At 62.7% G+C, this 57,671-nt stretch carries 39 protein-coding genes and 1 pseudogene (2 of these 40 cut by a window edge); 20 read left to right on the top strand and 20 right to left on the bottom strand.

Annotation, left to right across the window (positions count from 1 at the left end):
- The 9 genes from B0E42_RS18995 to gspG form a co-directional block, all read right to left on the bottom strand.
- Positions 1-10,272, bottom strand: the 5' portion of a protein-coding gene (locus B0E42_RS18995) for a filamentous hemagglutinin family protein (RefSeq protein WP_077507032.1). Its footprint begins 2,169 nt before the window's first position; only the first 10,272 of its 12,441 coding nucleotides appear in the window; its start codon is at positions 10,270-10,272; the stop codon falls past the left edge of the window.
- A 214-nt stretch (positions 10,273-10,486) separates the two neighbouring features.
- Positions 10,487-11,668 (bottom strand): substrate-binding domain-containing protein, encoded by a 1,182-nt coding sequence (locus B0E42_RS18990; protein WP_053188948.1) that lies wholly within the window; start codon positions 11,666-11,668, stop codon positions 10,487-10,489.
- A 544-nt stretch (positions 11,669-12,212) separates the two neighbouring features.
- Positions 12,213-13,424 carry a type II secretion system inner membrane protein GspF gene (gene gspF / locus B0E42_RS18985; protein WP_053179403.1) on the bottom strand — a complete coding sequence of 404 codons (1,212 nt, stop codon included), beginning with the start codon at positions 13,422-13,424 and terminating at the stop codon, positions 12,213-12,215.
- Entirely contained in the window at positions 13,424-14,842 is a 1,419-nt protein-coding gene (gspE, locus tag B0E42_RS18980) for a type II secretion system ATPase GspE (protein ID WP_053179400.1), read from the bottom strand. Before gspE ends, gspF begins: the two co-directional genes overlap by 1 nt.
- A gap of 139 nt (positions 14,843-14,981) precedes the next feature.
- On the bottom strand, positions 14,982-17,339 hold the full coding sequence (gspD, locus tag B0E42_RS18975) for a type II secretion system secretin GspD (RefSeq protein ID WP_077507031.1): 2,358 nt from the start codon (positions 17,337-17,339) through the stop codon (positions 14,982-14,984).
- Positions 17,336-17,908 carry a type II secretion system protein GspM gene (gene gspM / locus B0E42_RS18970; RefSeq protein ID WP_077507030.1) on the bottom strand — a complete coding sequence of 191 codons (573 nt, stop codon included), beginning with the start codon at positions 17,906-17,908 and terminating at the stop codon, positions 17,336-17,338. Before gspM ends, gspD begins: the two co-directional genes overlap by 4 nt.
- Positions 17,901-19,082, bottom strand: a complete 1,182-nt coding sequence (gspL, locus tag B0E42_RS18965; protein ID WP_077507029.1) for a type II secretion system protein GspL — start codon at positions 19,080-19,082, stop codon at positions 17,901-17,903. The genes gspM and gspL overlap by 8 nt, the downstream gene beginning before the upstream one ends.
- The gene (gene gspK / locus B0E42_RS18960; protein ID WP_077507028.1) at positions 19,079-20,065 is read right to left on the bottom strand and encodes a type II secretion system minor pseudopilin GspK; all 987 of its coding nucleotides are present in this window, start codon (positions 20,063-20,065) and stop codon (positions 19,079-19,081) included. Before gspK ends, gspL begins: the two co-directional genes overlap by 4 nt.
- 8 nt (positions 20,066-20,073) lie before the next feature.
- On the bottom strand, positions 20,074-20,523 hold the full coding sequence (gene gspG, locus B0E42_RS18955) for a type II secretion system major pseudopilin GspG (RefSeq protein WP_018614378.1): 450 nt from the start codon (positions 20,521-20,523) through the stop codon (positions 20,074-20,076).
- 148 nt (positions 20,524-20,671) lie between these two features.
- On the opposite strand from gspG, the gene gspI reads away from it, so the two are divergent.
- On the top strand, positions 20,672-21,049 hold the full coding sequence (gene gspI, locus B0E42_RS18950; protein WP_018614376.1) for a type II secretion system minor pseudopilin GspI: 378 nt from the start codon (positions 20,672-20,674) through the stop codon (positions 21,047-21,049).
- Positions 21,050-21,131: 82 nt separating this feature from the next.
- Here the strand turns inward: gspI and B0E42_RS18945 are convergent, their stop codons facing one another.
- The gene (locus B0E42_RS18945; RefSeq protein WP_018614374.1) at positions 21,132-21,602 is read right to left on the bottom strand and encodes a hypothetical protein; all 471 of its coding nucleotides are present in this window, start codon (positions 21,600-21,602) and stop codon (positions 21,132-21,134) included.
- 118 nt (positions 21,603-21,720) lie between these two features.
- Here B0E42_RS18945 and gspH point away from each other — a divergent pair, with 118 nt between their 5' ends.
- Together gspH and B0E42_RS18935 are read left to right on the top strand one after the other, a co-directional pair.
- A complete protein-coding gene (gene gspH, locus B0E42_RS18940; RefSeq protein WP_053179391.1) occupies positions 21,721-22,173 on the top strand; it encodes a type II secretion system minor pseudopilin GspH in 453 nt (150 codons plus the stop codon).
- A complete protein-coding gene (locus tag B0E42_RS18935) occupies positions 22,170-22,781 on the top strand; it encodes a type II secretion system protein GspJ (RefSeq protein ID WP_053179389.1) in 612 nt (203 codons plus the stop codon). The genes gspH and B0E42_RS18935 overlap by 4 nt, the downstream gene beginning before the upstream one ends.
- A 205-nt stretch (positions 22,782-22,986) precedes the next feature.
- Here the strand turns inward: B0E42_RS18935 and B0E42_RS18930 are convergent, their stop codons facing one another.
- Genes B0E42_RS18930 through B0E42_RS18920 form a run of 3 tightly spaced genes read right to left on the bottom strand, consistent with a single transcriptional unit; the run spans position 22,987 to position 25,152 of the window.
- Positions 22,987-23,928, bottom strand: a complete 942-nt coding sequence (locus tag B0E42_RS18930; protein WP_033062964.1) for a FecR domain-containing protein — start codon at positions 23,926-23,928, stop codon at positions 22,987-22,989.
- 37 nt (positions 23,929-23,965) lie between these two features.
- Positions 23,966-24,511 (bottom strand): sigma-70 family RNA polymerase sigma factor, encoded by a 546-nt coding sequence (locus tag B0E42_RS18925; protein ID WP_018614366.1) that lies wholly within the window; start codon positions 24,509-24,511, stop codon positions 23,966-23,968.
- Positions 24,508-25,152 carry a secretin and TonB N-terminal domain-containing protein gene (locus tag B0E42_RS18920; RefSeq protein ID WP_018614364.1) on the bottom strand — a complete coding sequence of 215 codons (645 nt, stop codon included), beginning with the start codon at positions 25,150-25,152 and terminating at the stop codon, positions 24,508-24,510. The genes B0E42_RS18925 and B0E42_RS18920 overlap by 4 nt, the downstream gene beginning before the upstream one ends.
- A 193-nt stretch (positions 25,153-25,345) precedes the next feature.
- On the opposite strand from B0E42_RS18920, the gene B0E42_RS18915 reads away from it, so the two are divergent.
- Entirely contained in the window at positions 25,346-25,696 is a 351-nt protein-coding gene (locus B0E42_RS18915) for a hypothetical protein (protein WP_018614362.1), read from the top strand.
- A gap of 126 nt (positions 25,697-25,822) precedes the next feature.
- On the opposite strand, the gene B0E42_RS18910 is transcribed toward B0E42_RS18915, so the two are convergent.
- Positions 25,823-26,263, bottom strand: a complete 441-nt coding sequence (locus B0E42_RS18910) for a carboxymuconolactone decarboxylase family protein (RefSeq protein WP_053179388.1) — start codon at positions 26,261-26,263, stop codon at positions 25,823-25,825.
- A gap of 194 nt (positions 26,264-26,457) precedes the next feature.
- Between B0E42_RS18910 and B0E42_RS18905 the strand changes: the two genes are divergently transcribed.
- From B0E42_RS18905 to B0E42_RS18895, 3 genes are all read left to right on the top strand, one after another.
- The gene (locus B0E42_RS18905) at positions 26,458-27,891 is read left to right on the top strand and encodes a PLP-dependent aminotransferase family protein (RefSeq protein ID WP_018614358.1); all 1,434 of its coding nucleotides are present in this window, start codon (positions 26,458-26,460) and stop codon (positions 27,889-27,891) included.
- 120 nt (positions 27,892-28,011) lie between these two features.
- Positions 28,012-28,293: an antibiotic biosynthesis monooxygenase family protein gene (locus B0E42_RS18900; RefSeq protein WP_053179386.1), complete on the top strand. Its 282-nt coding sequence runs from the start codon at positions 28,012-28,014 to the stop codon at positions 28,291-28,293.
- Between the two features lie 258 nt (positions 28,294-28,551).
- Positions 28,552-28,956 (top strand): cupin domain-containing protein, encoded by a 405-nt coding sequence (locus B0E42_RS18895; protein WP_053179384.1) that lies wholly within the window; start codon positions 28,552-28,554, stop codon positions 28,954-28,956.
- A 195-nt stretch (positions 28,957-29,151) separates the two neighbouring features.
- On the opposite strand, the gene B0E42_RS18890 is transcribed toward B0E42_RS18895, so the two are convergent.
- Positions 29,152-34,020 carry an NAD-glutamate dehydrogenase gene (locus B0E42_RS18890; protein WP_018614352.1) on the bottom strand — a complete coding sequence of 1,623 codons (4,869 nt, stop codon included), beginning with the start codon at positions 34,018-34,020 and terminating at the stop codon, positions 29,152-29,154.
- Positions 34,021-34,449: 429 nt separating this feature from the next.
- On the opposite strand from B0E42_RS18890, the gene B0E42_RS18885 reads away from it, so the two are divergent.
- Positions 34,450-34,803, top strand: coding sequence for a hypothetical protein (locus tag B0E42_RS18885; RefSeq protein WP_018614350.1), 354 nt, complete (start codon positions 34,450-34,452; stop codon positions 34,801-34,803).
- Positions 34,804-34,862: 59 nt separating this feature from the next.
- On the opposite strand, the gene B0E42_RS18880 is transcribed toward B0E42_RS18885, so the two are convergent.
- On the bottom strand, positions 34,863-37,016 hold the full coding sequence (locus B0E42_RS18880; protein WP_077507026.1) for a WG repeat-containing protein: 2,154 nt from the start codon (positions 37,014-37,016) through the stop codon (positions 34,863-34,865).
- A 561-nt stretch (positions 37,017-37,577) separates the two neighbouring features.
- Here B0E42_RS18880 and B0E42_RS18875 point away from each other — a divergent pair.
- The 12 genes and pseudogenes from B0E42_RS18875 to B0E42_RS18820 all read left to right on the top strand — a co-directional run.
- Positions 37,578-37,772, top strand: a pseudogene (locus B0E42_RS18875) (NAD(P)-dependent oxidoreductase); the annotation flags it as partial.
- Positions 37,773-38,342: 570 nt separating this feature from the next.
- Positions 38,343-39,515 (top strand): YcaO-like family protein, encoded by a 1,173-nt coding sequence (locus B0E42_RS18870; protein WP_256578321.1) that lies wholly within the window; start codon positions 38,343-38,345, stop codon positions 39,513-39,515.
- Between the two features lie 33 nt (positions 39,516-39,548).
- Positions 39,549-41,264, top strand: coding sequence for an ATP-binding cassette domain-containing protein (locus tag B0E42_RS18865; RefSeq protein WP_077507025.1), 1,716 nt, complete (start codon positions 39,549-39,551; stop codon positions 41,262-41,264).
- 1,679 nt (positions 41,265-42,943) lie between these two features.
- The gene (locus B0E42_RS18860) at positions 42,944-43,903 is read left to right on the top strand and encodes a MoxR family ATPase (RefSeq protein WP_003202654.1); all 960 of its coding nucleotides are present in this window, start codon (positions 42,944-42,946) and stop codon (positions 43,901-43,903) included.
- Between the two features lie 9 nt (positions 43,904-43,912).
- The gene (locus B0E42_RS18855) at positions 43,913-44,857 is read left to right on the top strand and encodes a DUF58 domain-containing protein (protein ID WP_014339082.1); all 945 of its coding nucleotides are present in this window, start codon (positions 43,913-43,915) and stop codon (positions 44,855-44,857) included.
- Positions 44,854-45,348: a DUF4381 domain-containing protein gene (locus tag B0E42_RS18850; RefSeq protein ID WP_046062756.1), complete on the top strand. Its 495-nt coding sequence runs from the start codon at positions 44,854-44,856 to the stop codon at positions 45,346-45,348. Before B0E42_RS18855 ends, B0E42_RS18850 begins: the two co-directional genes overlap by 4 nt.
- Complete coding sequence (locus B0E42_RS18845) at positions 45,341-46,420, top strand: VWA domain-containing protein (RefSeq protein ID WP_077507024.1); 1,080 nt, start codon at positions 45,341-45,343, stop codon at positions 46,418-46,420. The genes B0E42_RS18850 and B0E42_RS18845 overlap by 8 nt, the downstream gene beginning before the upstream one ends.
- Positions 46,417-48,153, top strand: a complete 1,737-nt coding sequence (locus tag B0E42_RS18840) for a tetratricopeptide repeat protein (RefSeq protein WP_077507023.1) — start codon at positions 46,417-46,419, stop codon at positions 48,151-48,153. Before B0E42_RS18845 ends, B0E42_RS18840 begins: the two co-directional genes overlap by 4 nt.
- Positions 48,150-49,787 carry a BatD family protein gene (locus B0E42_RS18835; RefSeq protein WP_077507022.1) on the top strand — a complete coding sequence of 546 codons (1,638 nt, stop codon included), beginning with the start codon at positions 48,150-48,152 and terminating at the stop codon, positions 49,785-49,787. The genes B0E42_RS18840 and B0E42_RS18835 overlap by 4 nt, the downstream gene beginning before the upstream one ends.
- 280 nt (positions 49,788-50,067) lie before the next feature.
- The gene (locus B0E42_RS18830) at positions 50,068-51,312 is read left to right on the top strand and encodes an exonuclease SbcCD subunit D C-terminal domain-containing protein (RefSeq protein ID WP_077507021.1); all 1,245 of its coding nucleotides are present in this window, start codon (positions 50,068-50,070) and stop codon (positions 51,310-51,312) included.
- The gene (locus B0E42_RS18825) at positions 51,309-54,950 is read left to right on the top strand and encodes an AAA family ATPase (RefSeq protein ID WP_077507020.1); all 3,642 of its coding nucleotides are present in this window, start codon (positions 51,309-51,311) and stop codon (positions 54,948-54,950) included. The genes B0E42_RS18830 and B0E42_RS18825 overlap by 4 nt, the downstream gene beginning before the upstream one ends.
- Positions 54,947-55,549 (top strand): glutathione S-transferase, encoded by a 603-nt coding sequence (locus tag B0E42_RS18820; protein WP_077507019.1) that lies wholly within the window; start codon positions 54,947-54,949, stop codon positions 55,547-55,549. Before B0E42_RS18825 ends, B0E42_RS18820 begins: the two co-directional genes overlap by 4 nt.
- Before the next feature lie 147 nt (positions 55,550-55,696).
- Here the strand turns inward: B0E42_RS18820 and B0E42_RS31525 are convergent, their stop codons facing one another.
- The 4 genes from B0E42_RS31525 to B0E42_RS18805 form a co-directional block, all read right to left on the bottom strand.
- Positions 55,697-55,822 (bottom strand): hypothetical protein, encoded by a 126-nt coding sequence (locus B0E42_RS31525; protein WP_003180680.1) that lies wholly within the window; start codon positions 55,820-55,822, stop codon positions 55,697-55,699.
- 174 nt (positions 55,823-55,996) lie between these two features.
- Positions 55,997-56,176 (bottom strand): hypothetical protein, encoded by a 180-nt coding sequence (locus B0E42_RS18815; RefSeq protein ID WP_018611529.1) that lies wholly within the window; start codon positions 56,174-56,176, stop codon positions 55,997-55,999.
- Between the two features lie 156 nt (positions 56,177-56,332).
- Positions 56,333-57,508 carry a lactonase family protein gene (locus tag B0E42_RS18810; RefSeq protein WP_077507018.1) on the bottom strand — a complete coding sequence of 392 codons (1,176 nt, stop codon included), beginning with the start codon at positions 57,506-57,508 and terminating at the stop codon, positions 56,333-56,335.
- Positions 57,495-57,671 carry the 3' portion of a DUF5629 family protein gene (locus B0E42_RS18805; protein ID WP_024617654.1) on the bottom strand. Its footprint extends 123 nt past the window's final position, so only the last 177 of its 300 coding nucleotides appear in the window; the start codon falls outside the window, past its right edge; it ends in the stop codon at positions 57,495-57,497. The genes B0E42_RS18810 and B0E42_RS18805 overlap by 14 nt, the downstream gene beginning before the upstream one ends.

The raw sequence follows: 57,671 nt of genomic DNA, 5'->3' as shown, positions 1-57,671 counted from the left end.
GTCCTTGAAGCGTGAGGCACTCATCATCGGCGCCCGCCCCGGATCGGCGACGTCCATCACCACAAGGTCGCCTGAAGTCGTCAGATCGAAGGTAGCATCGCCCGGCATGAGGGTCAGTCCCCCGGTCGCAAACCCTCGTGTGGATTTGAAGGAATCGTAGGCCCGCGTTTCTCCAGGGGACTGTACTGCGACAGCATTGCCGTATTGAAGGTCGATTCGACCGATGGCGCCGCTGTCGATCTGCGCGTGGCCCCGCAGGTTGATGACCGCGCCGTTGAGATGCCCGCTCACGAACAGGCCCTCGGGATTCAAAGCACCACCCACACGCAGATTGAGATCACCACCGCCGGTCAGTTGCAAACTCCCATCGGCACCTACCCGCCCGGTGCTGCCCACGGCAAGCACCAGTCCTTGACTGCGGCGGTTGCTGCGCGGCTCAAGAAGACTCCCCGCCAGTTGATCGAGTATTCCGGCATCACCCGCCACTTGAACATTCAGATCGCCCCCACCCAGCGTACCGAAGCCGGTAAAACCCACCATCAGGTCAGCATTGATAGGATCCTGCGCAGCGGTGTAACTACCAAAGTTGATCCACCAGGCGGACGGTTGTGCCCCGGTACCCGTGGCAACTGAGCCGTTGCCTTGGCGCCACAGCCAGTTACCAACGTTGACCGTGTCGTAACCGGTATCGAATGGGTTGGGCCGCCCATAACTGGCGCTGGAAACATCCATGGCATTGCCGGTCAAGTTGCCACCGACCTTCAGGGTCAGGTTACCGCCAGAGTCAGGGTACCAAGCGCGATAAACACTGTTGATGCCGCCGTCCACAAATTGCTCGTTTTCACCTGTTGCGTCATTCAGCACCGTACCTCCTGCCCCCAACGCCTTGGGCTGATTGTACGGATCGCCAGCGTAGGTCGCGCTGGCCGAACTGCCGGCGGTGTAGACCCCATAAAGGGAGTCCATTTTCAGATCACCTGCCGATAGCAACTCAAGGTCTGCCGTGCCAGTGCGAATGACACTCCAGCGTTGGCTGCCCGGCTTATACCCGGGGGGACCATCCTCTTCACAACGAGACGGGTCGTCGATGCACAGATTAGGATCGCCGAACCCAACGAAGTCCACGGGTTGCCCTGCCATGCTGGAGTCACCAAAAAACTCCAGCGATCCGGCTTCGGTCCACACCATATTCGGCACGCCAAATACACCGTAATGACTGTCAGCCAGATGAAGATCGCCACGGGCCGAGGCAGGCTGCACGACCCGGCTGTCCGCCGCCTGTGTATCGGCGCCCGCCACGAGGCGCAACGACCAGGACTGCGAGCCCTCGGCCAACATCGGTGCGATGGCCCAGTTGCTCCCCGCCACTTCCGGACGCAACTGCACCGACTCGACACCGGCCGGCAGCTTGATGTCGGTACCTGAAGGGATTTTCGAACCCACACTCAGTGCCAGGGGACCGCTGAGACGCAGGACGTTGGTCAAGCCGTTGCTCGCGTCCGCAATGCCTGGCAACGCAACGCCTTTGGGCCAGATCAGGCTGCCTATTGTTGCGCTGCTGCCCAGCAAGCTGCCGGCCCCCAGCACTGTTCCTGCCTCAAGAGTCTGAGTCGAAGCCAACAACGTGCCGGCGGCGAACAACAGATTACCGAAGGCGTCATGCACCGCTGCGGCGAGGACCGTGCCCGCCGGCAGCACCATTGGCTGATCGAGTGTCGCGGCGACCGGCAGGCGCGTTCCCGCCGCCAAGGTAGCGCCCTTGAGCGGCACGTCGAAGTTGAGCACCGAGCCCGCCGGAAACGCCGTGTCGTCCGCCAGGGTCACGCCGGTACCGGGCACGACGATATCGCCCGCCGCGAAATCAATGCCCGGCAACAGCACCCAGCCTTTGTCATCGTTGCTGGCCGGTGGCTGGGCAAACCCGTCGGTGATGCTGCCGTAGATGTTCAAGTCACCGCCGGCCCGTAGGGTCAGGCTAGCGGATTCGCCGGAGCCGTAGATCCCGCTCAGGACGTTATGCGGATTGAGGCTCTCATAACGATAGCGCGACAGGTCCAGGTCACCCTGGACCACCAGGTCACCATCGGCCGTCGCACTCACCACCTCCACACCGGGGCGCAGATGCAACACGTCGCGATAGCGGCTGTTGTTCAACCCGGCGAGTTTGCGCTGCAACAGATCGTTGTTGTCGAGGGCGTTAGTGATAAAAGCAGTGTTGTCGTCATGCACATCCTCCAGCCACGCTTGATTGATGACCTGATACGGCCGACCACTGGCCGCCGGCACGTTAATCAGCGGCGCATCGCTGTATTGCCACATGGCAACCAGCGCGATCGAGCGGGCGCCTTGAATATCCAGCGCACCACTGGCATCGACAGCCACGTCGCCACCCGACACGCCCCCCAATCGTGGTGCGCTGAGCTGCAACGTGCCGCGAGCACGACCGTCATTCAGGCCGGGTGCACTGCCCAGCGCGACCTCGGTACCGTGGCGCAGGTCGATGCGGGCGCCGTTGCCCAAGGTCAGGAGGCCTTCCCGAGCAGTCAAGTCGACAATGGCGCGGTTCGGCGAGTCGATGATCTTGCCGTAGCTGTCTACCCGCAGGCGCCGACCATGGGCGTCGAGCACAGCACCGCTGCCCAGGGTCAGGGCATTCTTGGCGGCCAGATAAATGCTGCCGACCCGCTCACCGCTGGCGTCCACCGTGCCGTTGACCAGCAGGCTGCCATTGTCCAGGGACACGTTGATGGATGAGGCCTTGAGTTCGTTGCCGATCACCAGGTCGCCTTGCTTGAGCTGGAAGCTGCGAGAGCCGAACACCTGCCCGTCGTTCAACCGTTGGTTCAACGCCGCGAACTGTTCGCTGAGGTTGCCGCTACCGCCCAGGCGCTGGGCCTGGATCTCCACGCCACCGGCCAGGTACGGCATGGCGGTGCCGCCGGCGTCATATTCGCCGGTGCTGCTACCGAGAATTCGTCCCTGCAAATCAACGATCCCGGCGGCCTCGTCCAGAGCCACCGCACTGAGCCGACCGGCCTGGTTGTGTCGGGCCGAGACGTCGATGCTTGAACCATCCGCCTGGCGGATGTTGCCGCTCTGGCTTTGCAGGATCACCTCGCCACCGGCGCTGTAGCGTGTCACATCGTTGAAGGTGACTGCACGGCCCGCCACGTCGATCAGCGCCTCATCGGCCAGGGTCAGGTCATCCGTCGCGCTCAGGGTCAGCTTGCCGCTGGGCAGCATCACCGCGCTGGCAAGGTTGAGGCTTGCACCTTTGATGGACAACTCGCCCCCAAGCCCGGAGACAGCGCCCGGCTTAGCGGTTGTGCCTGTCACATTGACCGCCCCGCCCGCGGTAATGCGGTTGACCGAACCGGCTTCGCCGGTGAGCAACGGGGTGAGGATGTTCAGGTTGCCGCCGCTGTAGACGTAGCCCGTTTTCGCGTCATAGGCCCCTTGGCTTTGATACACCGCCAGGCTGCCTTTGTGGTTGGCCGTCAGGCGCTCGCTGGCGCTGAGGTTGACGTTGGCGAATCCCAAAGCAAGGCGGTTCAGGGTGGTGACCGAGCTAGGCTGGGCGAAGTCACCGTAGCCGAATTCGATGCGCTGGGCCTGGATGTCCAGGCGACCGGCGCCAGTGCCGGCCCCGCCGGCAATCACCGAACCCGGCGCGCCGACAGCGCCGTTCCAGATCAGGTTGGCGGTGCGAATGGTCGCCACGTCGCTGGCACCGCCAGCGCCATAAATGGCCGGTGTGCTGAGCATCAGGTTATTCAGGCGCGACTTGCCTGTTGTCGGGTCAAAGGTGTCGAGACTGACGGTGCCGTAGAAATTCAGCGCCTGACTGGCCGACAGTTCGAGGGTTTCCAGGGCCGGAGCACCGTACTCGGTGTCCCCGCGCAACAGGCGATCGAGCACGGTCTGGCTCAAGGTCAGACCGGCAGGCAGGACCTGGCGCGTCGCCGCGTTGCTCAGGGCCTGGGCGGTGCCGACGTTGATGTTGCTCAGGGCCAGGGTCAGGTGACGGGTGCCGTAGCGCACCTGGTCGTCAAGCTGCAGGCTGCTGCCGGACGCAGCGACGATGCTGCCTTCGGAGTGAATCCGGGTCACGCCGCTGCACGGCGTCAGGCTGCATCCGCCGATGTTGACTGTGCCGCTGGTGCCTGACAGAGGGGCCAATACATTGAGCAAACCATTGGAGACAGCCAGCAAGCTGTAGTTTTGGTTTTGCACATTGAGGTTATAGATAAAACCATCACGAGCATCGTAAGCGGCCTTGCCCTGTCCTATGGTGTTGATGGCGGCGCCTTGCTCCATCAACAGTTCGCCACCATCGGCCAGGAGGAATACCTCAGGCGCCGACAGAGTCGCACCTTCACGCAGCGCGACACTGCGGGACACGTTTTGCGGCGTGATGTAGTTGCCACCTTGGCCATAGAGCACCGAAAACTGGCCGCCGATCACTTGCCGTGAGGCATTCAATGCATTGAGGCTTTCGGCATTGAGGGTCACCCCCTCGAAGCCGGCCGTGGCCCCGCGTCCTTCGACGACCACCTCCAGCGCGGTACCATTGCTGGCGACCACCGCGACGGTGCCGCCGTATCCCCCGGTCTGAGGCGCGAACTTGCCGATGCCCTTGAAGGAGAAGGCCTGGTCTCCAGCGCCCTTTTCCAGGTTCAACTTCAACGTCTTGGCGTCCACTGGCAACAAAGCCCTGGGGACACCCAGGCGTGCGGCATCGGCCACGGCAAACTGGGCATAGCTGGTTTCGTTGTACTGCGAGTAACGACGCAGCACATCGCCAGACGTCAGAATGAGCTGGCTGGCAATGCTGTTGCGCTGCCCGGTATTGGCCACCGACAGCACCCCGGCGGCGGTCCACGAACCGTTGCGCATCTGTTGCGCGCCCGTTGTGACGCCTTGCCCCGCCAAACCATTGACCTCGACTCGGAACGCCCCCGGCAGCAAGGCATAGGTGGACGGCATCAGGGTGTAGGTGCCGGCAGCCAGCCCGGGCACACCGGCACCGATGGTGATTTGCTGCCCTACCCTCGGATCCACCGCACCGCCTTCGGCAGCGACCGGCGCGTATTGGCTCTGATTGCCCGGCACGATGGCGTAGACCGGATTGCTGGACAGCCCTGGCAAAGTGAAACCGCCATTGGCACCGATTTGTACCAGCGGGTTGAAGCGCGCATCGGTTGAGCCGCCTCGGCCAGAGATAAAACCGGCGCCGAGCAGCTCACCGCCCCCGGAAAGATCGAGCACCGAGCCTTCCTGGGCCGCCACCGATTTACCGCCGAGAATCACGCCGATATTCAGGTCACCATTGCCAGCAGTCGCTCCTTGCCCTAGCAACACAACCTTCTTTCCAGCGTACTGATAGCTCTGTCCATCGACAGTGCCGCCATAAGGCAGCACCAACCCCAGGCCGCTGACCGAGGTCAGGCTGCCCGGCAACAAGTCTACTCGAGCCGATACACCCGCCAAGCTGTTGTTTGTACCGATTTCAAGCAACCCCAAAGGTGCACGGACAACACCACCTTGTTCGATCTTGGCGCTACCCAGTTGCAAGCGACCGAACACCGAATAAGGCACTTGAGGTGCTACCTGGGTGGTGCGTCCGATGACCAGGCTACGCGCCGGATCATAGAGAATCATGCCGCTACCGGGTTCAGTGCCCCAGCCATATCCTGCCAATATCCGTGCGCCGACCCCGGTCGCGGGATACAACTGCGCCGCTTGCAAGATCATGTCCGAAGGGGTCAGCAATTGGGTAGTGAAGCCTTCAGGCATACCGCCGCCAGAGAACCCTGCCAGGAATCGTAAATCACCCCGACTGCTTAGCTGGACCCGGTCGAAACCGGCGCGCTCCAGCTCGACGGTAGTGCCGTCGGCCTGCCTCAGCGTGCCTTTGCCGCTAAATATCACACTGCCCTGTACATCCAGCAGGTCTGCGTTAACGGAAAACACTGCCTTGTTTGCCAACAGCGACACACCGCCGCCCTCGACCGCGGGCCGAGTATACCCGTCCATATTCGGTCGAGCGGCCGCAGGCCCGGACAGCAGCACATGGGAGGCATTGAGTTGGACCCGGGTATTGGCTGGCGCATTTGCACTCGGCCCAAAGCTGCGGGCATACAGACTCAGGCTTTGGCCCAGAGACAGTGACACGTCGCCATCGGCGCTCAACAAGCCATTGCTCAACAAGGCAAGGCTGTCGAAGCCGCCCGACTGCACCTGATCCACGCCCAACCGACCGTGACCGTAGACCAGTGAATCCGCCGAGGTTTCGGCTGTGTCGCCCAGCAGGGTCGCCTGGGCGTTTTGCCCCAGCACCAGCTCACGCACTTGCAAGACCCGATCACTGACCGCATCGTTGCGGTAATAGGGCGTTTCCAGGGCTACTGACAAACTGCCGCCTGCCGCCCCTGTGCCACCCGAACGAGCGCTGAAGTCGCCGTCCAGGTACAAACCATTGGCCGATGCCAGGGAAATACTGCCGCCATTGCTCGCCACCGACGTACGTCCCTGGCCGGGAATATCCAGCACGGCCTGGCTGCCGTCCGCTTGCAGACGCGCACCGTCGCGCACCACCACAAACAGTTCGGATGCGGAAGCAGAACCTTTCGCGGCATCGATCTGACCGCCGATGACAATCTGCCCGCCGTCGCGCACCAGGCCGTAGGTCTGGCCGCGCATATCCTGGGCAGTCACGGCGCGACTGGAGACGTCGATCAGCGCCTGTTCGCCGAGCCAAATGGAACGACCGTGGCCCTGGGCATTGACCCCTTCGCCGTCCGCACCCGAGACACTCAACTCGGTGAGACTGACCCTACCGCCCCAGGCGTTGAGGGTGCCGTTGGCAGTCAACTGACCGATGCTGCGCACATCGATGCCCTGCCCCGGATCGACGCTGATCACGCTACCCTTGCCCAGGTTCAACACCGTGCTCGCCATGTCGGCAGCGCTGGCGTTCGCGGTACCGGCAGTGAGGCTCAGGCTCGCGCCGCGACGCTGGGTCAGGACGCCTTTGATCGCATCTTCCTGGTACAGCTCCGGCGTCCAGCGCTGCAAAGCCTCGGCCGGCTCTGCATCGCTGCCGGTGCTCAACGCCTGCTCGCCAAAACGGTACACCGGCATCGTCACATCGACCCGGGTCCCGTCGGCCACCGTCAGGCCTTCATTACCGGTGATGTCATAGGCCGAGAAGCCTTTGTCGAAGAAGTCACCGCCCAGTTGCAGGGTGCCCGGTTCAAGTGGCGAGCCGCTGTCGCCGATCAGCACTTTATTGGCCGCCAGCTTCAAGGTCCCGCCACCGCTCACCCCGGTGCCGCGCAGTTCACCGTCCAGGCTCAAGTCGCCGCTGCTTGACGACGCATTGGTCGCTGCCGTCAGCGTCAGGTCCCCGCCCTTACCACCGCGGGTCTTGCCATCGGCCATGACCGCGGCGCCGGAGCTGACGTCGATCAGGCTGCCCTGGCGCACATCGATATTGTCGCTGCGCACGGCCACGGCACCGCCGTTGATAAACGGCAGGTTCTCGTGATCGTTGCCGTCAAGCAGCAGGTTGCTCCACCGGCCAGCGGTGTTCAACGTCACGCCCTCGCCCAACGTGACCACAGCACGCTGACCTGTGGCGGGCGAAAGCACGACATCGCTCATCTGGAAATTATCGGTTCTGATCTGTTTAAGCACGTTACCCAAGGCAATGCGACCGCTGCGGGCCGTCAGGTCGGCGTTCACTTCGACCTGCGGTGCATAAAGCGTGATATCGCCACCATCGGCTACCTTGAGCGCGCCATCGACCTTGATGCCCTCAAGCGCCGCCACCTTGACCGCGCCGAGTTGGAAGCCGTTGAGCAGATCGTTATCCAGAACCAGTTTGCCTTGCCGATCAGTGCCAACCACCGAGGTCAGGTCAAGGCCCGCGGCAATCTTGTCGGCGACCTTGCCGACGGTGACCTGATCGAGCGTGGGGTTCAAGCCGCTGTTGATCACACCGCTGGCCTTGTCATAGATCGGCGTGTAGCTGCCCACCCACAACTGCGCCCGTCGGGCCACGGCGTTTTGCGATTGCTGGTAGCCGTCGAGGTTGAGGTTCGGCGCCTGGGTCTGGCGTTCGCCCTGGTAGACCTCGCCGACGATCTGGCCTTCCAGCACGGCGTTGCGGGTCGAGACCACCAGCTTGCCGGCATCGCGACCGACTGTATAACCGGCCTCAAAACGCTCGCGCGGAGCAATCAGCGGGTTGTAGTAGTAATCGGTCTGGCCCCAGCGTTGGCTGTGGTCTTCGTAGCCCTTGTAGATGCCGGTATAGAGAATGTCTCCCGGCGCCTTGGACAATTCATACAAACGCCCATTGGGCCCCTTGAGCCAGGACTGACGCAGGTAGCCGCTCTGCACATCCAGGGTACCGCCAGACAGGTTCAACTGCGCCGCCTGCTGGGTCACCACGTCGTTGCCGGTGAACGTCAGGGTGCCGCCTTGAGCAGCCCATTCACCGGCGCTGTGGCCTCGGGTCCCCAAATAACCGCCGACTTCCAACAGCCCACCCGCCGTGTACCAACGGTCGGTGGCGTAGCCGTTGGTGCCCGCCGGCACGTAAATCAAGTCACGCACGTCCACCCAGACATCGTTGTTGGTCAGCTTGCCGTCCTCGCGGTTGACCGGTGCGTCGCGCTGTTCGTTGCCCTGGACGTTGACCTTGATGGAGTTGGATTCCATCGCCACCTTGACGCCAATGGCGCCGGACACATCGATCACCGCGCCATCGCGCACCAGGCTGCGACCGGCGGCGCTGACCGCGACCTGGCCGCCGGTGGCCAGGGTGATGGAGCCGTTCTGGAAGTCGACGCTGCCGCCACTGACGATCTCGACCCGCGACTGATCGCTGCGGTCGACCACGCTGCTGAGGTTGTTGAACTGGCCGGTGATCAGGTTGTTCGGCGTGCCATCCAGGCCGGCCGGTCCGGCATTGCGCTGGCTGTCCAGGGCACTGCCGCCCGCAGCATCGAGCAGCACCGCCGTGGCGCTGCCTTGCCCCAGGGTCACGCTGCCGGTGCTGTCGCTGAAGGCGTTGAGCAGGTGCACGGTGCCACGGGTGTCCACTGAACTGGTGGCGACGGCCACGCCGTTCTGCTGCACATTGTGCCCAGTAAGGGTGATGTCGCCGGTGCTGGCCTGGATCAGGCCGCTGTTGATCACCGTGCCGGCGCTGCTGCCCGGTTTGAGGGATGTCGCGACCTCGTTGCCGCGGGTGGTGGATCGCAGGTTGCCGCTGGTGCCCTGACCACGCCGGATGTAGAAGCTGTCGCCCGCCGCCAGGGTGGTCTGGCCCTTGGCGGTGATGATGGAACCGGCGTTCTCCACTTCGCTACCCAGCAGCAAGGCATAGCCGCCCCCGGCCGTGGAAGTGGCGGCACGGTGGGTTTCGATCAACGCGCCCTGCTGCACTTCGACCTTGCCCGCCGCGTCAGTGAAGGTCGGCTGGGTGCCAGTGGCATCGACGAACAAGCCGCGGTTGCTGAATTGCTCATCGCTGATGTTGGCCGCCACCGCCGCCAGGTTACGCACGTTGACCTGGCTGCTGCCGCTGAAAATGATGCCGTTGCGGTTGACCAGCATCACCGTGCCGTTGCCCTTGATCTGGCCCTGGATCTGGCTTGGTCGCGCTTGAGGGTCGTTGACCCGGTTGAGCACGGCCCAGTCCGACTGCTGCTGGAAATCCACCGTGGTATTGCGCCCGACGTTGAAGGTTTCCCAGTTGAGAATCGCCTTGTCGGCGGTCTGTTCGATCTTCACCGTGGTCTTGCCACCGGCCTGGGTCTGCTGCGGCCCCTTGGCGTTGAGCCAGCCCTGGGTCAGGCTGTTATCGACCTTGAGCCCGCCCTCGCCCAAGCCGTCAGGCACGACCTGTACCTGACCGAGCGCGGCTTGCCGTCCGGCGGCCTGGGCCGCCTGCTGGGCGGCGATGGCGGCCACGGTGTTGTTGAGGTTGGTCAACGAACGCTGCAACTGCGCATTGGCCCGTTGCTGCTGCGCCAGGGGCGGCGGCATGCCTGGCTGCGCCGTCGTGGGCCGCGCCGCGCCACCGGCCTGGGACGCACCCTTGGCGGCAAACCAGGCCGAACTGAACGCCGTCGCCGCCTGGGCATTGCCGGCCACCATCAGCAGGGCAATGGCCTGGGCCAGTGGCTTGAGCCGCAACATCGACAACTCGCCATCGCGACGTGGAGCATTCAGGTTCGTCTGGGGTTTGCAGCGCAGCATCCTACTCATCCTTTCGGGTTCGCTTTAAGGGGTCGCAACGCAGTGCTGTCAGGCTGCCAGCGTTGGTTATAGGGGATAGGCGGTTACAGCCGCTCGGGACCGAACGGTTGTCATGAAAATTTCATGGGGCTGTGTTGGTCGCGGCACCAAAGCAAAAAATCAGCAACGGTTTGCGCCGTTGCTGATCGGTGTTGCGTGTCGCTCAAGCGCGGTGTTACAGCGGACGACCGATGCCGTTGCAGACGTTGGTGTTGCCGATGCTAAGGGTGTTGGTTGCGGTCACGAAGCTGCCGCGAATGGCGTTTTTCCAGGTCAAAGGCAGAGGTACGAAGCGGTTGGCGGTGATGGCTGCGTCGTTGCTGTTCGCTGCCGTGGCGTTGTAGTGACGGTTGAAGAAGTCGCGCACCTGCGTGGTTTGCGCAGCGTCGGCGTAGCACTGGCTGAAGATCACGTTGGTGAAGCCCAGGATCGGATAGCCGGTGGCTGGGTAAGCCACGACGCTTGGATCGTTAGGGTTGGTGGTCGCGGCAAATACCGGCACCCAGGCGTTCGGGTTGGCGCGGTTGGCGGTGGCTGGTACAGGAACAGCTGCGATGGCAGCCGATACGTTGGCGGGTGCTGGGGAAACACCGGCGACGCGGGCAACCTTGGTGGCGTCGTCCAGACCGGCCAGGGTAGTCGCTGCGTAGTCCGGGCTCATGTAGGTGATGCGGCCTTGGGCTGCGTTCACCGCAGTCATCACAGCCTGGCTACCAGTAGCCGCCAGGGCGTTGGCTGGCAGGCCACCGCTGTAGCTGGAGGCGAAGTTGGTGGTGATGGCGAACGTGCCGGTTTCAGTGCACTTGGCATTCAGGAAGCGAGTGAACAGCTCGGTAGTGCCGCTGCTCTCGCCACGGTAAACCACGGTGATCGCGCCGGTACGGCCCGAACCGGTGATCTGGCTCCAATCGGTCAAGCGACCGGAGAACACGCCGCACAGTTGATTAACGCTCAAGTTGACGTTAGCGGTGCCGGTCTTGTTGAACGGAATGGCAACCGAAGTGGCGACCGAAGGCACCTGGATCAATGGACCCCAGGCAGTACCGTGAGCGCTGACGTAACCGCTCAGCTCAGTGGCGTTGAGTTTGGAGTCGCTGCCAGCCCAGTGCACGTTCTTCGGTGGGTTGCTAGTGTCACCTGGCTTGATCTTGGTGTAGTCGTTGTTCAGGAAAGCCAGTTTGCCGTTACCGCTGCCCACACCGAGGTAAGGGGCAAAACCGGCAGTCAGTACACCCGCAGTCTGGTACAGAGGCTGAGGCAAGGTAGCGCCACCGCCATTGACATCAGCCATGGCGGCCTGAGCGGCGCAGAGGCCGGCGAGGGTCAGGGATACCGCGAGAACGTTGCGCTTAAACATGAAGAATCTCCTTTCATCGTGTTCGTACGTAGGTTGGGTGACACGTGCTTGCCGTCATGGCGCTCGGTCCTGTGCCGATGGCGATGGGGTGAGGCCATGGGTTAGAAATTCGCAGCTTCCGGTGACAGATAAAGGAAAAAACCTCGGGAGCTGGGGGCTGTTTTTCGAGTTTTTTCCTCGGGTGTTCGAGGGCTCTGGATTGGGGTTCGAGCGGGTTTCACGGCCGTGCCATGTGAGGGCGCGGTGGAGAGGACGGCGGGTGGTTGCCGGGCAAGCGAACATGACAGAACGAGGAACCCGAGTTTGGCGCGGGCGAGGCTCGGGAGGTGTTGCGGCACGGCAAACATAACTGGCTGATCGCGGCAGTTGTGGCGAGGGGATTTAGCGAAACGTCGCACCGCCCCGCTGGGTTGCGGAGCGACCCCAATCAGATTGAATGCGATCAGCCTGATACACCGAGGTGTCAGGGGTTGGGTCTGCTGCGCAGCCCAGCGGGGATAAATCCCCTCGCCACAGGGTACGTGCCCGATTCAAGGTGGGTGGTTTATTGAACCAACTGGTTGATCTCGATGATCGGCAACAACACCGCCATGACGATCACCAGCACCACGCCGCCCATGACCACGATCATCAGCGGCTCCAGCAGCGCGGTCATGCCCATGGCCCGGCGCTCGATGTCGCGGGACAGGGTTTGCGCGGCGCGTTCGAGCATCGGTGGCAGGCAGCCGGTTTTCTCGCCGCTGGCGATCAGGTGGATCAGCACTGGCGGGAAGACTTTTTCCACCCGTAACGCCGCCGCCAGGTTGACCCCTTCGCGGACCTTGGCTGTGGCATCGCTGACGCTGAGGCTCAGGCGGTCGTTGGACAGCGTCTGGCGCGCCGCCTCCAGGGCTCGCAGCAACGGCACCCCGGCTCCGCCGAGAATTGCCAGGGTCGAGGCAAACCGCGCGGTGTTGAGGCCCAGTACAAAACGCCCGATCAGCGGCAGGCGCAACACCCGCGCGTGCCAGTTCAACCGTGCCGCCGGTTTGCGCAAGTACATACGCCAACTCCAGAAGCCACCGGCCAGCACGCCGAAACACAACCAGCCCCAGGCACGAATGAAGTCACTGGCGGTGAGCATCGCCACGGTCAGCGCGGGCAGGTCTTGCCGGGCCTGGGAGAACGCACTGACCACCTGGGGCACCACGTAGCTGAGGAGGAAAATCACAATGGCGACCGACACCAGCCCCACCACCCCGGGGTAGATGAACGCCGTGAGGATCTTGCCCCGCAGGTTGTTGCGTTCCTCGATGTAGTCCGCCAACCGCTCCATCACCTGGGCCAGGTCGCCGGACTCTTCGCCGGCGGCAATCAATGCCCGATAGATTTCCGGAAAGTCCCGCGGCCGTGCCGCCAGGGCTTCGGCCAGGCGCATGCCGCTGCGCACATCGGCGCGCACCGCGCTCAGGGTCTGGGCGATGTGCTTGCGCTCGGCCTGCTCCACCGTGGCGCTCAACGCAGCTTCCAACGGCAGGCTCGCGCCCAGCAGGCTCGCCAGTTGCCGGGTGGCCCAGGCCAGGTCGTTGTCCGAGAGCTTGGCGCTGAACAAACCACCGCCATTGGCTGGCGCCGTGTTGCGCTCGACCTGCACCTGCAATGCCGTCAGCCCGCGACTGCGCAACAGGTTGAAGGCCGCGCCCTGGCTGTCGGCTTCCAAGTGTCCGGATTCGATCTTGCCCTGGGCGTCGGCGGCCTCGAAACGATAGCGATTCATCAGGCGTCCCGTGTCACGCGCAGGATTTCTTCAGGGGCCGTGGTGCCACTGCGCACCCAACGCTCGCCGTCCTCGCGCATGCTGAACATCCCGGCTCGGCGGGCAGCGGCGCGCAGTGCCTGCTCCCCTGCCCCCTGGTGGATCAGCGTGCGAATGTCATCGTCGATGCAGAACAGTTCATGGATACCGGTTCGGCCGCTGTAGCCGGTCTGGTTACAGGTCGGGCAACCCACCGGGCGCCAGGTGCCGGGCGTGGCCGGATCCGGCTGTTTGCACTGTGGGCAGAGCCTGCGCACCAGTCGTTGGGCGAGCACGCCGAGCATCGACGAAGCCAGCAGGAACGGCTCGACGCCCATGTCGATCAAGCGGTTGACGGCCGACACCGCGTCGTTGGTGTGCAGCGTCGCCAACACCAGGTGACCGGTGAGGGAGGCCTGCACGGCGATTTGCGCGGTTTCCAGGTCGCGGATTTCGCCGATCATGATGATGTCCGGGTCTTGGCGCAGGATAGCGCGCAGGGCCAGGGCGAAGGTCATGTCGATCTTGGCGTTGACCTGGATCTGGCTGATGCCCGGCAGGTCGTATTCCACCGGGTCTTCCACGGTGAGGATGTTGTGGACGCTGGCGTCCAGTCGGGCCAGGGCGGCGTAGAGGCTGGTGGTCTTGCCGCTGCCCGTGGGGCCGGTGACCAGGACAATGCCGTGGGGCTGGCGGATCAGGTGATCGAGCTTGCCCAGCACGTCCGGATCCATCCCCAAGGTTTCCAGTTGCAGACGTCCGGCCTGCTTGTCCAGCAACCGCATCACCACCCGTTCGCCGTGGCCGGTGGGCACCGTCGAGACGCGGATATCAATCGGTCGCCCGGCCACGCGCAAGGCGATGCGGCCGTCCTGGGGCAGGCGTTTTTCGGCGATGTCGAGCTGGGCCATGATCTTTATCCGCGACACCAGTGCGCCGTGCAGGGCCTTGCGCGGCGAAACCACATCGCGCAAGGTGCCGTCGACGCGATAGCGCACCACTGAATGGCTCTCGTAGGGCTCGATGTGGATGTCGCTGGCCTCATCCCGTGCGGCCTGGGTCAGCAAGGCGTTGATCATGCGGATCACCGGCGCGCCGTCCTGGGTGTCCAGCAGGTCGGTGATCTCGGGGATGTCCTGCATCAACCGGTCGAGGTCCACTTCGTTTTCCGCCGCGCCCACGACTGCGGCAGCACTACCAGTGTCGGCATAAGCACTGTTGAGCAACCCGTCGAGTTCCTCGTCGCGCACCCGCTCCAGGCGCACTTCGCCGAACTGACGGCGCACTTCACTGATGGACCAGCCCGGCGTGGACGGGCACACCATCAGTACCGCGCCCTCTTCGGACTGGCGCAGCACCAGGCGTTGGGCCTTGGCCCAAGCGTATGGGAGGGTGTTCATGTTGACACCCCAGGCCCAAGAAGCACACATGCCCCCTGTGGGAGCGAGCCTGCTCGCGATAGCGGTGTGTCAGCTTGCATGGATGTCGATCGGGTCGCCGTCATCGCGAGCAGGCTCGCTCCCACAGGATGGGTGTTCATCAGCGGGCGCCTCCTTCGACCGGCACCGCCTTGATCACCGCCCTGGGCGTTTGCAGGCTCACCGGCGCGGCCCCCGGGATCGCCCGGGCCGAGGCTGGCAGTTGCGGGGCTTGCATGTCCGGCAAGGCCCAGCTGCGCTCCGGTTGCAGCAGGCCCTGGGCGCGACGCATGAAGTCGTAGCGGTTGACGGTGATGCCGCGGCCCGCCGCCGTGTCGCGGATGATGTAGGGCCGCAGGAACACCATCAGGTTGGTCTTGGTGATCTGCCGCCGTTCGTTGCGAAACAGCGCCCCGATCCCGGGGATCGTCGACAGCCACGGCACCGCGTCATTGCTCTGGCTGTAGCCATCCTGCAACAGCCCGCCAAGGACCATGATCTGCCCGTCGTCGAGCAGGATGCTGGTGTCGATGGCGCGCTTGTTGGTGACGATGCCCGTAGTGCTCGAGGCGCGATTGTCGACGCTGCTGACTTCCTGATAGATGTCGAGCTTGACCGTCCCGCCTTCGGAAATCTGCGGCCGGACATTGAGCTTCAAACCCACTTCCTCACGGGTCACGGTCTGGAACGGGTTGTTGCTAGTACCACCGCCGCCGGTGACATAGCTGCCGCTGACGAAGGGGATGGTCTGGCCGACGAAAATGCTCGCCGCTTCGTTGTCCAGGGTCAGCAGGTTCGGCGTCGACAGCACGTTGGTGCCGCCCTTGCTCTTCAAGGCCCGGGCCAGAACCTTGAGGTCGAGGATCTTGCCGATGCCGGGAATGTCCACCGTGCCATTGACCAGGCCGAGGTTCAGGCCCTGGGGCAACACATCGATGCTGGTCTTGCCGTTGAGGTTGAGCGCCGTGCCGCCGAGATTGACCCCGCCGATCACGCCGCTGCCACCGAGGTTGCCGGTCTGCCATTGCACGCCGAATTCGCTGGCGTCGTCCTCGCCGACCTCGACGATCAGGCTCTCGATCACCACCTGGGCCCGGCGCTGGTCCAGCATATCGATGACTTCCCGCAGGTTGCGGTACAGCGGGTCCGGCGCGGAGATCAGCAAGGTGTTGGTGGTGGCGTCGGCCTGGATGGTCACGCCGCCAGCGCTGAAGGCAGTGCTCTGTTCGTTTTTCGTCGAAGCGGAAGTCGCGCCGTTGCTGCCCTGGGCGTAGCCATTGCCGCTGGTCGAAGCACTGCCGCTGGTGGTGCTGGTGCCATCGCCACTGCTGCCCTGCCCGCTCTGGCCGTTGGTGCTGGCGCCCATGCCACTGAGCACCGAGCGCGAGTTGTCGTTGCCCTCGCCTTCGCTTTCCCCGGTGAGCAAGCCGCGCAGGGCCTGGGCCAGTTTGCCGGCCTGGGCGTTGCGCAGGTACACCACATGCAGGTTGCTCGGGTTGTTCTGGGCGTTGTCGAGCTTGTAGATCAGGTTACGCGCCAGCTCCGTGCGCTCGGGGCTGCCGGCGCGGATGATGATGGAGTTGGAGCGCGGGTCGCCGATCACGTTGATCTTCTGGGTCTGGTCGCCGCCCTGGGTTTCCAGCAGGTCAGAGACCATTTGCGCGATGTCGACCGCGATGCCGTTGTGGATCGGTACCACGTCGGTGTCGATGGCGCTGGGGGTGTCGATGCCTTCAATGAGCTGCGCCACCCGCGACAGGTTTTCGGCGTAATCGGTGACGACAATGGTGTTGTTGCCCGGGTAGGCATTGATCGGGTTGTTCGGCGACACGATCGGGCGCAGCACCGGGATCAGGTTCACGGCGTTTTCGTATTGCAGGCGAAAGGTGCGGGTGAGCATGCCGTTGCCGGCCGGTTTGTCGGCGCTGTAGATCGGCCCACCCAGCAGCTTGGCATCGGCCTCCGGCACCACCTGGGCCACGCCGCCGACGTCGACCACGCTGAAGCCTTGCATGCGCAGCGCGGCCAGCAGCATGTCGTAAGCCTGGTGGGCCGGCACCTGGCCTTCGGACACCAGCGTCAGGTTGCCCTTGACCCGCGGGTCCACCAGAAACTGCTGGCCGGTGGAACGGGACAAGGCCCGCACCACCGCCTGGATATCCGCCTCGACGAAATTCAGCGTCACCGGTTGATCGCCCAAAGGCGTACGCGCCGGCGCATTGCTGCGCGGCTCGCGAGCGCGAGCGGTGAGGTCGACCTGATGCCGCACCGCGGGCTTATGTTCACGCAGGTCCTGGGCTCGCTGGCGATCGAGCAATGCATCGCCGCTGCGTTGGGTACTCCCCAACGGAATGCCCAACTCACTGTCCACCAGCAACGGTGGCTGCGACGCGGGTGGCGTGCTGTTGCACGCACTCAACGCGAGCAACAACAGCGGTGCAGCCTTGCGCCAATGACGTGGGTATCTGACCCCTTTCATGAAGCTTCCTTAGCGCCTTGCGCCTGATCCATGCGAACGGTTCCGGACAGTGTGCCGGCGGTGTTGTCGTTGTCGTGGTTGTCGGGATTGGCAAGGGCGGTGCGCTGTAAACGGGCCTCAATCACTTCCAGGGAGAATTGCCGTGGGTTGCCCAATAGCCAGCTGATCACCGCCTCTGCCGGAGCCTTGTCGAACGTGAGCTGCCAAGCCTTGGGCCGCTCGGCGTCGGGCGTTTGCAATTGGTAGTGCTGGCTCAAACCACTGGCGTCCAGGCTCTGGCGCAAGGCGGTTTCAAGGGGCTGGTCGGGTACAGGCCCAGCGACGTCACGCAACAGCACTTCGAGGGCTTCGGTCTGTGAACGCAGCTTCGGGGTTTCGGCTTGCCAGTAGGCGATGGTCTTGAGCGGCGGCTGGATCAGTGCGAGCCAGACCAGGCAGCCGCCCAACACCAGCGCAGCCAGGGCCACGGCGGCCTGTTCGCGCACCGCCAGCCCCTGCCAGAACGTGCGCAAACGCGTGCGATAGGCTTGCCAACGCCCCCACGCCAGTGCCAGAGAATGCTTATTCATCATCGGCGTCCGGGGTTTCGTCGGGGGTGTCCTGGCTGCCCTGGCCGGCTGGTGCCACACGCAGGGTCCAGCCCTGATCGATGGCGGCGACGTCGATGCCGGCCTGGGCCAGGGGGATTTTCCAATCCTCTTCAGCGGTGGTTTTCTGCGCCTCGGTCACGACATTCAGGCGCAACTCACCGTTCTCGAACACCAGCGCCTGGACATTACCGCTCATGAACGGCATGGCGCTGCCCGCCTGTTGCACCAGGCTGGCAAAGCGTTGGGCCGGGTCGGTCGCCGCACCGCTCTGGCGCGCAGCGATTTGCTGACGCGCCTGTTGCAGCGGGTTGAGGATCACCGGCAACTCGGGAAACGCCTGCTTCACCCGCTGGCTCATCTGCGCCTTGAGCCGTTGACCCTGAGCCGCTTCACGGGCGGCGTAGAGGTTCAGCCCAACCACCCACACCACCAGCGCTGTCGCGCAGATCGCCACCGCCCGGCCCCAACCGCCGCGCTCGACGGCGTTGCGTGCAAGGCCGGCATGCAGCCCCCAGCCTGGCGCAGGGCCCATCCAGCGTTGGGTTTCGGCCAAGGTGCTGATCGAAGGTTGCGGCGGCGCCTCGCCCACCCAGTGCAACCCGGGCCCTGTTTCCAGCAACCACTCGTCCAGCGCGTCCTCCTGCAACGGTTGCACCACGGCGTGCTGCAGGCCATGGCGCACCAGCAGATGGTCGTCTTCGATGCAGGCCACCGGCCCCGACAGCACCGGCAAGGCGTAGGCCGCCGGATAGAGGCCGCGCAGCTTCATGCCAGCCTGGTGCACAAGCCGGCCCAGGTTGGCGAGGGATTCACGGTCCAGCCAGGCGATCTGCACCTGCCCGTCAAGGTCACGCGGACTGTGGGCCACCTGCATGTGTTCACTGGCACCGAGCATCAGGGCCTGGGCCGCGCACGTCACAGCCGCGGTGATCCTGGCCGCTGGCAACAACGGCAACTCCAGGCGGGTCAACAAGCTGTCACGCGGATGAAGGAAGCATTCCACCGAAATAGTCTTACCGCCTTGGCCCAACCCCCGCAGGCTGCTGCGGCCCTGCTCGCGAACCTGGCCCTGGCGATCCAGCCAGGCAAATGCCACCTCGCTGTCGAGATCCAGGCTGCCCAGCGGCGCCAGGGCGATGCGCAAGCGCGTCATACGCCCACCCTTGACCAGATCACCTGGGGCAAGCGGTCCTGGGTGCGTTGCAGCAACGCCTCCAGTTCGACCCGCCGTTGTCCGCTGCGTGCCTGGCCTCGCAGGCGGAACCAGTCGCTGGTGATGCCGACCTTGACGCTGGCGGCGTCCAGCTCCGGCATGCGCAGGCGATTGACGAAATCCCCGCGATTGATAAACCAGTGGCCGCCATCACGCTCCCGGACCAGTGCCTCGGCCCGTTGCAGCGACAGCCCCGGCACGTAGGCGGCCAGCACCGGGGCGCTGGCGGTGTTGCCATTAAGCCAGGTGTTGGTCGGCAGGATCGTCACGTAAGGCGCCAGTGTTTCCAGCAACCGCACATTGACGCCCTTGACGCTGCGCAGGTCTTGCAAGGTGCGCAGCATCGGGCGCGTCGGTGCCAGCGGCGTGTTGTCGGCCTGCGGCGAGGTGTCCCGGCCGCTGTCGAAGGTATTGGCCTTCGGCGCTTGGTCCGCCCGCCGCGGATTCAACAGGCGCGGATAAGCCTCGACGACCCTTTCGACGATGCGCGTACGGACCGTCGCGGCCACACCAAGCTGCTCGCACAAGCGTTCGAAGGCGCGCACTTGTTCTTCATCCACACGTTCATTGGCGACGAGGTTGCGCAGGTTGAACTTGCCTTGTTCATCTTCCAGCTGGCCTTCGAACGGCGTGTCGATCTGGCCCGAACCCGGCATCACGATAGGTTTGGCCCAGGGTTGGCCGAAGCGCGTCAGCGGATCGCGCTGGCGGGCGTCCCAGAGCAACTGGCGACTCAGTTGCAGGCCGCCCTGCAACCGCGCCGAGCCCTGGACGCGCAACTGCTCGGCCTCCAGGCTGCGGGTGAACAGGGTCTGGCGGGTCAGCATGCCGCCCGCGATCACCGCCACCACAGCGGCGATCAGCAAGGCACTGATGACCGCCATGCCGCGCTGCTTCGCCGCAAGGGGCGAATCCGTTTGCATCACGCCCCTTACAACTGCCAGGAGCCAATGTCGGCATTCACGCCGTCGCCGTCAGGCTGGCCGTCGGCCCCCAGGGAAAAGATATCGACTTCGCCATTGGCACCGGGGTTGAGGTAGTTATAAGGACGGCCCCAGGGGTCGTTGGGCAGGCGCTCGAGATAGGAACGCCAGGTGCTGTTTTTCGCATCGGCCGGCTTCTCCACCAACACCTTGAGGCCCTGGTTCATGCTCGGGTAACTGCCGTGGTCCAAGCGATAAAGCTTCAAGGCTTGCATCAGGCCGCCAATGTCCTGTTTCGCCGCCGTTGCCCGCGCCTGGTCGGGACGGTCGAGCACCTTGGGCACCACCATCGCCGCCAGGATGCCGAGGATCACCACCACAACCATGATTTCGATCAGGGTGAAACCCCGCTGCCCGCGAGGGCCTTGGGGACGGGCGTTGTAACGGGCGATCTGCATCTCGACGGTCCTTCGCTGGATTCGATTCGAGGCGCAGTGTTGCAAGAAAATATGTCAGTGATATTGAAATTGCTCTGGAGCTTACGTCGTCAATCGGTCACGAACGCGGGCTAACCTTGAAGGCTGCCCTCGCCCCCGAGCCCGCGCCATGCCACGCCCTGCTCCGCAAGCCGGCTTCACCCTGATCGAAGTGTTGGTGGCCCTGGCGATCATCGCCGTGGCCATGTCGGCAGCGGTGCGCGTGGCTGCGGTGATGACCCAGAGCAACGGCCTGCTGCGCGACAAATCCATCGCCCTGCTGGCCGCCCGCAGCCAACTCGCGCAGTTACGTCTGGAAGGCCGTTTTGCCCAAGGCTCGAAAGTGTTCGAGTGCGACCAGGGACGACTGTTGCTGCGCTGCGAACAGACCCTGCGCCCGGCGGAAAATGGCCGGCTGCTGCGGGTTGAACTGAGCGTGTCGGACCGCAGTCGCGAAGCACCGCCGTTGGCTCGCTTGGAGACGTGGGTCAGCCGAGAGAAACCTTGAATAAGCGTGGATGCACACATCACCTGTGGCGAGGGGATTTATCCCCGCTGTGGGAGCAAGGCTTGCCCGCGATGCAGGCGCCTCATTTCCCCGGAGACTGAGTCGTCTTCATCGCGGGCAAGCCTTGCTCCCACAGCGACGGCAAACTCACCGAATCCGGCAACCGAGCCAGGACCAACCGGGTCTGCTCATCGCCACGTTCGATGACCACCGCCTGCGCTTCGATCGCCACCAACCGTATCCCTTGGGCCACCCGTTCACCGACCAGGAAACTGCGCGGCGGTCCATCGTTGAGACTGAGGATCGCCACGGGCGTGTGCGTGCCAGCCATCACACCGCTGACCTTGATGTCCACCGCTGCCGGCTGGTTGGAGAACCATTGCAGCGCCGGGTTATCGGAGCGCTCGGCCATGCGTTGCGGGGCGACATCCGGCGTGCGCGACTCGGCCGACGTGAGCAACAGCGAAGACCAGGTCGCCACCCCGGCCAACGCCGCCAACAACCCCACGGCCTGGACGATTTGCGCCGGGGACACACGCTCGATGAACGCCATGGCCTGAATCTCCTTTTTTGGGTTCCAGCGTCCAGCGTACGCGCCAATTCTCTCCGTTTTATTTCACATCCCTATCATCTTCACCGTGCAGGATGGTCCGCACGCAAAGGAGCGCGCTATGACCCGGGGCAAGCAACGCGGTTTCACCCTGATCGAACTGATGGTGGTGTTGGTGATCATCGGCATCGCCAGCGCCGCCGTGAGCCTGAGCATCAAGCCGGACCCATTGAAGTTGCTGCGTCAGGATGGCGAACGGCTGGTGCAACTGTTGCAACTGGCCCAGACCGAAGCCCGCACCGACGGGCGACCGATTACCTGGCGCTGGGACGCCAAGGGTTTTGGCTTCAGTCGCCGCATCGATCAGGGCGCCGGGCTCGATCGCTTCGAGGATGACCCGCAACTGCATCCACGTCGTTGGCAGAGCCCGTCGATGGAGGTTCGCGTGGAGCCCAGGCAGAAGGTGGTGCTGAATGCCGAATGGCTCGGCGAGCCCTTGCAGATCCGCCTGTCGGACGGCCAGAACAGCCTCAATGTGCAACGCAGCGCCGCCGGACGGGTGCAACTCCAATGAGCGCCCGGCAGACAGGCTTCACCTTGTTGGAGGTGATGGTGGCGATCCTGCTGATGGCGGTGGTCAGCCTGATTGCCTGGCGCGGGCTGGACAGCGTGACCCGTGCCGACAGCCACTTGCAGGCCAGTACCGAACAGACCGAAGCGCTGCTGCGGGTCTTGAACCAACTGGAGCGCGACGTCGCCCTGCGCGCCAGCATCGAACTGAGCGAACCGGTAAAACCCGGCGTCGACGACGAGCCCTCGACGGCCCCGCCCGCCCTCACCGTGCGCAGCACCGAAGGCCGGGGTTTGCGCCTGGACGTGATCCGCGTGGCGGCGGCCCAGGAGGGCGAGTTGCAACGGGTACGCTGGTGGATCAAGGGCGACACGCTTTACCGCGCCCAAGGCCAGGCCCGCAGTCGCTACCCACTGCCCGCACCCGGCCCGGGCGTGGCGGTGCTCAGTGACGTCAGCGACGCCGGACTGCGGTTCTGGGACAAGGAAAAAGGCTGGCGCAAACTCAGCGGCAACCGCCAGGAAAACCCGATGGGCATCGAAATCAGCCTGACCCGCCAGACACCTCAGGGCGTAGAGAAATATCGACAGGTGCTGGGGCCGTTGGAGTAAGCCGAGCGAATACCCCCCCCATGTGGGAGCGGGCTTGCTCGCGAAGAGGCCTGTAGGCTCAATATCAATGTCGACTGTTATGCCGCCTTCGCGAGCAAGCCCGCTCCCACAGGATCTCCGGGTGTTCTCAGATGGTGAGCCCGCCACTAATCCCCTTGTGGGAGCGAGCCAGCTCGCGAAGAGGGCCGCCCAGGCACCACGGGACTCAGCTCAGCACCACCACCCCACCCGGCAATTCGGTGCATTTGGCGCCGTAGGCATCGCGGATCAACAGCGCTACGCCCGCCAGTTGGTCGAGGCGAAACCGCGCCTGGACCTTGCGCTGGCCCAGTTCGCGGTTGAGTAGCAGCAACATGCCTGGCCGATAGCGGTTGATCTCATCAATGACACTGGCCAGGGTCGCGTCGTTGAACACCAGGACCTGCTCACGCCAGGCAATCGCTGCCGACACATCGGCACGCTTGGGAGCACCCACTCGGCCAGGATCGTACGTCAGTTGCATGCCCGGTTCCAGGCGAAACCGCTGGCCTTGCACCTCGACCTGCACCACACCCTCCAGGCAGGTCGCGCAAACGCTCTGGTCGGTGTAGCGGATGTTGAAGCGTGCTCGGGCGGCGCTGATCCAGCCGGCACCGGCCTGGACGCTGACCACCTGCGCACTACGCCCCTGCACTTCAATCTCGCCGCTGAGCAACTCCAGTCCTTGTCCGCCATCGGCCAGCGCGTGGCGGCTGAGGCGGGTCTGGGTGTTGAGCTCCAAGCTGACGCCCTCGGCCAATTCCACTCGGCGCTGTTCGCCGACGTCGGTGACGTAGTCGGCTCCCAACCCGGAAACACCACCGGGCACCGTGGCGCGGATCAACAGCAAAGCCGCCGAAGCCGCGATGGCGCCACCCAACAACGCCCGGCGACCGAAATGCCGGGGCGCCTGCACCGCCGCGACGGCAGGTTGCAGCCCCTGCCACAGCGCCTTGGCCTGTTCGAAGGCCCGGGCATGTTCGGGGCTTTGCCCGCACCACTGGCGCAAGGCCCGGGCATCGGCCACGGTGGCGCGCCCCGAGGTCAGCAGGATCAGCCAATCTCGGGCCTCGCTGGCCAATCGGGCCTGGGGCGTGGCGTCAGGGGAAGCGATGCTGAAGATGTTCAAGCGCACACACACTCACGAAAGGGTCGGGTCTCTACTCTCAAGACGGTTTTCCCGCGCCGGGACCGAACCGCTGAATGACTTTTCTTTCCAGGCGCAGGGCGCAGTGCCCCAGTGCCGCCTTGATTTCCTTCTCCACCATGCGCGTGGAAATACCGAAGCGCTGGGAGATTTCCAGGTGCGGCGCTTCTTCCAGGCGTGCGGCGATGAATATCTTGCGACGGCGCGCCGGCAGTTCATACAAGGCCTTGAGCAGGGTCTGCAGCTCCTTCTGCCCACCCACCACGCGAGCCGGATCCAGCGCTTCATCCGAGACCTGCAGCAATTCCTCGATTTCATCGCCGGTGAGCAGGCGTGCATCGGCCTGCCGGCGGTCGGCGGCGATGTTCAGGGCCATGCGGTACAAATAAGCGTTGGGCTGGGCAATCTCCTGGGTATCGACCATGCGATCGACCCGCAGGTAGGTTTCATGCAACACATCGTTGGCCAGTTCCTCGGAGCCCAGGCGTCTGCGCAGGCGCACCTTGAAATCCTCATACGAGGTGAGGAACAACTTCACCAGCGGGCTGCGACCGGAGTCTTTCATTGCCCGGACACCCCTTCCCCTGCTATGCATTCCATGCTTCTTCCTGATGAGTCGGGTAACAAAAGCAGGGTCACCGGCTGGCGCAACGAGCTGGGCGCCGGGCGGTCGATCCTGAGGTTTTGCAAACTGTTGACCAAGGCCTTGTCCCGCATCACGTCGCCTGTGGAACTGACCAGGCGGCTGTGCTGGACCACGCCGTCCCGGCCGATCCACACTTGCAGCACCGCCCGGAAACTGCCTGGGCGGGTCAACGGTGAACGACACAAATTGCGCTGGATGACCGCCTGGATCGCTGCCGCGTAGTTGCTGTCACTCAAGCCTGGGGTGACGCCGGGAGGCAGCGGCACTTCGCGGACCCGCACCGGCTGCAACGTGAACGCATCCGCCCGGGCATAGTGCGCCGCCAACCCGGTGCCGCTGAGCAACACCCTCAACCCTTCGGAAGGTGTGAACTGCCCCTGGACACCCAGCGTATGACGCTGGCTCGACAACGGGTGGTCCACCAGCACCGCCATGCCCGTCGCCCGGCTGAACTGCTCCAGCGCCGTGGTCAGTTCCTGGGGCGCGATATCCAGGTCCACCAGGCCGGCTGCCTGGATCGGCCCGGCCAGCAGACACAACAACAGCGTCAGCCAGCCCAAGGGCGCCCTGGTCAATCCACGTCCGCGTCCGCCCCCGGCTCTGCCTTGCTGCACGACTGACGTATCCGTTGAAAACCGTCATCCTGAGGGGAGTTTATGAATGTCGTATGACAACTGATACAAATCCCCCGGGCCGCACTAGACTGATGCCCTGACAGCGAACCGTCCGGTGTGACGGGCCAGGAGGTCGATGATGAAACAGTGGATGCGTATGACAGCAGGCCTCGGCCTGCTCATGGCCCTGCCCTGGGCCCAGGGCGAAGAGGCGCCGGCGTGTATCGAGGTGACCGTCGGTGGCTACAAGACCCCCGACTACAACTGCCTGAGCCGGCAGATGGGCAACGACCCGCAGGCTGCAACAGCCACGCAACGGGCCCAGGACGCCATGAATGTGCCCGTCAACGAACGCGCGCCGAACAGCATCGGCCTGGCAACCCCGGCGGCCACTGGCGTGCGCATGGGCAATACATTTGGCACTTCGGTCAAGCCCCAGCGGCCGCCGGCTCCGGCCAGCAATTCGCCGCTGCCCAATGGAAATAAATAGAGGCAAACGACAGACCTGCTCTGTGGGAGCAAAGCTTGCTCGCGATCCAGGCGACACGGTCCGCCAGATTCACCTCATCATCGTTCATCGCGGGCAAGCCTTGCTCCCACAGTTGGCTTTCGCGGATCAGCCACCCGGACTCTGGCGAAAACTCACCGCCAGCCGGTTCCAGCTGTTGATGGTGCTGATCGCCAGGGTCAGGTCCACCAGTTCCTCCTCGCTGAAGCAGGCCCGGGCCTGGGCATAGACGTCGTCCGGTACCTGGCTCTCAGCCAACAGCGTCACCGCCTCGGTCCAGGCCAGGGCGGCGCGTTCGCGGGGCGTGAAAAAACCGCTGTCGCGCCACACCGCCACCGCGTAGAGCCGACGCTCGGTCTCGCCCTGGCGTCGTGCCTCCACCGAATGCATGTCAGTGCAGAAGGCACAGCCATTGAGTTGCGAAGCGCGGATCTTGATCAGGTGCAGCAACGCCGGTTCGATACTCAGGCGACTGGTCAGGGCTTCCAGGCCGATCATGGCTTTCATCGCCCCAGGCGATGCAGTGTAGTAGTCCAGACGCGGGCTCATGGCGGGCTCCGTGGCATTCGAGACCTTCACGGTAGGCCCTGGGACTGGGCAATGACAGGTCCAATTCGGCGAAAAAACCGGAGGCAAGTCCAATGGGCGGGATTTTCCCCACGCAACTTCTATGCAGTCGCACAATGCGGGTAATCTTGCGCCTTTGACGCTGGCCGCCAACAATCGCCCAGGAGCTTGCGGGTATGGAACTTCATGTTGTCATCAACGGCCGCAAGGACCTGTCGAGCCAGTTGTATCAACAATTGCGCAGCGCCATCGAAAGCGGTCGCCTGGCGGCCGGTACGCAACTGCCGCCCAGCCGCCTGCTGGCCGAACAACTGGGGGTCTCGCGCAAGACCGTCTCCGACACCTACGCCCAACTGACCTACGAAAATTTCCTCACCGGTATCATCGGCAAAGGCACCTACGTCAACGCGCGGCCGGCCAGGATCGTACGCAAGCAGAGCCACCGCGAGCTGGCCGGTGCCGACGTCGTCGAGGCCTGGCGCACCATGCCCGACCTGATGCGCCATCCCACCCTCGAAGGGGCGTTGCGCTACGACTTCATCGGTGGCGCCACCGGCAAGGGCCAGTTTCCGCTGGACGACTGGCGGCGCTGCACGGCCCACGCGCTGCGCCAGATCGCCAGTGCCAAGGGCTTCTACAGCCAGCCCGAAGGCCTGCCGTCGCTGCGCAATGCCATTGCCCGGCACATCGCGTTTTCCCGCGGGGTCAATTGCCAGGATGAAGACGTGGTGGTCTGCAACGGCGCGCAGCAGGCCCTGGACCTGATCTCGCGGGTGTTGACCCGTCCCGGCAGCCTGGTGGCCATGGAGGATCCGGGCTATCCGCCGGCGCGGTTGTTGTTCGGCTCCCAGGGCGCCACGGTGGCCGGGGTGCCAGTGGACGAGCAAGGCATGCGGGTCGACCTGATCCCCGATGGCACGCGGTTGATTTATGTGACGCCCTCCCACCAGTTTCCCTTGGGCATGCCCATGAGCCAGGCCCGCCGCGAGGCCCTGCTGGCGCGGGCCTATGAGCTGGGGGCGATCATCATCGAAGACGACTACGACAGCGAATTCCGCTACGAAGGCCGGCCCGCCGATTCGTTGCAGAGCCTGGATGAGCGCGGGATCGTGGCGTACGTCGGCACCTTCTCCAAGACCTTGTTGCCGGAACTGCGGCTCGGCTATGCGATCCTGCCACCAGCGATTCTTGAAGCGGTGATCCTGGCCAAGCGCCTCACAGACCAGCACACCTCGACCCTGCCTCAGTGGGCGCTGGCGAAGTTCATCGCCGAGGGCTGCCTGCTCAAGCACATCCGCCGCTGCCACACCCTGTATGCCGGTCGTCGCGAGCGAATCCTGGCACGCATGGCCGGGGACTTGTCGCCCTGGTTCGAGGCCGTGCCCACCACCGCGGGCTTTCATATGGCGGTGTTGTGCAAGGTCCCCATGGACCTGGCGCTGGTGATCGAACTGGCGAAAAAAGCCGAAGTCGGGCTCTACAGCCTTGATGGCTTTTTCAACGAGGCCCCGGTGCGGCCGGGCCTGTTCTTCGGTTTCGGCGCGATCGAAACCCTGGACATCGACATCGCCCTCGACCGTTTGCGCGACATTCTCCAGCAGGTGGCCTGAAGATTGGACTGGGCATTTATCTGCCCATTGGCTGTTTGAGCCTCGCGCCGACGGGCCTATCCTGCACGGGTGTCATTGATATTGAGCAACCCCCTGCGACTTGATTCAGGAGCCTGAACAATGTCTCGCCAAGTGATCAATACCGTACAGGTGCAAGCCGCCGCCGGTCGCTCGGAAGAACTGGGCCGGCAATTGCAGCAAATCGTCGAGACCCTGCGTGCCCAGCCGGGCTGCGATGCCTACCTGGTCGACCGTTGCCCGGAGGATGGCGACCGCTGGAGCGTCAGCGCCCGCTGGCAGTCGGAAGCGGCCATGCAAGCCCACTTCAACTGCCCGGAAGTGCAAGGCTTCATCAGCCTGATCGACAACCGCCTGGCCCGAAGCGTCGACTTCAACAGCTGACACCCCGCGGCTGTAGGAGCTGCCGAGTGCAACGAGGCTGCGATCTTGCCCAATCCAATTGAGTCTCAAGCGAAAGATCAAAAGATCGCAGCCTTCGGCAGCTCCTACAGAGGGTTACCTTTCAAACTGGATGGATCGCGGTATTGGTCTATCCACCTTCCGAAAGATTGGACGTTTGCTTGTCCTACCGTGGGGCTTAGGGTGAATCCATCGCCGCGACAGCGCGAAATCACTCGAAACCACACAGGCCCTACCTTCATGAAAACACTCTGTCTGATCGCCGCCCTCAGCCTGCTGCCCATGACCCAGACCTACGCCCACGAAGCCGCGCCTTCGGAAAAGGTCACGGTGCTGCAGGAGCAATTGCTGAAAAACGTTCCAGGTAAAAAAACCATGATGCTGACTGTCAACTATGCACCCGGCCAAGCGTCCATTGCCCATAAGCATGAGGGCACAGCCATGGCCTACGTACTGGAAGGCGCCATCACTTCCCAGGTCAAGGGTGAACCGGCGAAGACCTACAAGGCTGGAGAGTTCTGGTATGAAGCGGCGGGGTCCGAGCACCTGGTGTCGAAAAACGCCAGCGCGAGCCAACCGGCGAAACTGCTGGTGTTCATGGTGATGGGTGAGGATGAGGCGGTGTTGATACCGCTGAAAAACTGAGCCGCCAAAACGCGATCCTCCTGTGGGAGCGGGCTTGCTCGCGAAGGCGGTGCATCAGTCGAAGCGTTGTTGGCTGATACACCGCCTTCGCGAGCAAGCCCGCTCCCACAATGTCTCCATTTCAAGCCGAACTGGGCATCAAGACAAAAAAAGCCCCGCATCTCTCAATGCGGGGCTTTTTCATTCAACGCCGGATCAGTTGGCCGTCACGACCGCCTGACCGCTCATTGCCACGTCCAACAGCTCGCGGTTGGCGACCGCGTACATGGCGTAGTCGGTACCGCTGGCAGCACGGATGTCCACCAGCATGGCACGCCAGCGCTCGACCATTTCGTGGTGCTGCTCCAGCCACAGTGCCAGGCGAGTTTCCACGTCCTGGGCGCCATCGCCCTCTTGCAGGACCGAGATGGTGATCGCCCGCTGTTGCCAGTCGACATCATCACGGAACGCTTCACGGGCCAGTGCCTGCCAGTTGTTTTCCACCGGCAGTGCGCTGATCTGTTGCAGGTACCAGGTGATGTCCAGGGCGCTGCCCACGGCGAAGTAAGCCTTGGCCACATCGGCGGCGTTCTGGCCAGTGACGTCGGCCGCCTCGATGATCGGCAACAAGGTGTACAGGTGCGTGGTGCCGGCAACCATGCGCGCCAGCAGTTCCGGCACACCAGCGGCCACGTAGGCCTGGTAGCGGGTCTGCCAGCCTTCGCGGGTCGGACCTTCCAGCAGTTCGTCGAGCTTGAGGCCCAACGCGGCCAGGTGCGGACCGAAGTGCGCGACGTCACGGGCAGCGTTCTGCTCGTTGCGGCGGCTGCGCAGGAACCAGCGCGTGGCGCGACGACCCAGGCGCATCAACTCGTCCATCAGCTCCAGTTGCACGTCGGCCGAGACCTGGTGGTCCAGGGCTTCGATCTGACGGAACCAGTGCGGGAGGTGGAAGATATCCCGAACGATGACATACGCACCCGCCACGTTCGCCGGGCTCATGCCCGTCGACTCCTTGAGCCGCTGAACGAAGGTGATGCCCATGTGGTTGACCAGGTCGTTGGCGATCTGGGTGCTGACGATCTCGCGCTTGAGGCGATGGCGACGCATGGCCTCGGAGAACTGGCTCACCAGCGTCGGCGGGAAAGCCGTCTCCATGTCACGGGTCAGGTAATCGTCGTCCGGTACCAGGGAGTTGAGCAGCGCTTCCTTGAGGTCGATCTTGCTGTAGGAGATCAGCACCGACAGTTCGGCACGGGTCAGGCCATGGCCTGCCGCGACGCGCTCGTTGATCGCCTCTTCAGCCGGCAGGAACTCGATGGCGCGATCCAGCTTGCCGCGGCCTTCCAGATCGTTCATCAGGCGCTTGTATTCGGCGATCCGCACGAAGGCACGGCGCGCCGCCAGGGACAGGGCCTGGGTCTGCTTGTAGTTGTTGCCCAACACCAGGCTACCGACTTCGTCGGTCATGCTCGCCAGCAACTGGTTGCGTTGCTTATCGGTCATGTCGCCGGCCTGCACCACTTCGTTGAGCAGGATCTTGATGTTCACTTCGTGGTCGGAGCAGTCCACGCCGCCCGCGTTGTCGATGAAGTCGGTGTTGGAACCGCCGCCATTGAGGCCGAACTCGACGCGACCCAGTTGGGTCATGCCCAGGTTGCCGCCCTCGCCCACGACCTTGCAGCGCAGTTCGTTGCCGTTCACGCGCAGTGCATCGTTGGCCTTGTCGCCGACATCGGCGTGGCTTTCAGTGCTGGCCTTGACGTAGGTGCCGATACCGCCGTTCCACAACAGATCCACTGGCGCCTTGAGCAAGGCGTTGAGCAGCTCGGTCGGGGTCAGCTTGTCGGCCTTGATGTCGAAGCGTTCTTTCATCTGTGGCGAGATGGCGATGCTTTTCGCGCTGCGCGAGAAGATACCGCCGCCTTCGGACATGATGCTGGCGTCGTAGTCGCTCCAGGCCGAACGCGGCAGGTCGAACAGGCGCTGGCGCTCGGCAAAGCTGCTGGCCGGCTCCGGGTTCGGGTCGATGAAGATGTGCAGGTGGTTGAAGGCCGCGACCAGTTGCAGCTTGTCGGACATCAACAAGCCGTTGCCGAACACGTCGCCGGCCATGTCGCCAACGCCCACCACGGTGATGCTGTCTTCCTGGACATTGATGCCGCGCTCGCGGAAGTGGCGCTGCACGCCGACCCACGCGCCCTTGGCGGTGATGCCCATTTTCTTGTGGTCGTAGCCAGCCGAACCGCCGGAGGCGAACGCATCGCCCAGCCAGAAGCCATAGTCGATGGCGATGCCGTTGGCGATGTCGGAGAAGGTCGCAGTGCCCTTGTCCGCCGCCACCACCAGGTACGGGTCATCGTCGTCATGACGCACGACGTTGGCCGGCGGTACCAGCGCGCCGTCCTTCAGGTTGTCGGTGATGTCCAACAGGCCCGAGATGAAGATGCGGTAGCAGGCGATGCCCTCGGCCGCGATCTCGTCCCGGCTGCCGCCCAACGGCAGGCGACGTGGCAGGAAACCACCCTTGGCGCCCACCGGCACGATCACCGAGTTCTTCACTTGCTGGGCTTTTACCAGGCCCAGCACTTCGGTGCGGTAGTCTTCTTCACGGTCGGACCAGCGCAGGCCGCCGCGGGCAACGTTGCCGAAGCGCAGGTGCACGCCTTCAACCCGTGGCGAGTAGACGAAGATCTCGAACTTGGGCACCGGTTTCGGCAGTTCCGGGATCAGGTGCGGGTTGAACTTGAAGCTGAAGTAGGACTTGTTCTGGCCGTTGGCGTCGGTCTGGTAGAAGTTGGTCCGCAGGGTGGCCTTGATCAGGTCCAGGTAGCGACGCAGGATGCGGTCTTCGTTGAGCACCTGGACGTCGTCCAGGGCCGAGAGAATCGCTTGCTCCAGGCGCAGCTGCTTGTCTTCCAGGTCATCGCCAGTGAGTTTGCGCGCCAGGTAGAAGCGGGTCTTGAACAACCGGGTCAACTCGCGAGCGATGTCGGTGTGGTTGTTCAGGGTGCTGGCGATGTAACCCAGGTCGAAGCCCAGGCGGATCTGCTTCAGGTAACGGGCATAGGCACGCAGCAGCGCCACGTCGCGCCATGGCAGGCCGGCGGTCAGTACCAGGCGGTTGAACGCATCGTTCTCGGCATCGCCACGCACGATGTGGACGAAGGCGTCCTGCAAGGTGTCGTTGAGTTGCTGGATATCCAGGTCCAGGCCTTCGGCGGCGGTGAACGCGAAATCATGAATCCAGAACTCGCGGCCGTTGGTGTGGCGCAGGCGGTACGGGAACTCGCCCAGCACGCGCAGGCCGAGGTTTTCCAGGATCGGCAGCACGTCGGACAACGCCAGCGGCGTGTCGGCGTGATACAGCTTGCAGTGCAGCTCACGCTGGCCGGAGACCTGGCCCAGCGGTTGGTAGAAGCTCATGACCAGCGGGTTTTTTTCGTTCAGGCTCAGCAGGTGCTGCATGTCGACCACGGCCGAATGCGCGGCAAAGCGCTCGCGGTAGCCGGCCGGGAAGCCTTTCGGGAAATCCGACAGCACGTTGGTGCCCTGGGCTTCGCCGAAGCTTTCGACCACCAGGCTGGCGTAGTCGTCCTTCCAGCTGCGGCAGGCCTGCACGACTTCTTTTTCCAGCAAGACCGGATCGATGTCGAGACGGTTCTTCGGGTCCACTCGCAGGATCAACTGCACGCGGGCCAACACGGATTCGGAGAAGAAGGTCCAGAACTCGCAGTCCGAGGCCTTCAGGCGATCCATCAGCACTTGCTGGATCTTCTGGCGCACTTCGGTGGAGTAGATGTCACGCGGCACGTAGGCCAGGCAGTAGCAGAAACGGCCATACGGGTCTTTGCGCAGGAACACGCGGATCTTGTTGCGTTCCTGGATCTGCACGATGGACATGACGGTGCTGAACAGCTCGTCCACCGGGGTCTGGAACAGGTCGTCACGGGGCAGCACTTCGACCACCTGGGCCAGTTCCTTGCCCAGGTGCGCCTTGGCCTGGAAGCCCGAGCGACGCTCGATTTCCGCGACCTTGCGGCGGATGTACGGGATGACCCGCACGCTCTCGCCATACACCGAAGAGGTGTACAGGCCCATGAAGCGGCATTCCTTGATGACCTTGCCGTCGGCGTCGATTTCACGGATCGACACGTAGTCCGGGTAGGCCGGACGGTGTACGCGGCTCGGGTGTGCGGCCTTGGCGAACGACAGCGGCGTTGGTTCGCGCAGGTAATTGACGGCGTAGTCTTCGATGCGCAGGTCTTCGGCGGTCAGGCCGGCGCGCAGCAATTTGGTCAGGCCGAGGAACGAATCGGGGTTGTATTCGATGTGGCCACCATCGGCCTCATCGCGAACCACGAACTCTTCGTAGCCCAGGAAGGTGAAGTGGTTACCCACCAGCCATTCCAGGAAGCTCTTGATCTCGCTCTTTTCATCAGCGTCGATGGCGTAGGCGCTGCTGTCCAGGCTGTCGAGGATTTCCTGGACCTTGGCTTTCATCGGTTCGAAGTCAGCCACGGCCACGCGCACTTCGCCCAGCACTTGCTCAAGTTCCTTGCTCAGGACGTTGAGTTCGGCGGCGTTGGCGCAGCGGTCGATCTCCAAGTACATCAACGACTCTTGCAGGATGCCGTCGCCCTGGGTGCCTTTTGGCAGGATTTCCAGCAACTCGCCCTTGCTGCCGCGACGCACGCTCAGCACGGTGGTTTGCAGGGTATGGATGCTGTAGCCACGACGGTTCAGCTCGGTGCGGACCGAGTCCACCAGGAATGGCAGGTCGTGGTGCAGCACTTCCACGGCCGTGTGGGTCGACTGCCAGCCGTGGCGTTCGTAATCGGGGTTGTAGACGCGCACCTGCGGTTGCGTGTGGTCGAAGCGCTCAAGCAGGCGCCAAGCAGACAGGGTGCAGCCGGCAAGGTCGGACAACCGGCGCTGGGTAAGTTCATCGAGGGAAATAATGCCGAAGAATTGTTCAGCGAACAGCGCCACTTGTGGCAGTGCCTGTTCACTGATGTGCTGCGCCAGTGCCGCTTGCAGTTGGTGCTGGAAGTCGGCTTTGCTGGCTGCGGTGAAGAACGCCATCTGTGGTACTCCGCTTGGGCTTGTTATTGATTGAAGCGTCGCGTGCAACCCCTGCGGGGTTGTCGGCCATCCCGTTCCTGATTCTCGGGCAGAGGAAACAGGATGACAGGTGGATGAAGCTGGACAGGACCGGCAGGTCACATCCTTTTCCATGTAATTTCATGTCATGGACACCTGCAAAAACCACTCCGGGGTGGTCTTTGCAGGTGCACATCCGTTGCGCAGCTTAACGAGTGCGACAATGTGCCTGCTTGCAGCGCTGCGACATATTCGGTCATCGGCAAGCTAAACCGCCGGTGCGCACCGAACAACCCTAGCAGGCTGGGGACCAAACGGCACCCCAAGGCGGTAAACCTGCAGAAAATCCTTCAGGCTGGCAGAATCCACTTTTCGCACCCCGCAGGTGCACTCGATCCTGGAGCCATCACCATGCAAATGACCACCGCCCTTCTGATCGCCAACCCGTGCGACGACGAAGAAGACAACATGGCCATGCTCTGCTGCCACAGCGCCCAGGGCGAAATGTTCCTGATGACACGCTACCCCGACGAAGACGAACTGGAAATCACCCTCGATGGCGAGCCTTCGACGCTGGACGGCGTGAAGGTCACGCTCAGCCCTACCCGCTTGCTAATTGAAATTGCCCCGGCGGATGCCGATGCGCTCAATGGCGACGATGTGCTGGAGATCACCCACGACACCGATGCGGCGGACCTGGCGGAAGTGGAACTGACGTTGCAGAACATCCTCAAGGGGACGGGGACCTATATAAGCCAGCTCTGACTCCAAAAGCGACGCACCGCTGTGGCGAGAGAGCTTGCTCCCTCGCCACGCATCAGCTTTTATTCGTCTTTCTTCACAAGATTGCCGTCAGCGTCATAGACCAGGTACTCGTCATCGTTCTTCGGATCCCTCACGTAGTAACGGGCCTCATTGCCGTTATCCGGCACCTTCATGCTGGTGTAGGAGCCCAGTTCCTTGATCACCTTGTTGTTCTGACTGATCAAGACCAGCCCGGAACCACCCCCGGCCCGAATGGCCGCGGCGTACCGGGCCTGGAACGCGTTGATCTGGTTGTAATCCAGCGGCACCTGCAATCTGCCCGTCAGGTCGATGGCGCCATAGCTGCCATCGCGTCCGACCACCGCCATGCCGTTGGAAAACGGTTCCACCTCGTCATACGGTAACTTGATGGGCAACCGTGTCCCCTGGCGATTGATAAAAGCAAACTTCCTGCTTTTAGCGTCCTGCACCAACAGCGGTTGTTGCCCGACAAACCGGCCTATCACGTTGTCACCCTGCAGGTTGATCCGTTTACCTTCCAGGTCGAAAACATCCTGGCGGCTCCGATCGGCGGAGCTGGCGTAGAGCAAACCCGCGCTGTGCTCGATGCCCGAGAATTGCGTCGGCAGGATCTGCTTGCCATCCAGGGTATAGGCACCGTACAGGCCTTCCGTGACATCGGTTCGCATGCCGAGACGGGCGATGAACAGGTTGTCGGTCACGGTGGGGTTGACGAACTTCATCGGCAATACGAAACGGTGACTCCTGGCATCGTAGAGCCCATACGGACCGTTGGTTTCACGCTCCACCAACAGCAGGCCATTGCTCAACGCCTCGGCGATGTTTTCGAACGGCAGGTCCACGAGCTTGTTGCTACCGGCAGGAAAATAGGCGAGCTGGCTGCGCAACGCCTGCCAGTCCGAGTCCGGGTCGCTGGACTTTTCCGGGGAAAACAACGTGTAGGTATCGGCCACCTGGCTATCTTGCACCTGCACCCAACGGGGCTTGATCAACCACTGGCCGGCCTGGTCGATGAAGCCGTAGCGCTCGGCCTTGCGGTCCAAGGCGATGTACCGCGCTTGTGCTGCCAGGACGTTGTCGACCTGGGTGAACTCAACGCTGCTGTCTTCCATCGGATCGAGCACATGGATGACGATACGTTGCGGGGTGGCCTCGAATTGATAGTCGACCTCGGTATTTTTCAACGGCCCCACCTGGGCGGCCAGCGCCTCGGTCAAGCGCTCCAGTTGCTGTTGCACCGCCTGGCCAGTCTTGAGCTGCTTGAGATCGTCCTTGGTCTGCAGCAGCGCTTTGTAATAGTCATGCAACGCCGCGATATCGCTGTCGGAGGGAAACGCCCGGGAGTTATTGCCGTTGCTATAGAGCGCCCTGCCCGCGTCGTCCAGCCCCTGCACCACGAAGGTCGACATTTTCGGCGTACTCAAGCGCACAGAGGCGCTGCCATCACCCAGGGCAGTGAGCTGGAAGGACTGACCGTCGTCCAGGGTCACTTTCGGGTGATCCTTGTCCAGCACCACTTTCCTGAACGCCGGATAGCTGCGGTAAGCGACCGTCAGGCCAAGACTCGCCAGCGGCTTGTTCACCGAAAGTGCAAAGGCATCATGGGACGCGATCATGTCGTCGGACTCGACCTTGGGCGGCGCCTTGAGCTCGGCGAAGGTTTTTTCGCTGCCATCGCGAAAACGCAGGCGCTGCGGCAGGTATTGCTCGGTCGTCGGCTCATCCGGCGTCGCGGCGCGCTTCCAGAGCGGATCGAGGCTGCTGGTGTCGAGCCTCACTTCGGAACCGTCGGCGAATAACCTCTGGGCAAAACGCAGGCCCTGGATCGACGCCAGTTCGGTTTTCAGTTGCGCGCTGGTGAACGGGACAAACAGCGGCTCGTATTGCAACGGCTGCTCGTCGGCGGGCCCGGTCGTCTCGACGGTCAGGCTCAGTTGCACATCACTGACCAACTCCAGGGACCTGAGGCTTTCACCGGCGTCCTGAATCAAATAATTGAGGCGTTTCTCCACCTCGGGCGGTGCCAGCGTGCCGATGTCCTCCATACCCCCTTCGTTCAGTTGCTCGGCGGCGAAACCTTCATCGGCCGGCGCGCCGCTGTGGCGAAACAGGTAGTAGGACGTACAGCCCACCACCAACAGGGTCACACTCAGTATCGACAGCAATCTCAAACGAGGCTGGGTAAAGTTCATGGAGGCTTCGGCAGTCAAGGGGCTGGGAGAGGTTGGCAGCTAACCACACGGCTTGGCGCGCTGCAAATCGGCTGGGTGGCGCGGTTCTGTCACTTCGGCGTGTCGACACACGGGAAGCGATGGCGCGCTGTGCCGTGGATAGCCTGTTGGCGGCATTAGCGAGCGATGACCCGAGTTATTCGCCGCCAGTGATATCGTCATCGCGAGCAGGCTCGCTCCCACAATGGATCTGAGGCGTTCCTTGTTTCCTCCGTCCACCGCCAATCCCCTGTGGGAGCGAGCCTGCTCGCGATGATAGCGGTGGGTCAGGCTGCATCGAAGTTGAATGTACCGCCGTCATCGCGAGCAAGCTCGACTCCCACACTGATCTGAAGTGCTCATGGAATTGGGTTTCACCGCCAATCCCTGTGGGAGCTGAGCTTGCTCGCGATAGCGATGGGTCAGGCTGCATTTAAGTTGAATGTCTTGCCACCATCGGGAGCAAGCTCCCACAGGAATTTCCTGCGTCACCCAGGCCCAATGTAGGAGCGAGCCTGCTCGCGATTGAAGCCACCACAAACGCTGTTCGAGCGCGAACCCTTGAATGCCGATTCGCCGCTGTTGCAGATGGACAACGTGGTCGCAACGCCGCACATGGGCTCGGCCACCCACGAGACCCGGGAAGCGATGGCGCGCTGTGCGGTGGACAACCTGTTGGCGGCATTGGCGGGGGAGCGGCCAGTGAACCTGGTGAATTCGGGGGCGTGGATAGGCTGACATATTGTCGCCTTCGAATATGCCATCGCGAGCAGGGTCGCGATGGCAACTGTGTTCATTTATAGGTGCAAGCAACACAACCTCTTTCCGGGCACACCCACCTTAAAACACCGCTGCCAGATTATCCTTTTGATCCTTGCTTAAAATAATATAAACATCCCAAACGGAGAGAACAGTAGAGAGAAACCACAGTTTCAACAAAGCAGCTACATTCCTACACCCCCCTCCTACTCAACGGCAAGAACGAACCTACGTCAGCCTCGGAAGTCGCGCAATAGCCTTCACCTCACCCCAATGCTATTAATTAATCACTTGCGAACAAACGCAAGTTGGGCGCTCGCGTCGCGACGCCCATTAACTACATTGGAGTAAATCGACATGGGTAGGAAACGCTCTGAAATAAATCATACCTTTTTTGGCCTGCCGCAAGCATTAGGCCTTTCTAAAGACCTCCTCGCAACGGAAGCCGATTTTTTCGCGTCGCTGACCAATTAAGCCAGTGACCGATTAATTATCGGCAAACAGGTGCCGAAAGGGTCTCCTTTCGGCATCCTTTTAATGGAGATCCATATGTCAGAACGAGAACTATCACCCACCGAAGCGCTATTCAACATCATGTCCACGCTCCATACACTGGGCCTCAGTGCAATAACACGGTATACGACACCATCCAAGCTAGTAGCAACGGCCGAACTGTTTGATGACAATGACAACCTCGTTGAATCGGGCGCTGGCAAGGGACCAGACTCACTAATAGGCGCACTGGCAGAAAGCATTGAGCACTTCAGCACATTTCAACCTCTTGCTGATACTCCCATACGATACCGCTCCGACAAAATAGCTACTCAAAAAGCAGTTACAGAAGATGGGATTTTTACCAGCCTGCCTCACACCAAACAATTAATCGAATGCTTTAGGCTTACCTCACTCAACAACAATGAAGAACTATTCGCGCCGTGCGTCCTTCTATGCCCTAAAACGACACAAAACATCCACAAAGATTCGAATTCCGCACTGCGCTTTTTATCTCGCTACTCATCAAACTCAGGAATTGCTTTTGGTTGCACAGAGAACGAAGCACTGTTACATGGTACCCACGAAACAATCGAGAGGCATATCCTGTCTCTTTTCTACATGGCTGTCTGTGGCCTCGGTCCGGCAATGGAACTGTACACACCTTCTACCGCGTTGCTCGAAACAGCGCTGACGAGCCACCCCGCTGCCTTGGCGTCAGCGAACAGACTGCAAGTGATCATTATCAAGGACGTGCTATCAGTTTATTTTGCAGTGGCATTTCCCAAAGCAGGCCCTGGAGTTCACCATCTTTCACCCATCGGCTCCGGATGTTCGCTTGAAATCCACACTGCAATCCAAAGGGCAGTTACTGAACAGTTCCAGTCCGAGGACTTATATGATGCCGCTGAAGAATCTATAGATAGAGAAACCTTTGATTTACTATCTAAATCAAGACACCTAAAACACTTAATTGACTTCGCACCAGTCATAAAAGCGACACTCCCTATCATTGACACTCCTACACACATCGACCCCATGACAGTTTCCGCACAATTAGAAATACTGCAAAAAAACCTATCAACTAAAGACATGAACATATTCCACCGAACGGTAGCCCGCTTCTCAGGCAGCAGCATCGTCACTCAAACTTATATTCCAGGACTTGAGCGTTTCAATATCATTAGAAACGGTCGCTTGGTGGTGCCTCAGTACGTGTTGCGCGGTTGAACTATCGAACACAAAGCAACCAGGAGCGAGTACATGCACAGCATCCGGGCAATGATAAAAAACGCCTATAAAAAACACACCAAACTTCTAGCAATCACTATAGTCACAATCATCGCACTCAAACTCATCACACTTGCCCCTCCACTGCTACTCGGAACCATCATCGACACCCTGCAAGACAACAGAAACCCAGCATCCAGCACCCTGCTCGCACTGACGACAGGCCTGATTGTCGCGGGGTGCATTCATGCCATCATCACGCCTCTGCAGCTCCATGCGCTGTCTAAGCTGGTCCAGAGCATTATCATGAACGCTTCCATTGAGTGGATCACCGAACTCATAGGCAAAGAGTTTTCGTTATTCAACTCCTGGAGAATCGGCCATTTCATCAAATCGGTCGAGCGCGGAATTACTGCGCACGAACAACTACTAACTTTCATTGTGACCATTGCGCTTCCCGTACTCTTGGAGTTCATAGTTGTTGGGGTTGCTTTTATTTACATAGGTGGCGGCGAAATTTTCTTGAGCATGACGGCGTTCGGAGTTATCTATCTGGCTGCCACCCATCAAATTATCAAATGGCGGAGAAAGCACATCGATGCAGTCAATGAACAGGAAGATGAGTTAAGTGCCCACCTCTACAACACCCTCAACGCGGGGAAAACCATAAAACTGGAAAGTGCCATACCTACTGCCCTGCGCCCGCTGAACGCGGCGTTCGGACGTTATGCCAACGCTGCAGTGACTACGGCATCATCTGGCGGCCTGCTGAGCACCGCCAAGATACTGTTCGTAAGCCTTTCCACTGGGGGATTGCTCTACTGGGGCGTCGTGGACCAACTTTCGGGTCAGCCCAGTATCAGTGTCGGGCAGCTGGTTGCCATTTTTTCAATCGCAGGGAGTTATCTGCTCAGTATTTCCACCTTGACTGAAGGGTATCGTGTTCTTGATCAGTTCCTTGCAGACCAGCGTCAATTTGAGGGTCTGCTATCACTTCCGGATTTCGCTCGCAGCAATCAGCTGGCCTGGGTTGATTTCCAGCGGCCCTCAGTTCTGGAACTCGGCCCCTGCGAAGTGGCGGGAACGGGACGGCTTCGCCTGTCGATCAAGCGCTCCCTGGCATTTGTTCAAGGGCAGTCAGTGGCCGTTACGGGCCCTAGCGGCGCAGGCAAAACCACTTTTTTGGAAGTGCTCGCCGGGCTTGATGCATCAAAGCGAGACCAACTGAGTATCGACTCGGTACCGGTCTCACTTTTGTCCGGTCAAGCTCACTTGGACACCTTGAGATACTGCCCGCAACAACCGAGGTTTCTGGAAGGCTCTTTTGAACAATCGGTTCTGTTCGGAGGCAGCGCATCGCCGATTTTGTCTAGAGCGATACGGCAATTGGAACTGGATGAGATCGTGACAACACGGCAGGTCAGCGAAAATGCATCGAATATCTCCGGAGGCGAAGCCAAACGCCTATCGCTGCTGCGCCTGATCAACAAGCCCGGAAAATTCAATATGTTCGACGAGCCAAGCGCATCCATCGAACCCAGGCTGACCACGCCCCTTTGGGACCTTTTATTCGACGTTTTTGCCGGGCAGGGGTTGATATGTGTCACCCATGACGTTGACCACCTGCATCGGTTTGACCGGGTCATTGTGATGCATGACGGGGCAATCGTGGAGGATGGCCCGTGGCGGGAACTGGTCGACAGGCCAGCAATCAGGCTGCTGGTGGATGAGATTCGGATGCAAAATTAGCGAAAATATGAGGTACCAGATCTACTATGGTAATCGCGAGCAGGCTCGCTCCCACACTGGATCGGCGGCGTGCCTTGACCCCGCACCCACCGCCACTCCCTCTGTGGGAGCTGAGCTTGCTCGCGATAGCGGTGGGTCAGGCTACATTGAAGTTGAAAGTACCGTCGCCATCGCGAGCAAGCTCGGCTCCCACACTGATCTCGGGTGCTCATGGAATCGGTGTTCACTGCCAATCCCTGTGGGAGCTGAGCTTGCTCGCGATTGCGGTGGGTCAGGTTGCATTGAAGTTGAATGTGCCGCCGTCATCGCGAGCAAGCTCGGCTCCCACACTGATCTCGGGTGTTCATGGAGTCGGTGTTCACCGCCAATCCCTGTGGGAGCTGAGCTTGCTCGCGATTGCGGTGGGTCAGGTTGCATTGAAGTTGAATGTGCCGCCGTCATCGCGAGCAAGCTCGGCTCCCACACTGATCTCGGGTGCTCATGGAATCGGTGTTCACCGCCAATCCCTGTGGGAGCTGAGCTTGCTCGCGATAGCGGTGGGTCAGGCTGCATTGAAGTTGAATGTGCCATCGCCATCGCGAGCAAGCTCGGCTCCCACACTGATCTCGGGTGTTCATGGAGTCGGTGTCCACCGCCAATCCCTGTGGGAGCTGAGCTTGCTCGCGATAGCGGTGGGTCAGGCTGCATTGAAGTTGAATGTGCCATCGCCATCGCGAGCAAGCTCGGCTCCCACACTGATCTCGGGTGCTCATGGAGTCGGTGTCCACTGCCAATCCCTGTGGGAGCTGAGCTTGCTCGCGATAGCGGTGGGTCAGGCTGCATTGAAGTTGAAAGTACCGTCGCCATCGCGAGCAAGCTCGGCTCCCACACTGATCTCGGGTGCTCATGGAGTCGGTGTCCACTGCCAATCCCTGTGGGAGCTGAGCTTGCTCGCGATAGCGGTGGGTCAGGCTGCATTGAAGTTGAAAGTACCGTCGCCATCGCGAGCAAGCTCGGCTCCCACACTGATCTCGGGTGCTCATGGAGTCGGTGTCCACTGCCAATCCCTGTGGGAGCTGAGCTTGCTCGCGATAGCGGTGGGTCAGGCTGCATTGAAGTTGAAAGTACCGTCGCCATCGCGAGCAAGCTCGGCTCCCACACTGATCTCGGGTGCTCATGGAATCGGTGTTCACTGCCAATCCCTGTGGGAGCTGAGCTTGCTCGCGATAGCGGTGGGTCAGGCTGCATTGAAGTTGAAAGTACCGTCGCCATCGCGAGCAAGCTCGGCTCCCACACTGATCTCGGGTGCTCATGGAGTCGGTGTCCACTGCCAATCCCTGTGGGAGCTGAGCTTGCTCGCGATAGCGGTGGGTCAGGCTGCATTGAAGTTGAATGTCCCGCCGTCATCGCGAGCAAGCTCGGCTCCCACACTGATCTCGGGTGTTTATGGAATCGGTGTTCACCACAGGTCTCTGTGGGAGCGGGCTTGCTCGCGATAGCGGTCTGTCTGAGACGATGCTGCTGGATGTATCGGCCTATTCGCGAGCAAGCCCGCTCCCACACCAGGTCCAAACCGATCACAAATCCGCACGCCAGACAAAATCCCGTTAGTCGCCACCCCCCGCCATGCATTAAAGTAACGCCCCCAGCCCCGGCGTTATCCGAACGCCTGGGGCCACCCTTTCCAGGAACAGTCACCGATGGAACATCGTGAAGCGCTGCTTGCGCTGCGAACCTTTCTTTCAACGCAGATTCTCGGCCAGGAAAAACTCATCGAGCGCCTGCTCATCGCCCTGCTTGCCGACGGCCACATGCTGGTGGAAGGCGCGCCGGGGCTGGCCAAGACCAAGGCCATCAAAGAGCTGGCCGAAGGCGTCGAAGCGCAATTCCATCGTATTCAGTTCACCCCCGACCTGCTGCCCGCCGACATCACCGGTACGGAAATCTACCGCCCGGAAACCGGCAGCTTCGTGTTCCAGCAAGGGCCGATTTTCCATAACCTGGTGCTGGCGGACGAAATCAACCGCGCCCCGGCCAAGGTCCAGTCGGCCTTGCTCGAAGCCATGGCCGAGCGCCAGGTCAGCGTCGGGCGCAGCACCTATGAACTGTCGCCGTTGTTCCTGGTGATGGCCACGCAGAACCCGATCGAGCAGGAAGGCACCTACCCGCTGCCCGAAGCCCAGCTCGACCGGTTCCTGATGCACGTCAAGATCGGCTTTCCCGATGCCGCGGTGGAACGCCGCATCCTCCAGCAGGCCCGGGGGGAAGCGCTGAACGGCGAGACCAAGCCCGAACGCCGCGTGAGCCAGCAGGCGATCTTCTCCGCACGCAAGGAAATCCTCGGATTGTACATGGCCGACGCCGTGGAGGAATACCTGGTGCAACTGATCATGGCCACCCGCAACCCGGCCAAGTTCGACCCGGAAATGGCCGAATGGATCGCCTACGGCGCCAGCCCACGGGGTTCCATCGCCCTGGACCGCTGCGCCCGTGCCCACGCCTGGCTGGCCGGACGCGACTTTGTCAGCCCGGAAGATATCCAGGCCGTGCTGTTCGACGTGCTGCGCCATCGCATCATTCTGTCGTTCGAAGCCGAGGCCGCCGGCATCGACCAGGACCGGGTCGTGCAGCGGATTCTCGACGTCGTCGCTGTCGCTTGAGCATGCACCATGAATAACCCTCTGGCGCCCGCACCGGGCATCCGCGTCAGCCTTTCGGAGCTGATCGAGATGCGCCATCGCGTGCGCGAGGTGCAGTTATTCTCGACACCGGGACAGCGCAGTCCGCTGATCGGCCTGCATCACTCCAAGTTGCGCGGACGCGGGGTCGATTTCGACCAGGTGCGGGTCTACCAGGCCGGCGACGACGTACGCACCATCGACTGGCGCGTTACCGCCCGGACCCAGGAGCCCCACACCAAACTGTTCCACGAAGAACGCGAGCGACCGATCTTCATCATGATCGAGCAAAGCCACCGGCTGTTCTTCGGCTCGGGGCTGGTGTTCAAGTCAGTGCTCGCCGCCCAGGCCGCCAGCCTGATCGGCTGGGCCGCGCTGGGGCACAACGACCGGGTCGGCGGCCTGGTGTTCGGCAACAACACCCATTACGAGGTCAAGCCGCGGCGCAGCAAACAGAGCCTGCTGCAATTGCTCAACCGGCTGGTGCGGGTCAACCAGTCGCTGCACACCGAGGCCGAGCCGGACCGCGACTCGTTTGGCATCGCCCTGCGTCGGGCCCGGGAAGTGCTACGACCCGGCAGCCTGGTGATCGTGATTTGCGACGAGCGTGCGTTGTCCGACAGCGCCGAGCAGCAACTGAGCCTGCTGTCGCGCCATTGCGACCTGTTGCTGCTGCCGCTGTCGGACCCGCTGGATCACGCCCTGCCCGCCGCCGGCTTGCTGCGCTTCGCCCAGCGTGGCGCCCAACTGGAACTCGACACCCTGAATTTTGAACTGCGCCAGGCCTATCGCGCCCAGGCCGAAGCGCGCCAGGAGCGCTGGGAATTGCTGGCGCAGAAACTGCGAATCCTGATGATGCCCCTGAGCACCCAGGGCGACATGGTCGAGCAACTGCGCGAATACCTGAACCCCAAGCGGGCCGGAAAAAGCCGATGAGCAGCCTCGATCAATTACAGCCACTGATGGCCCCGCCTCCCATCGGCTTCTGGCCGCCCGCACCGGGCTGGTGGTTGCTGCTGGTCTTGATCCCCTTGCTGGGCCTGGGGCTGTGGCAATTGCGCCGGTTCATTCCCATCCAGCGCACCACCGCCCGCAGCGAACAACCCCTGGACCCGGTGCGCCTGGCCGCCCTGGCCGAACTCGCCCGGCTGCCCAAGCCCTACGACGGTGCACCGGCCGGTGCCTGGCTGCAACAGCTCAACGGGCTGCTCAAGCGCCTGTGCCGCAACCACTATCCTTACAGCCAGAGTCACACCCTCAACGGGCGCAAATGGCTGGCCTTCCTGGATAACCGTTGCCCGGCCGCCGGCCTGACGCGCTGGATGATATTGGTGGAAGGCGCCTACAAACCCGAATGCAAGCTCGATGACAAAGCCATCGCCGGCCTGACCCAAGCGGTCGAAATCTGGATTCGCAAACATGTTTGAGTTCGCCTGGCCGTGGGTTTTTGCCCTGTTGCCGCTGCCCTGGCTGATGCGCCTGGTGCTGCCGGCGGCCGACAGCGGCGAGCCGGCGCTCAAGGTCAGTTTCCTCGGGGACCTGGAAGGCCTGGTGGGCCGGCGAGCCCGGGCCAATCTGCCGACCTGGCGGCAACAGTCGCCCTTCATCCTGCTCTGGCTGCTGTTACTGATCGCCGCGGCCCGACCGCAGTGGTTGGGGGAACCGTTGCCCATCGCCGCCAGCGGCCGCGACCTGTTGGTGGCGGTGGATGTCTCGGGCTCCATGGACTTTCCCGACATGCACTGGAAGGACGAAGAAGTCAGTCGCCTTGCGCTGGTCCAGCACATGCTCGGGGACTTTCTCGAAGGCCGCGAAGGTGACCGGGTCGGCCTGATCCTGTTCGGCAGCCAGGCCTATCTGCAGGCACCGCTGACCTTCGACCGCCGCACCGTGCGCCATTGGCTCGATGAGGCGCGCATTGGCATCGCCGGCAAGAATACCGCCATCGGTGACGCCATCGGCCTGGCCCTCAAGCGCCTGCGCCAGCGGCCGGCCCACAGCCGCGTGTTGATCCTGGTCACCGACGGCGCCAACAACGGCGGCGAAATCGACCCACTGACCGCCGCGCGACTGGCCGCCGACGAAGGCGTGAAAATCTACCCGATCGGCATCGGTGCCGATCCGGAACAGAGCGGCACGGCGGGCTTTCTCGGCGTCAACCCGAGCCTGGACCTGGACGAGGCGGCCCTCAAGGACATTGCCCAGGCCACGGGCGGTCGTTATTTTCGTGCCCAGGATGGTGAGCAATTGCTGGCGATCAAGACCACCCTCGACCAGCTCGAACCGGTGACCCAGCAACCGACCCAGGCGCGCCCTGCCCAGGCGCTGTATCACTGGCCCCTGGCCGTTGCACTGCTGTTGAGCATGTTGCTGGTGGCCCGCGCGCGCTGGCCGGACAATCCGTTGCAGCGCCTGTTCAACCAGCCGCTGTTCCAGCAGGCCCAACACACCGAGTGGCGCCAGCGGCTCAAGCGCCTGCGCTTGCGGAGGCGTCGATGATCGCCCTCTGGCCACACTGGCTGCGCCCCTGGTTCGTGTTGCTGCTGCCGTTGCTGGGCTGGTTGCTCTGGCAACTGTGGCATCGACAGAAACGCGTGGGCCGTTGGCAGATGATCTTGCCGCCGGCCTTTCATGCCATGCTGCTCAGTGGCGGCAGTGGCCGTGAAAGCCGGCTGCCGTGGATTGCCCTGGGCCTGGGTTGGCTGTTGATCGTGCTGGCGTTGCTGGGACCGAGCTGGGCGCGGGTCGAACAGACCAGCCAGAAACCCGCCGACCCGCTGGTGGTGGTGCTGGAACTCACCCCGGAAATGCTCGCCACCGATGTTCCGCCGACGCGCCTGGAACAGGCCCGGCGCAAGCTGCTGGACCTGTTGCAGAACCGCAGCGATGCCCAGACCGCGATCATCGTCTATGCCGGCAGCGCCCATACGCTGGTGCCGCTGTCCGACGACCTGGCCACCAGCGCCAACCTGCTCGAAGCCCTCGCGCCGTCGATCATGCCCCAAGGCGGCCATCGCGCCGACCTGGCCGTCCACAAGGCCATGGCCCTGCTGGACCAAGGCGAACTCGGCCACGGTCGAATCCTGCTGATCGGTTCGTCGTTGAATGAACAGGAACGCCAAGGCATCCGCCAGATCCTCGACGGATCCGCCACGCAATGGCTGATGCTGGGTATCGGGACCCGCGAAGGCGCCCCGGTTGCCCAGGAAGATGGCAGTTACCTCAAGGATGCCCAGGGCGCGATCCTGGTGCCACGCCTGGACAGCCCGGGCCTCAAGGCCTTCGCCAATGAGTTGGATGGCCGCTACCGGCCAGCGCGGCTGGACGACAGCGACCTGCGCGGCCTGGGCCTGCTGGCCGGCCCTCGCCACTTGCGCAGCGACGGACAAACCTTGCGCCTGGACACTTGGGCCGACCAAGGCTATTGGCTGCTCCTGCCCCTGTTGCTGCTGGCCGCCTGCGCCGGGCGGCGAGGCTGGCTGTTTTGCCTGCCGCTGCTGTTCGTGCTGCCGCAAACCGGCCATGCCTTCGAGTTCCAGGACCTGTGGTTGCGCGCCGACCAACAAGGCCAGCACTTGCTCAAGCAGAAGCGTCCCGCCGAGGCAGCCACCCATTTCGAGGACAGCCAGTGGCAAGGTGTTGCCCTGTACGAAGCCGGCCAATACAGCGAAGCTGCCCGGCGTTTCGCCGAAGGCAACGACGCCCGCGCGCACTACAATCGTGGCAATGCCCTGGCCCGCAGCGGTGAGCTGGAAGCCGCACTGGATGCCTACGAACAAGCCCTGGAGTTACAGCCCGACCTGCGCCCAGCCCAAACCAACAAGACCTTGGTACAGAGCCTGTTGAACGAGCAGACACCACCGGCGCAGGAGCCCAAGCCCACCGAAAGCGAGGAACCGGGCCCCACCGAACAAGCACCGGATGCCGATTCACCCAGCCAGTCTTCCGAACCGGGCCAGCCATCCGCCGAGGCAACTGCGACGCCGGACGAATCCCAGCCTCCACGGACGGCACAACCGCCCACCGCCCAGGATGTGCCGGGCAGCGAGCTGCCGGACGAGCAGACCACCACCCCGCCGCTGCGTCCCGCCGCCGGCCAGCGCAATGAAGAAGAACAGCGCCAGGCAACGGAACAATGGCTGCGCCAGATCCCGGATAATCCGGGCGAGTTGCTCAGGCGTAAATTCTGGTATGAACAGCAAAGCCATCAGGCCCAGGGAAAAACCCAATGACCCGCTTCACCGCCTACCTCCTCGTCTTGCTGCTCTGGGCCTCTGGGACCCAGGCTGCACAGCTGACTGCCAGTGTGGATCGCAGCCGCCTGAACTCTGGAGAAACGGTGGAACTGACCCTGGAATCCAACGACGCCACCTTGTTCGGCAAACCTGACCTCGGCCCGCTCCAGGCCTTGTTCGATGTGCGCGGCACCCGCCAGGTCAACCAGTTGACGACCCTCGACGGTGAGAACCGCGCCACCACCCGCTGGATCGTGACCCTGCTGCCGCGCCGAAGCGGCACCGTGGTCATTCCGTCGCTGCAACTGGGCGAAGTAACCAGCCAGCCGATTACCCTGCAAGTGATCGAAAGCGAGACCCGCAACGCCTCGGAGCCCCTGGCGGCGGTGTTCATCGAGGCCAGCCTCGACCAGACCGAAGTGTATGTTCAGGCCCAGGCGATCCTGACCCTGCGTATCTACCATTCGGTGTCGCTGTACGACGACAGCAGCCTGACGCCGCTGCACATCCCCGATGCCCGCACCGAACAGCTGGGCGAATCGCGCACCTATGAAAAAGTCATCAACGATGTGCGCCATGGCGTGATCGAACTGCGGTATGGCATCTACCCACAGCGCAGTGGCGAGCTGATGATCCCAGCCCAGGCATTCAGCGCCACCCTGGTCGAGCCGGTGGCCCAGGACGCCGTCCCTTCGGGCCCCAAACCCGGCCAATTGATGCGGGTCAGCTCCGAGCAACTGCTGCTGAGCGTCAAACCCAAGCCTGCCAGCTACCCGGCCGACGTACCCTGGCTGCCCGCACGCAGCCTGTCCTTGAGCGAAAGCTGGAGCCCGGAACCGACCCACAGCCAGGTCGGCGATTCCCTGACCCGCAGCCTGACCCTGGAAGCCGAAGGCCTGGCCAGCGCCCAGTTGCCACCGCTGCCGGCCACCGAGATCAATGGCTTGCGACGTTACCCGGACCAACCGGTACTCAGCAGCCGCAGCAGTGAGCGCGGGCTGGTGGGCAGCCGCGAAGACCGCGAGGCGCTGGTGCCAAACCGCAGCGGGACCATCGAGCTGCCACCGGTGGAAGTGGTCTGGTGGAACACCCTGGAAGATCACCTGGACCGCACCAGCCTTCCGGCGCGGACCCTGCAGGTGGCGAACAATCCGAGCCTGATGGTGGATACGCCGGCCGGCACGACGCAGATTGTCACGACGGTCGACAGCGAGACCCTATGGTACTGGCAACTGAGCACCTTCCTCCTCGCCTGCACGACACTGCTCGGCTTTGGCTTGTGGTGGCGTGCCCGTTGGCAACCAGCGATCCTGCGCTCGACCCAGGCCGGACCGAGCCCGCGCACCCTGCTGGACGACCTCAAGCGCGCCTGCCTGGCCAACGACTCCCACGCCACCCGCCAGGCCCTCGACGCCTGGGCCCGCCAGCAGCCGGAAACCCTGGCCGACATGGCGGCGCGCTTCGTGCCGCTGTCCGACGCCCTGGACGGCCTCAACGGCGCGCTCTACAGCGAGACCGGCCAGCACTGGCAGGGAGAGGACTTGTGGCGGGCCATCCGCACCATCCCGCCCACCGAAGCGGGGTTGGGCTCGGCGGGTGATTCGGGGTTGCCGCCGCTTTACCCCAAATAAACCCGCTTTTTTTCGTAACCTTTATGGCGAGGGGATTTAGGTGGGAGCGAAACGGGTGGGAGCAAGGCTTGCCCGCGATGCAGGCGATGCGGTCCCTCAGAAATCGAGTCGCCTTCATCGCGGGCAAGCCTTGCTCCCACATAAATCTCCTTGCCACAGGATCGGTGCTCATGGATCCAACGAAGTTGAACAAGTCCTCCCCCCGGTTTCCCAGTAAACTCTCCCTCTTTTAGCCGCCCTTCTCTTCACCGCGGCCATCATCTGTTTTCTGGAGTTTGCCTTGCGTCTGTTTCACACCTCCGACTGGCACCTGGGGCAAAACCTGCACGGCCAGGAACGCGATTTCGAACACGCCTGTTTCCTCGACTGGCTGCTGCGTCAACTGACCCACGAAAAGCCCGACGTGCTGCTGATCGCCGGCGACATCTTCGACACCGTCAACCCGCCGGTCAAAGCCCAGGAGCGGCTGTACGATTTCATCGTCAGCGCCCATGAACAAAACGCCAACCTGACCATCGTGATGATCGCCGGCAACCACGACTCCGGCTCGCGTATCGAACTGCCTGCGCCGCTGATGCGACGCCTGCGCACCCATGCCCTGGGCCGGGTGCTGTGGCTGGACGACGGCCAACTGGATGTCGAGCGCCTGCTGTTGCCGTTGCCCGATGCCAAAGGCAAGGTCAAGGCGTGGTGCCTGGCCCTGCCGTTCCTGCGCCCTGCCGAAGTCACCGGTGCGCAACTGGGCGACGACTACCTGCGAGGCATCGGCCAAGTGCATGAGTGGCTGATCGCCGCGGCCAACAGCAAGCGCAAGAAAGGCCAGGCGCTGATCGCCATCAGTCATGCGCACATGGCCGGCGGTTCGGTGTCCGAGGATTCCGAACGCAGCCTGATCATCGGCAACGCCGAGGCCCTGCCCGCCAGCCTGTTCGGCCCGAGCATCAGCTATGTCGCCCTCGGCCATTTGCACAAGCCGCAGAAGGTCAACGGTGAAGAGCGTATCCGCTACAGCGGCTCGCCGATCCCGCTGTCATTTTCGGAGATCGGCTATCAGCATCAGATCCTCGACATCACCCTGGACGGCGAGGCCCTGGTCAAGGTCGAGCCGCGCCTGATCCCACGGGCCGTCAACCTGCAACGCCTGGGCCCGGCGCCACTGGCCGATCTCCTGGGGCAACTCAAGGAACTGCCCGACATCGACCTGTTGGCCGATGTCCAGCGCCAACCCTGGCTGGAAGTACGGGTGCGCCTCGACGAACCGCAGCCCGACCTGCGTCACCAGGTTGAAACCGCACTGCAAGGCAAGGCCGTACGCCTGGTGCGGATCGGCGCCGAGTACGCCGGCAACGGGGGCGCCGGCAGTGCCGATGACGGCAGCGCGCTGGTGGAGCTGGATCAACTCAGCCCGCAGGAGTTGTTCAGCCGCGCCTGGCAGGACACCTACGGCAACGAAGTGGACGAACAGACCCTCAAGGACTTTGCCGTGCTGTTGCAAGACGTGCAGATGGAGAGCGAGCAGCCATGAAGATCCTCGCGATCCGCCTCAAGAACCTGGCGTCCCTGGCCGGACCTTTCGAAATCGATTTCACCGCCGAACCCTTGGCCAGCGCCGGGCTGTTCGCCATTACCGGCCCCACCGGCGCCGGCAAGAGCACGTTGCTCGACGCCTTGTGCCTGGCGCTGTTTGGCGCCGTGCCGCGCCTCAATAACACCGGACGCGACGCCAAGGTGCCGGACGTCGATGGCGAGATTGCCACGGGCGATCCGCGCACGTTGTTGCGCCGTGGCACCGGCGACGGTTATGCCGAAGTGGATTTTCGCGGCATCGACGGACGCCGCTATCGGGCCCGTTGGGAAGCCAATCGCGCCAGGGAAAAGGCCGGCGGCAAGTTGCAAGCCAGCCGCCAGAGCCTGCGGGACCTGGACAACGATCAACTGCTGGCGAGCCAGAAAGGCGAATACAAGACCCAGCTCGAAGCGGCCCTGGGCCTGAACTTCGAACAGTTCACCCGTGCCGTGCTGCTGGCCCAGAGCGAGTTCAGCGCGTTCCTCAAGGCCGATGACAACGATCGCAGCGAACTGTTGGAAAAACTCACCGACACTGCCCTGTATACCCGCCTCGGCCGCCGCGCCTTCGACAAGGCCAAGCAAGCCAAGGACAGCCACCGGCAGTTGCAGGACCAGGCCACCGGTGTCACGCCACTGGCCCCCGAGGCCCGGGCCGAGCTGGACCAGCGTTTCAACGACGCCCAGCAATTACTCAAGGCCCAACAGGCGCAACTCAAGCAACTGGAGCAGCAGCACACCTGGCTGCGCGACCTGGGCCTGTTGCAGGATGAACACGCCAGCGCCGCCGAACAGCTGCAACAGGCCCAGGCCGATTGGAACGCCCTGGCCGACGAACGCCTGAAACTGGTCCGCCTGGAACAACTGGCGCCCCAACGCCATCAGTTCATCCGCCAGGCCGAACTGAGCCGACAGCTCGACCCATTGGCCGCGCAGATCCAGCAGCTTACCCAGCAGCAGCTCAATCTCCATGACCAGCAGGCCGAACTGGAAAAAAGCCTGGGCGCCGCGCAACTGGCGCTGGCTGCGGCCCGGCAACACAGCAGCGACAGCGCGCCGTTGCTGCGCCAGGCCTTTGAAGAGCAAAGCACCCTGGCCCGCCTCGCCAGGGACGCCAGCCAGGGCGCCGAGCGCCAGGAACAGGCGCAACAGGCCTGCACCGAAGGCCAGCGCACCATCGATACCTTGCTCGAACAGCAAAAGCTGGTGGCCGAGCGCTTGCAGCGCATCGCCGGGGAGCTTGAGCAAAGCACGCACCTGGCACCGCTGAGCGATGCCTGGAACGCCTATCGCGATCGCCTCCAACAACTGATGCTGATCGGCAATCGCCTGAACCAGGGCCAGGCCGAACTCGCCACGCTGGAACAAGGCGCCACCCGCGCCGCCGAGGAACTGGCCAGCCGCCGGCAAGACCTCGAAGTGCTCTACAAGGAAGCCGGCGCCGAGCCGGAGGCTGTGGCCGAACAGATCCAGTTGCTCGGCACCTTGCTGCAAGACAACCGCAAGCAATTGCGCGCCTTCGAAGACCTGACCCGGCTGTGGGCCAGTCAGCAAGAGCTGGACAAACGTGGCGCCGAGCTTGAACAACGCCAGCAACGAGCGTTGCAGGAACGCGACCGGCTGGTGCGTGAAGGCGGCGAAGCCAAGGCCGAACTGACCATTGCCGAACAGACCCTGACCGTTACCCGCGAGCTGCTGGAGCGCCAGCGCCTGGCCCGCAGCGAAAGCGTCGAGCAACTGCGCGCACAGTTGCAGGCTGAACAGCCCTGCCCCGTGTGCGGCAGCGTCGAGCATCCTTATCATCAGCCCGAAGCCCTGCTGGAAAACCTCGGGCGCTTCGATGAAACCGAAGAGGCCAACGCCCGCAAGGCCGTCGACCTGCTCAATGAAAAAGTCATCGACCTGCGGGCGCAATACAGCGGAGTCATCGCCCAGCTCAAGGAACTCAAACAGCAGCAGGAACAGCTTGCCAGCCAGCAACAGAGCCTGACGCCCAGCCTTGAAGCCCACCCGTTGTCGGCGCAACTGCTGACCCAGGACGCGAACAAGCGCGACGCCTGGCTGACCCAGCAAAACAGCCAACTGAACCTGCGCATCAGCCAGGACGAACAACGGCAAACCGCCCTGCTGACCCTGCAGCAAGACGCCGCGCGCATCGCACAGCGGCTACGTGAAGCCGAGGCAGCCAGCCAACAGGCGTCACAGCACCTGGGCAACCAGCAGCAGGAGCTGGCCCGCGACCGCCAGCGCCTGGACGAGGAGCTGAGCCACTTCAGCACCCTGCTACCCGCTGACACCCTACAGGCCTTGCGCAGCGAGCCCGCCGCAACCTTCCTGCAACTGGACCGGCAGATCGCCCAGCGCCTGGAGCAACTGGAACAGCAGCGCGACGAACTGGGCGAACAGCTCCAGCGCCAGCAGACCCTGGAGAAAGAGCAGGACCGCCAGCAGACCCGCCTCCAGCAACTGGAAGCGGCCCGCCTGCAATTCAGCGCCCTGAGCGAGCAACAACAGGCCTGCCAGGAGAAACTCACGCAACTGCTCGGCGAGCACACCAGCGCCGAACAGTGGCAGCAACAACTCGACCAGCGCCTGGAACAGACGCGGGATGCCGAGGCGACGGCCAATCAGCAGTTGCAGCAATTGCGCAACGACCTGGTGCAACTGGCCGCCGAACTCAAGGCCCGCCAGGAACAGGCGCAATCCCTGGACCACGAACGCCAGGCGCTGGCCGCCGGTATCGCGCAATGGCGCACCACCCATCCGGAACTGGACGATGCCGCCCTCGAGGCCCTGCTCGGCCTGGACGACCACCACGTCAGCCAGTTGCGCCAGCGCTTGCTCAATAGCGAAAAAGCCATCGAGCAGGCCCGCGTCCTGCTCACCGAACGCGAGCAGCGCCTGCAAAACCATCAGGCCCAACACAACGGCAACCTGGCGCCCGAGCAACTCGCCCAAGCCCTCACCGAACTGCAAGGCCAATTCGCCGCCAGCGAACAGCACTGCGCCGAACTGCGTGCCGAACAGGCCGAGGACCAGCGCCGGCAGAACGCCAACCAGGCCCTGGCCCAGCAGATCGAACAGGCCTACGCCGAATACCAGCGCTGGGCACGCCTCGATGCCCTGATCGGTTCGGCCACCGGCGACCGCTTCCGCAAGCTGGCCCAGGCCTACAACCTCGACTTGCTGGTGCACCACGCCAATGCCCAACTGCGGCAACTGGTACGCCGCTACCGGCTCAAGCGCGGCGGCAGCATGCTCGGGCTGCTGGTGATGGACACGGAAATGGGCGATGAACTGCGCTCGGTGCATTCGTTGTCCGGCGGCGAAACCTTCCTGGTTTCCCTCGCCCTGGCATTGGGCCTGGCCTCGATGGCGTCCAGCACACTGAAGATCGAATCGCTGTTCATCGACGAAGGCTTCGGCAGCCTCGACCCCGAGTCGCTGCAACTGGCGATGGACGCCCTCGACGGCTTGCAGGCCCAGGGCCGCAAGGTCGCGGTGATTTCCCACGTGCAGGAAATGCACGAGCGGATTCCGGTGCAGATCCAGGTGCGTCGCCAGGGCAACGGCTTGAGCACAGTGGAGGTTAAATGAGCCACGCCACGCTCTATTCCTTCCGCCGCTGTCCCTATGCGATGCGGGCGCGCATGGCCTTGCGCTACAGCGCGGTCGAGGTGGCGATTGTCGAAGTCAGCCTGAAGGCCAAGCCAACCGAGATGCTCGCACTCTCCAGCAAAGGCACGGTGCCGGTGCTGCAGGTCGATGGCCGGGTGATCGATGAAAGCCTGGAGATCATGAACTGGGCCTTGGCCCGGCACGATCCGCAAGACTGGAGGCTACGGGACAACCCCGAAGGCCAGGCGCTGACGGCGGCGTTGATCGAGGAAAACGACCAGGTGTTCAAGCTGCACTTGAATCGCTACAAATACCCCGAACGCCATCCCGAATGCCCGAAGGAACATTACCGTAGCGAGGGTGAAAGCTTTCTGCGCAAGCTGGAGGCCCTGCTTGAAACCCGGCCGTTCCTGGCGGCGCATCACCCGAGCCTGGCCGACGTGGCAGTGATGCCCTTCATACGCCAGTTCGCCCACGTTGATCGCGAGTGGTTTGCCCAGGCGCCCTACCCTCGGCTACAGGACTGGTTGCAGAGGTTTCTGGATGGCGAGCTGTTCGTGGCGATCATGGCCAAGTAACCATTTGCACCCACCCCTGTGGCGAGGGGATTTCTGTGGGAGCAAGGCTTGCCCGCGATACAGGCGACTCGATTTCTGAAGGACCGCATCACCTTCATCGCGGGCAAGCCTTGCTCCCACAAAATATCAATAACTGGCCTGAGCCGATCAGTCACTCAGCAAGCTCAACAATCGCTCACGCGCCACTTCCAACTCGCCGGAATCCGGCTGGGCCGCGGAGACAATCGGGGTGGAATAGAGGAACAGCAGCATCACTGCCAGACGCATCGCCATGGTGTCGATCCTTATCGGTAAAGGAGTCAATTTGTCAGCGTCAAATTTAAACACATGGCCAAGTGATATTACAGCAGGATTTCTCTGGAAACGACGAAGCCTGCGATCTTTTCTCTTTCACCTGATATTCAGTGAAGATGAAAAGATCGCAGGCTTCAGTTGTTGCGCGATCGTTCAGTGTTGGGTCTTGTGGTCCAACGCCGCATAGAAGTTGGCGCTTTGTTGCAGGTATTTCTCGGTGTAGCTCTGGGTGCGATTTTTCTTGTCGCTGATCTCGATGCTGGCACTGGCTGGCAATGCCACCGTGGCGGAGATGGCGGAAGCGGCGATCACGGAGAAGAGATTCAGGTTCATGGCGGTAGACCTCGGATTCAGTTGGCTGACTTGCCCGGTGGGGCCGTGAAGCAAACTTACGCGCCGAGGCGTCCTGCGTTGAAATGCTTTGCATCACTTGCGAATATCAGTCCCGTTGATACAACGGCGCAGGCCCCGAAAAACGGGGCCTGCGGTCTATTGACGGACCATGAACTTCAAATCGCTGGGCGCATCCATCGGCATTTTCTGCACGGTTTTACCCAGCAGGCCGGTCTTCGGATCGCGCTCGAGCACCACGATCTGGTTGCTCTTCTGGTTGGCAATCAGCAGGAATTTCCCGCTCGGGTCGAGGCTGAATTCCCGTGGATGATCGCCTTCGACCGAGCGCCGCTGCAGCTCTTTGAGCGTGCCAGCGGCCGGGTCGATGGCGAACACCAGCACTTCGTTGGTGGTGCCACGGTTGCTGACGTAGAGGAACTTGCCATCCCTGGAAGCATGCAACGCTGCCGCCGCTTTACCCGGCTGGGGCTTTGCCTCGACCAGATCGACCAACTGGCGCGGCGTCAGGCGGCCGTCCTGGTAATCGAATACCGCGACCTGAGCGGTCATCTCCATCGTCAACCAGGCGTGCCTGCCATCACCACTGAACAACAGATGGCGCGGCCCGCTGCCCGGCGGCAGTTGCACGAATGGCGGATCGGCAGGGGTCAACGGCAGTTCGGGGTTGGCCTTGGGGTCGTAGCGGTAGACAAACACCTTGTCCGCCCCCAGGTCATTGGCGAACACGTATTTGCCGTCCGGTGACGGCACCGCGGAATGCACATGAGCGGATTTCTGCCGCTCGGGATTGACCCGACTCGGCTGATGGCTACCCGACTGGACCACCGGCGCCAGCTTGCCGTCCGGCCCCACCGGCAACACCACCAAGGTGCCGCCCGGGTTTTCCAGGACGGAATAGTTACTGACCAACAAATGCTGACCATCGTGGCTCAAGCTTGAATGGGTCGGCTCGTTGCCCAGGGACTGCACCTGGTTGATCAGGCTCAGTTCATGGGTCTTCGGGTCAATGGCGTAGCTGCTGACCTTGCCCACCGGGTCTTTCTGGCCCGGTCCGTTTTCGTTGACCACGAACAGCCGGCTCATGTCCTTGGTAAGGGTCAGCCATGAAGGGTTTTCAGTCTTGATCACTTGCAACGGGTTGGCATCGAGCTGGCCGGTACGACTGTCGAACTGCAACCGGTAGATGCCTTGGCTCTGCCCGGCGGTGTAGGAGCCCACCAGCAGTTGATGGCGTTCTTCAGTGTCCGCCTGGACGCCCATGGCGCCCAGGCTGCCGGCCATCAACAACGGCCAGAGACTACGCATTTTCATCTTCTTCGTCGTCCTCATCGTCGTGGCCGCTGGTGGCTTCCACGCACTCCAAGTGGTGATCGCCCGAATCGCTGGTGATGATCCAGTGGTTCAGGGTTTTATCGAAGGTCGCGGCCTGCATCTGCGCCGGCGTGAAACGCCAGTGCTCAAGGGTGCGGCCGTT

It is taken from the genome of Pseudomonas sp. A25(2017) (assembly GCF_002001065.1).
Lineage (GTDB): Bacteria > Pseudomonadota > Gammaproteobacteria > Pseudomonadales > Pseudomonadaceae > Aquipseudomonas > Aquipseudomonas kilonensis.
This window is presented reverse-complemented; position numbering and strand designations above follow the sequence as displayed.

Excerpts from the sequence above, each read along its gene's own strand:
- B0E42_RS18990 (WP_053188948.1), bottom strand. The coding sequence starts at position 11,668 with ATGTTTAAGCGCAACGTTCTCGCGGTATCCCTGACCCTCGCCGGCCTC.
- gspF (WP_053179403.1), bottom strand. The coding sequence starts at position 13,424 with ATGAATCGCTATCGTTTCGAGGCCGCCGACGCCCAGGGCAAGATCGAA.
- gspE (WP_053179400.1), bottom strand. The coding sequence starts at position 14,842 with ATGAACACCCTCCCATACGCTTGGGCCAAGGCCCAACGCCTGGTGCTG.
- gspD (WP_077507031.1), bottom strand. The coding sequence starts at position 17,339 with ATGAAAGGGGTCAGATACCCACGTCATTGGCGCAAGGCTGCACCGCTG.
- gspM (WP_077507030.1), bottom strand. The coding sequence starts at position 17,908 with ATGAATAAGCATTCTCTGGCACTGGCGTGGGGGCGTTGGCAAGCCTAT.
- gspL (WP_077507029.1), bottom strand. The coding sequence starts at position 19,082 with ATGACGCGCTTGCGCATCGCCCTGGCGCCGCTGGGCAGCCTGGATCTC.
- gspK (WP_077507028.1), bottom strand. The coding sequence starts at position 20,065 with ATGCAAACGGATTCGCCCCTTGCGGCGAAGCAGCGCGGCATGGCGGTC.
- gspG (WP_018614378.1), bottom strand. The coding sequence starts at position 20,523 with ATGCAGATCGCCCGTTACAACGCCCGTCCCCAAGGCCCTCGCGGGCAG.
- gspI (WP_018614376.1), top strand. The coding sequence starts at position 20,672 with ATGCCACGCCCTGCTCCGCAAGCCGGCTTCACCCTGATCGAAGTGTTG.
- B0E42_RS18945 (WP_018614374.1), bottom strand. The coding sequence starts at position 21,602 with ATGGCGTTCATCGAGCGTGTGTCCCCGGCGCAAATCGTCCAGGCCGTG.
- gspH (WP_053179391.1), top strand. The coding sequence starts at position 21,721 with ATGACCCGGGGCAAGCAACGCGGTTTCACCCTGATCGAACTGATGGTG.
- B0E42_RS18935 (WP_053179389.1), top strand. The coding sequence starts at position 22,170 with ATGAGCGCCCGGCAGACAGGCTTCACCTTGTTGGAGGTGATGGTGGCG.
- B0E42_RS18925 (WP_018614366.1), bottom strand. The coding sequence starts at position 24,511 with ATGAAAGACTCCGGTCGCAGCCCGCTGGTGAAGTTGTTCCTCACCTCG.
- B0E42_RS18915 (WP_018614362.1), top strand. The coding sequence starts at position 25,346 with ATGAAACAGTGGATGCGTATGACAGCAGGCCTCGGCCTGCTCATGGCC.
- B0E42_RS18910 (WP_053179388.1), bottom strand. The coding sequence starts at position 26,263 with ATGAGCCCGCGTCTGGACTACTACACTGCATCGCCTGGGGCGATGAAA.
- B0E42_RS18905 (WP_018614358.1), top strand. The coding sequence starts at position 26,458 with ATGGAACTTCATGTTGTCATCAACGGCCGCAAGGACCTGTCGAGCCAG.
- B0E42_RS18900 (WP_053179386.1), top strand. The coding sequence starts at position 28,012 with ATGTCTCGCCAAGTGATCAATACCGTACAGGTGCAAGCCGCCGCCGGT.
- B0E42_RS18895 (WP_053179384.1), top strand. The coding sequence starts at position 28,552 with ATGAAAACACTCTGTCTGATCGCCGCCCTCAGCCTGCTGCCCATGACC.
- B0E42_RS18890 (WP_018614352.1), bottom strand. The coding sequence starts at position 34,020 with ATGGCGTTCTTCACCGCAGCCAGCAAAGCCGACTTCCAGCACCAACTG.
- B0E42_RS18885 (WP_018614350.1), top strand. The coding sequence starts at position 34,450 with ATGCAAATGACCACCGCCCTTCTGATCGCCAACCCGTGCGACGACGAA.
- B0E42_RS18880 (WP_077507026.1), bottom strand. The coding sequence starts at position 37,016 with ATGAACTTTACCCAGCCTCGTTTGAGATTGCTGTCGATACTGAGTGTG.
- B0E42_RS18870 (WP_256578321.1), top strand. The coding sequence starts at position 38,343 with ATGTCAGAACGAGAACTATCACCCACCGAAGCGCTATTCAACATCATG.
- B0E42_RS18865 (WP_077507025.1), top strand. The coding sequence starts at position 39,549 with ATGCACAGCATCCGGGCAATGATAAAAAACGCCTATAAAAAACACACC.
- B0E42_RS18860 (WP_003202654.1), top strand. The coding sequence starts at position 42,944 with ATGGAACATCGTGAAGCGCTGCTTGCGCTGCGAACCTTTCTTTCAACG.
- B0E42_RS18855 (WP_014339082.1), top strand. The coding sequence starts at position 43,913 with ATGAATAACCCTCTGGCGCCCGCACCGGGCATCCGCGTCAGCCTTTCG.
- B0E42_RS18850 (WP_046062756.1), top strand. The coding sequence starts at position 44,854 with ATGAGCAGCCTCGATCAATTACAGCCACTGATGGCCCCGCCTCCCATC.
- B0E42_RS18845 (WP_077507024.1), top strand. The coding sequence starts at position 45,341 with ATGTTTGAGTTCGCCTGGCCGTGGGTTTTTGCCCTGTTGCCGCTGCCC.
- B0E42_RS18840 (WP_077507023.1), top strand. The coding sequence starts at position 46,417 with ATGATCGCCCTCTGGCCACACTGGCTGCGCCCCTGGTTCGTGTTGCTG.
- B0E42_RS18835 (WP_077507022.1), top strand. The coding sequence starts at position 48,150 with ATGACCCGCTTCACCGCCTACCTCCTCGTCTTGCTGCTCTGGGCCTCT.
- B0E42_RS18825 (WP_077507020.1), top strand. The coding sequence starts at position 51,309 with ATGAAGATCCTCGCGATCCGCCTCAAGAACCTGGCGTCCCTGGCCGGA.
- B0E42_RS18820 (WP_077507019.1), top strand. The coding sequence starts at position 54,947 with ATGAGCCACGCCACGCTCTATTCCTTCCGCCGCTGTCCCTATGCGATG.
- B0E42_RS31525 (WP_003180680.1), bottom strand. The coding sequence starts at position 55,822 with ATGGCGATGCGTCTGGCAGTGATGCTGCTGTTCCTCTATTCCACCCCG.
- B0E42_RS18815 (WP_018611529.1), bottom strand. The coding sequence starts at position 56,176 with ATGAACCTGAATCTCTTCTCCGTGATCGCCGCTTCCGCCATCTCCGCC.
- B0E42_RS18810 (WP_077507018.1), bottom strand. The coding sequence starts at position 57,508 with ATGAAAATGCGTAGTCTCTGGCCGTTGTTGATGGCCGGCAGCCTGGGC.